This is a genomic window from Streptomyces sp. NPDC096046, from assembly GCF_040303285.1.
GTDB lineage: Bacteria > Actinomycetota > Actinomycetes > Streptomycetales > Streptomycetaceae > Streptomyces.
In genome coordinates this window covers 32,906-89,853 of record NZ_JBEOSZ010000004.1, presented here as the reverse complement: position 1 = coordinate 89,853, position 56,948 = coordinate 32,906, and the positions used below count along the sequence as shown (strand labels likewise).

Below are 56,948 nucleotides of genomic sequence, written 5' to 3'. Positions count from 1 at the left end.
TCGGGCGGGCCACTGCGTACGGCGGTCTGGGCCTGGTTCTGTTGGTCCTCGGCATCGTCCTGGTCGACGTGCTGACGCCCGGAAAACTCGGCCGCCAGATCTGGGAGCAGCGCAATCGCAATGCCGCCACGGTCCTCAGCTCCGCGCTGCTCGGTATCGGCGGCATCGTGTTCACGTCCATCTGGACGACCTACGAGGACTTCGGCAAGGGACTTGTCTCGACCGCGGCGTTCGGCCTTCTGGGACTGGTGATGATGGCGGTGGCGTTCTGGGTGGTGGACCTGGTCACCCCGGGCCGCCTCGGTGCCACGCTGGTCGAGGCGGAGCCTCATCCTGCGGTCTGGGTGACGGCCTCCTGCAACCTCGCTGTCTCGGCCATCGTTTCCGCGTCCATCGCCTGAACCGCCGACTTGCCCGGACGGCCCTCCCCCTGGCCTACGGGTGTCCGACCTCCCCGCACGAGCGGACGGCGCTTCAGCAGGTCTTTCGACAAGACCTGAACGACCCGGCTGGCCTCCTGCAGCCGTCCCGCAGCGCGTGCGGACGTAGCGGAACGGCTGCGTCATGTCGCACGCGGGGTGAAGCGCTTCACGCTGGTGCCGCCGTGAGGGTGCGGGCCATGTGGTCGCTGAGGTGCGGCGGCCAGTCGAGCCGGGCGTTGCCGAGAGGTGGTCACCGGGCGGGACGGACAGGTATCCGCCGACCGGCGCCAGTCGCGGTCAGGGACTCGCCGTTCGTCACGCCGGGGATGACGTCCTGGTCACCGTCCACGACCAGCAGCGGGGCGGCGACGCGGAGTGCCAGGCCGGCGAGGTCCAAGTGCCGGGCGAAGTCACGGGCGGCATCGGACCTTCCGGCACGGCAGGTCAGCATGTCCCCTACGGGCGGGGGTCAGTTACGGCCAGTCAATTCCATGGGCAACCCGGAGACCATCCCGCCCTACACGCACGGTGGGCGCTCCTTCCCGGCCGGGCGGATCATCATGGGCGAGCGCAAGGACAGCGGGGCACGTCCGTCGAAGGTGATGCGGACGCTGCTCGCATCGCAGGGCTTGCAGGACCCGCTACTGCTGGACACCTCCCGGCTGAGCGTGGGGCCCGTCGACGAGTTCGTGCAGTTCCTGCCCGCCGACACCCCGCGCGGCTGGCGCATCGGCGTCGCCGACCCCGAGGCGGGGCTGCGGCTGCTGCGCGACGCCAAGCGCGACGGCCACGGCACGACGAAGACGTTCTCCGTCCCGGGCCGCAGTCACACCCCGGCCCCATGGAGACCATCGACCAGGCGCTCGCCTCCCGTCATCTGGTGGCCGACAACGAGATGGCCGCGCGGCGCATCGCGGCCAACCTGGAGATCCTCACACGCGAGACGGGGGTCACCGACGCGGAGATCGTGCGGGTGCCCGCGCTGTACGCCCGTGACTCGGAGGCCCTGACCGCCGACGGACGAGAGGTTCCCGTTCCGCGCCTGACGCGCATGGGCGCCGGCTCCGGCCTCGTGGACAGCCTCGGTGAACACGGCCAGCAGAAATGGCTCGCCGAGAACCCGGCCGCCTCGCGTGCGGCGGCTCCGACAACGGTGACGACCAACGCATACGTTCCGGGCGCGGTCAACGGCGTGCTCCTCGGACGCGACCGCTACCTGGCCCCAGGCCAGTGGGGGCCCGTCATCGGCGGCAAGGACATCTTCACGGAAGCCGTGACCGCCGCTTACCAGCGGGTCGGCATGACGGTGTCGTACATCGACGCCTGGTACACGTACCACCTCGGAATGGGCGAAGTGCACTGCGGCACCAACACCTTGCGCGACGCGAGCGCCGCATGGTGGCGACAGCCGGTCGTGGGCCGCGACAGGGCGTAGAGGCGCCCCCGGCCGGGCCACCATCGGCCGATGGGCGCGGCAGCGGGCATGCTCCCTGCCACCAGGCGTACGCCTCGGAGGCTCGCCTCCGAGGCCAAGCCGAGTGCTGTCCGGCTTGTACAGGGCGCCCACTGCAAGACGGCTGACTTCCAGGCCACAGCGCGACCGGATCCGGCTCGCCCTCGGAAGAGGGCCTGCGCCTGCTCGCCTCGCCGACGGCCATCCACCACGTCAGCCCGGCCGTGTCAACCCCCATCTGACCGCGCCGGCATTCGGCGCTCCCGCGGTTCAAGGAGTCCGCGTGTGGTGGTCCAGCAAGCGTGTGAGCATCCGCATGAACTGGTCGCGCTCGGCGGGGTTCAGCGGTGCGAGCAGTGTGTCGTGAAGGTCGTCCAGGGTCTCGTCGAGGCGGCGCAGATGGTGGCGGCCCCGAGGGGAGATCGTGATGACGTTGCGGCGCCGGTCGCCGGGATCGGGGATCCGCTCGACGAGGTCACGCCCGGCCAGTTCGTTCAACACGCCGACCATGTCGCTGCGGAAGATCCCGGAACGCCTGCTCAGCTCCGCCTGGCTGGCCGGTCCGTACTCCTCCAGTGAGGCCAGAACGGCGTAGTGCCACTTACGGGCGTCGACTCGGGCCAGTCCTTCGGTGACCAGTCGGTCCGACCGCATGGTGAGTTGAGACAGCAGCCGACTCGCCTGCCGACGCAGTCGGTCAGGCGTTCCAACTCCCCCTTCGTCGGGCAGGCCCGCTGTTTCGGCTCCGATCATGACTCCACCCCCTTTGCGTTAGTCAGACTAACGATATACGTTCACACGGACCGAAAACGTTAGCGCGACACCGCCCGAGCCCAGGTGAGGAAGAATGTGCCGGTAAAGACGCTGCGGATCCCCAGCGAGGACGGCCTGGCCGACGCCTTCGCCGTCCTCCCCGACCACGGCGGGCGGCACCCGGGGGTGCTGATGTACACGGACGGTTTCGGCATCCGGCCGGTGCTGCGGGAGATGGCGGGCGAACTCGCCGGGCACGGGTACTACGTGCTCGTCCCCCATCTCTTCTACCGTCACGGCCCCGCTCCGGTGATCACACTTCCGGAGCACATCGGAGAAGAGGCCCGGCCCGCGATCATGGCCCGGCTGATGCCCTTGATCCAGGAGCACACGACCGAACGCGTCCTGCGTGACGCCGACGCCTACCTCGACTTCCTCACCGCCCAGCCCGAGGTCAGTGCCGGACCGGTCGCGGTGACCGGCTACTGCATCGGCGGCCTCCTGGCGATGCGGACCGCCGCCGCCCACCCCGGCCTGGTGGCCGCCGTCGCCTCGTTCCACGGCCCCGTGATCGTCGACGGTCCCGACAGCCTGCACCTTTCCCAGCTGACCGCCCGGGTCCATCTCGGCCACGCCGAAACCGACATGACGCCCGAGACCCTGGGCGAGCTCAATCATGCGCTGGACGCCGCGGGTGTCGACCACACCTCCGAGATCTACCCCGGCACCGTCCACGGCTTCACCATGTCCGACACCGATGCCTTCAACCCCTCCGCGCTGCAACGTCATTGGGACCGCCTGCTTCCGCTCCTCGATCGCACCCTGGCCGGCGGTTGACCCTCCTGCAGCACAGTGCCCTCCTGGAGCATCACCTGAACCTCCCGGTCGCCCGGTGCGTCCTGCCGATGCAGCGGACAGCCGGTGACCTCACTCCGGAACCGAGCCGGCTCAAGGCATCCGAACAGTCGACAGCCACGGCACCACGGATACCGCGCAGGTCAGGCCAGCCGGCCTCACTCCAGCACAGCGCCCCAGGAACTGCTGTTCACTCCAGGACACTGACAGCATCACGGAATCGCTCGCACGGCCTGCGATAGGTTCCCCGCCATGACGGTACTGGGGCCCCTGGCCTGGCCACCCGCCCCCGTGAAGACCGAGCGGCTCGTACTCCGCGAGTCCGAGGCGCGGGACCGGGCGGCGTTCATCGAGCTGTTCTCCTCGCCGGAGGTGCACACGTACCTCGGCGGCCCTCGACCGCGTGACGCACTCGAACACGCGCTGCCCGAGATACCCGGGCGGCGCCCTGGCCTCTTCGTGATCGATCTCGACGGAGCGATGATCGGCATGGTCACACTGGATCGACGTGACGCAGAACGTCCGGGTCACATCCGTCCGGATGGCGGGGAGGCCGAACTCGGCTACACGTTCCTGCCGCAGGCGTGGGGGCGCGGGTACGCCGCCGAGGCGTGCGCGGCCGCGCTCGACTGGTTCGCCGACGCATGTCCCGGCGAGCCGGTGGTGCTCTGCACCCAGACCGCCAATGTCCGCTCCCTGCGCCTCGCGGGCAAGCTCGGGTTCACCGAGGTGGAGCGCTTCGAGGAGTTCGGCGCCGAGCAGTGGTTCGGCGTGTGGCCCTCGATCGCTCCCTCCGGCTGAGCGAGCCGTCGCACTCCGTGTGGCATCGCGGTGGGCGGAGTGGAGCGTCCGGGGCGGAGTGAAGCGCCCGAGGTAAGCGCCCGGGGCGGAGTGGAACGCCCGGGGCAAGCGCCCGGGGCGGAGTGGAACGCCCGGGGCAAGCGCCCGGGGCGTGATGTGAACGCCCCCTCCGGGCCGCGGTGCCCGCCGTCCGGTCGTCGTGCTGCTCGCAGCGGACGCTCACGCGGCCGGCCACCGCCTCGCAGCAGTGGCCGGTCATGACTCCGGCTACTCCGTGATCGGAGACGCCGCGGTGCAACCGCCTGCACTCACGAGGCCCTTGGCGCTCTGTTCATCGAGCACTTTGCCCTCGTAGACGATCTTGCAGGTCACCTGAGAACCCTCGGGGTCCGCGGCGACCGGCATGACGGCCGCAGGCATGATGCCCCGCAGGGTGACCGTCTTCTTCCAGGGCAGCTTCGGCTTGGACACCGAATCGGCCTTCGGCTCCATGGCCTTGCCGCCGCCGCCGTGGAAGTCGATCGAGTCGATGTTCTTCCCCGTGACCTCGTAGGTGACCTCGTACGTTGTGTCCACTGCCTTGTCGACCTGGTCGACCGCCTCGGAACAGGAGCTGAGGCCGAGTGCGAGACAGGTGACAGCCACGGTATGGACGGCTGCACGGACCATGCTGCTCATATGGATCCCCCCGGATCATGAAAGGTCAGAGCCGTAGCCAAGCGCAAAGGGAAAGCACGGTCAACTTCCGGGCGGCCACGAGGAGGACGAACCGTTGTGAATCCACTCGCCGGGCGCTCTTTCCGCCGGAGGTGATCGGCACGGGTGAGCCGAGATCGCCGAGCACGCATCAGGTGGTGCTCGACAGCACGGACATGCGAGGACTCGCAGAGTTCTACCGCTCGTCGCCTCGGACTGCTCTACGGCGCCGGGGGACGAGCCGCGGGGACTGCCATCAGTCACGGCCGTCCAGGCCGTTGCCATCGAGTGCTGCTCGAATCCGGCTGAGCCACTCCGTGCCCAGTCGACGCCCGTCCGGGAACTCATCGTCTCGATCCCAGCGCCACGTCGTGATCATCGCCAGTACGAGGATGCGGCACTCGCGCAGCAGGTTCCGGTCGACACCCGGGTGGTGCGCACCGACTTCCTCGGGCGCGTGCGCGAGGTCGAATTCGACGGGCCCGCGGCATATCGTCTCAAGGTCGACGAACAGCGGCCCGCCTGCCGTGGTGAGCAGGTTTCCAGGGTGCGGCTCGCCGTGCAGCGACTGCTCCGCGCCGCCGCGCTCGCCGGTGCTTCGTTTCAGGCTTCGCAAGGTGTCACCGAGCAACTGCCGGTCCTCGTCGGCGAGCGCAGGAGTCCGGCAGCGGTTCGCCACGAGCCGCTGCGCCTGCTCCACTCGATCCGTGAAGCGCGGCACGGGGACGTCGAGTGGACGCATGCCGGCATGCAGCCGCTCCAGCGCCCCGGCGTAGTCGGCCGGTGAGACCTCACGGACCCCGACGGGCTCGTAGTAGGTCCACAGCGTGACCACGAAGCCATCACGCTCGTGAACCCGCGGCTTCACTCGGGGCGCGAGGGCGGCCACAGGGCACCCGGTTTCAGCGAGCCGCTGAGCAAGCTCGACTTCGAACTGCGCGACCTGCTGCGCCACAGGTGCCACCCGGGCCACGACGTCACACGGCAGCAGACGCAGAGTGAGCTTGTTCGAGTCATGAAGAACGACCGTGTCATGGACTGTCAGGTCGAGTGAAGAGGCGATCGACATGGCCGCAGCCACCGCCCGCCGGACATCTGACCCCTGCATCGTCGCCCCACCCCTCTCGGCCATGAGCGCCTGCACCCAGGACACACGGGCTCCGGGGATCCGGCCGCCTGATCGCGAGGGCATGGTCGCCCTCACGTGCGTGAGGGCGCGCGAGTATACGCAGCTCATCAGGCTTGAGCAGTAACCCAGATCACGGTCGTATCACGGTGTAGATCATTTACGCTCTGGGCAGCCTCGTAGCGCTTCTCGGTTCAACTTTCGTTCTGCGAAGCCCAGTTCGATTGCGTGGGGCGGCCTCGGCGGCCGCCTGTGTGCAGGGCCGGGGGACTCTGCGGTCCGTCTCCCGAAAGGAAGCGTATGCCTCAGGACGTCAGGTTCGACGCCTCGTCGATCCTCCTGTCAGCGCACGTCCTGGTCTTCCTGGAGCGGCAGCGCATCTGACGGACCCCGCGTGCTGCCCGGTAGGGGCGACCCGATTCACTTCCCCAGCCGTCGCCGCGGCAGTCGTGCCCCTCGCGGTCGTGCCATAGGGACCGGAACCGGTCGCAAGAGCCCGGCTGTCGGGCGCGGTCCGTCCGCGGACGGCACAGCAGATTCCCGATCCGTTCGGCCAACCACCACGGTCGACCGATCCGTTGGCAGGACCACAGCTTGAAGGGAGACCGGTGTGAAATCTCGAGTCGAAGGTGCTGGTCTGAAGGTGCCCACCGACAGCGTGGTCCCGGCGCAGCCCAGCGCCCGGCTGCAGCCCGGGGAGGCCGGAAACGCCCTGGCCCACCTTTTGGCGAAACGCGTCAAGGGGAGCACCGAGCAGCACCGAAGGTGCCAGAACGCCGTTCAGCAACGGCAGGGCGAACTCGGACCTCCGCAGTCCGGCACCACGCTGCACGTGGAGGGGGCCCTCCGTCTGACGCCGCGCGCGTTCCTCCCGCCCGACGAGGAGGGCGAGGCCAGACTGAAACGGCTCGACGCCGGTCTGCGCATGATCGAGGAAGCGTTCCCCCAGGTCAGCACCGATGTCGAGGTCTGCCGACTGACGAGCAGGATGCTGGAAGAGGCCTGGAGAAGCCGGGCGCTCACCCCGCCGCGCGAGGAGCAGGCAGCCGACTGCGCCTGCCCGCTGTGCCGTCGGCTCCCCACGGCTCCCGCGCGCACCCTGGATGACTACGGTTGGCGGCAGAGCGCCGGCCGTCCCCTCACCGTCAAGACCTGGCCCTATCGCCGGGAACTCGACAGCGTCCTGACCGGCGGATGGTCCTGGACCCGGCAGATGAACGACCTCGAACGGGACCTCGGCCACCGTCACCGCTTCGAGGACGACATCCTCGTCTTTCACGAATACAAACGCGTGATCGAGACGATCGACACCACGCACCTCACCCAACTCGTGGAAGGACGCCTGGCCGAGCGCTTCAGCACCAACAGCGCACGGGCCCTGGTCTGCGGACTCTTCGCGGCCCACAAGCGATCCGTCGACGAGTACTGGCTCCAACAGCACCACGCGGGCAGCGTCGTACTCCCCCAGACCAACCCGCTCAGCCAGAGCACCTACTCGATCCTCCAGATGCTGGACTGCCTGTTCTGGCACGTCTCGCCCGACACCGAGCTCTGGCAGGAGGAACACCTCGCGTCCCTGCTGCTGTGCCGCGTCATCGATGACATGGCCGATGTACGAGTCGACGCCCTCACCGGCGAGATCAGCAACTTCTGGCTCGCCGACATGCCCGCCCACACCAAGGCCTTCTACGCCGCCTGCGCCATCGCCCTCGTCAAGTACGGCTGCACGCCGGAGGCGCATGACCCGATGTGGAACACGTGGTTGATGACCACGACCATCGTCTGGATGGGACTCACGGGCCGCCACGCCCTGTGGTTCGACGGCATCACCCAGGGACTCCCCCCGGCCGAGGCGTGCCCGCTCTGCGACCTGCGGCCCAACGCGTGCACGGGCATCCTCACCCATGGCACCACTCTCACCCTCGCCCCGCGGCCCACCGCACCGGCACTGAGCGCGCGGACCGCCGAGCTGTCCGCGCGCTGCCGAGCCCAGTACCCCCGGACCTGGCCGCTCTTCGACGCCGAGCTCCATGCCTTCGAAGCACTGCACGGCCCCTGGCGCGGCAACACCGACAGCACCTGGGAAATCCTGCGGCGCACCTACATAGCCGCCGTGGAGGCATCCAGCGCCGCGGCCTCCGAGGACCGCGCTCGTCAGATCCAGCAAGACGCCGGCGCAGTCGGATCCGAGATGTTCCACACCCTGCACGACGCTCGGACCGGCAGGGAGGACACCACACTCCTCGCCTACATGTTCGGCTGCGCCCACCCGCACTTCCTCTGGAACGCCACGGGGTACCGTCCCGCGGACCTCGCGGGTGACTGGCTCGACGGCTGACACCTCGATCCTGTCCAGGAGGACCAGAAAGAGAAGGGGGGAACAGTCGGCGGGGCGGTCGAGCATGTCAGTACGGACGGTCGGGCTGCGCCCACGCCGAGCGGTAGGGGTGAACGCCGAACCGCTTCTCGAACGTCTCGTCGGCGTGGAGGCTCGAGTGTCCGCCCGTCAAACGGGCGACCGCCCACCGGAGAGCCTCCGCCCACACCGCGCCGTCGGGATGGGGTGATCGCTCGGCAGCCGCGCCGAAGTCGCGCAGCACCTTCGTGGCGTCGTTCCCGCGCGCCTTGACGGCCGCACGGATCTCGTAGTGTTCCGTCGCCGTGCGCGTGTGGTGGCAAGGGCACCGGCGGTGCATGGGCGCCGGTGCGCACGGACCGGCGCGGGGGGTGTCGAGCGGTGAGCCGGTGCAGGCGGCCGGGTCCGGATCGGTGCAGTCACACCCGAGGAACTCGCGGACCGTGTGCCACTCCGTGGGCGTCAGCTCGGTACGGCTGTCGGGGCCGGGGGACGATGTCACGGGCTGGGCCTCCAGGACGGGGCGGTGATCCGGTCGCTGCACGGTCGGACGTTCCCCCGAGGGAGCGATCAGTGTGTACTGCTGGGCCGCGGCGGCCTGCGACGCCCGAATGAGGGCGATTGCCTGGCGAACACGTCGGCCCCACCCGCGGTCTCCGGCTCCCACCGTACCGAGATCTCCTGCCGGGCGGCCCGGCAGGCGAGCAGCTCGACGCGCCTGCCACCCCCGGTGACGGAGTACGGCCGACGGCTGGGGGCCGGTCTGCTCGACGGGTCCGCACATCCTCTGTGGTCGTGCGTGGCCCGCGTGCGGTCGCGTGTGGCCCGGGACGCCGCGACGTCACAGAAGTCCTGCCGCCCGCCTGAGCTTCGCACGGCCGTCCGGGGCGATGAGGCTGTCCGGCAGCATCTCCACCACACTCGCGTAGTGCGTGAACACGGCCCTGCACCGCTCGCGCTCGGGATGCTCGCTGTCGACGCCGAACCACAGCGCCATGGCCTCGTGGGTGGGATCGACCGGCTCGGAGTGGTCGGCGGCCATGATCAGGTGATCCAGCAGTCCGGGCCGCTCGGGAAGTTCCGGGTCGCCCGCGAGATGGAGCAGGAACGGCAGCAGTCGCGGCATCGCGGGGTTCATCTCGGCGATGCCGAACATGGAGTTGGCCAGGACACGCTGGGCCTCGGCCGCGGCTGCCTGATCGAGCAGACCGTGCAGGAGGACCGGGATCCTGGCCGGGCACCCGGGGTACTCCGCCCAGCGGATCTCCTCACACCCGTGGAGGGCGGGATGCTCACGGCGGGCCCCGGCTGCCTGCGGATACTCGTAGAGGAACCGGTCGATCGTCGCCTCTTTGGCGGCCACATCCATCCTGCACACCTGTCTGCCCCCGTCCCGCCGTCAAGAGCCGACCTCCGGTCCACCGCACTCTCGCGCGACCGGGTGTCCCGGCACAAGCCGAGAGCAGGCCAACCACGGGCCGGCCACAAACGCTCGCCCGCTCTCGGCAGAGGTCGCGCGCTCGCAGGACGTGCCGATCATCGCCGCCTCGTCCTCTCCTTGCCGCATCAGCACCGGGCCGACGCCTGCGCTCGATCGCCCCCCGGCTCAGCCCAGCGGCTGCGCATGGGCGATGAGCAGCGCGACGTCGTCGTGGTCGGCGGGCTTCCGGAGCTGTTCGAGCAGGCGGTCGCACGTCTCCTCCGCGGAGCGGCACGGCGGGGACAACAGGCGCAGGAGATCGTCCAGACGCTGGTCGATGGGGTCGTCGCGGGTCTCCACCAGCCCGTCGGTGTACAGGACGAGTTGATCACCGGGGTTCATGGCGAGCGCGGAGGTCTCGAAGAGGCCACTGCCCACTCCCAGGGGGGTGCCGGTGGGCAGATCCAGCAGTTCCGGTGGTTGGCCGGCCCGCACCAGAACAGGGGGCAGATGGCCGGCACAGGCCACCTGCAAACGGCAGTGCCGCGGGTCGTAGACGGCGTAGAGGCAGGTGGCCAGGTAGGGGTCCAGACCCTCTGTGATCTTGTCGAGGTGGGTGAGGATCCGGCTCGGGGCGAGGTCCAGGTCGGCGAGGGTGGAGGTGGCGGTGCGCAGCCGCCCCATGGCGGTGGCGGCCGGGATGCCGCTGCCCATGACGTCGCCCACGGCCAGGGCGGTTCGGTCATCGCTGAGGGGGATGATGTCGTACCAGTCGCCGCCGACCTCGCTGAACGCCTGCGCGGGCCGGTACCGTGCGGCGATCTGCAGGCCCGGGCGGCGAGGCGAGGGTTGGGGCAGCAGGCTGCGCTGCAGGGTTTCGGCGGCGCTGCGGATGTGCTGATGGAGAATGGCGTTGTCGATGCTCAGCGCGGCGGACGAGGCCAACTCGCAGGCGAGGGTGAGGTCGTCCTCGTCGAAGGGCTGCGGGTTGCGGGCACGGGCCAGGCCCATCACGCCGATGATCTGTCCGCGGGCGATGAGAGGGACGGCCATGTCGCTGTGGACACCGGCTTGGGCGAGCAGGCCCGCGGCGGCGGCGTCGGCCGCGATGCGGCTGAGGTCGCCGCTGTCGAGATGGGTGAGCAGCAGGGGTTTGCGGGTGCGCAGGCAGTGGGCTGCCGGGTGGTCGGCGTGGTAGGTGGTGAGGTGCCCGGGCGCGATGATCGCCTCCGAGGCGTCGGTGGTATAGGCGGTCTTCACCGCCAGTGCGCGGAAGAGTGCCGGGCCCTCGCCGGGGTCGGGGCGGCCCGTCCGCAGGACGGAGTCCAGGATGTCCACCGCGATCATGTCGGCGAGGTCGGGCACCAGGACGTCCGCCAGCTCATGGGCGGTCCGCTCCACCTCCAGGGTGGTTCCGATGCGGGCCGAGCCGTCGGCCATCATGCGCAGGCGCTGCTGGGCCCGGTCGGCCTGCCTGGCTGCTTCGTAGCGGTCGGTGACGTCCACCACCACGTTGGCGATCCCCAGCACGTGCCCGCTCTGGTCCTCGAGCCTGTAGAGCGACACGGCCCAGGCGTGGTCTTTGTCCGGGTCGGCGCGCGTACGGCCCACCACCTGCTTGTCCACCAACGGCAGACCGGTTCGCAGGACCTCCCGCATCTGGTTCTCCGTCGTGGAGAAGGGGTCGCCGGGCAGGATCTCCCGGAAGGAGCGGCCCAGGTGGTCGGCCTCGGGGACGCCGTGCATCGAGGCGAGGGCCCCGTTGACGGCCACGTACCGCAGCTGGGTGTCCAGGACGGACAGTCCGATCGGCGCCTGGGTGACCAGCTGGCTGGACAGGGCCACCTCGCGCTCCACCTGCCGCACCGTGTCCCGGTCGGTGGCCAGCCCCAGCGCGTAGTGGTCGCCGAGGTTGTCCGTCAGCCGCATATTGCGGAACTCGACGATCCGGGTGCTGCCGTCCTTGTGCCGGACGGGGAACGCCCCGGCCCAGCCTCGGCCCGTGACCATCAGCTGGGCGAAGAGTCTGATGCCCGCGTCCCGGTGTTCGGGATGGAGAAGCAGGGTGGCCGCGTACTGCCCGGCCGCCTCGTCGCCGGTGTAGCCGAACAGTTTCTCGGCCTGCGGGCTCCACATGTCGATCCGGCCGTCGGCCTCCACCAGCACCGCGGCGACGCCCAGCAGATCCATCAGCCCGCTGGGACCGGACGCGGCCTCGTCCGGATCAGCCGCCGGCTCCGCATGCTGATTCGCTCGGCTCATCACATTCGCCCCTTAGACCTGTCCGTCGCACCGGCGCACCCGCCTGCATCAGCAGACGCGTACAGCGCTCTCCTTGCAGGTCAGCAACCCGTTCACGATGCGCCACGCGACCTGCGAACGGCCAGGAGACGCGCCGGGGAAGCCCCGTGCCCCAGCCGAACCGGACAGCCCGGGCGACCGGCACAGGATCCAGACCGTGCTCGGATCACTGGGCCGGTCATCACTTCACTTCCACCCTTCCACACGCCGACGGCTCATGACGGACGCCGTCCCGGCTCCACTCACCGTGGGCGGCCAGGCACGACTTGCCCCGCGGGAAGTCGCGCGCCGTCCGGCCGTGTCGGCCGTGGTCGGCCGGGCCTGCGTGCCCACGCCCGCGTCACCCGTCCGGCGGCCTCTTCACACGGCTCTCACGAAGTGGAGACGGTCGGCGAGCCGCCCGCGGCCGGCTTCTGACGCCCGCCGTGGGTATCGGGCCCTCGGCCCGGGGCCGCACCGAGGTCATCCGCGAGCCCGACGCCGCCTGGCGGCTACTTCATGGAAGACTTCGAGTCCCGCGCGGAGTAGCTCCTGTACTGGCTTGTCGCCGTACCGCGTGGGCGAAGAGGGGGCGGGGCGGTCGGATTCGAACCGACGTCCTCCGAGATGCTGTCGCGGCGCATGACCTCTGTGCTACGACCCCGCCTTGCCGGTGATCGTATCCCCCGCCGCGGAGGTCGGCCATGCCTTATCCGGGCGGGGAACCGCGGCGTACGGTGCCGGGCCCGAACTGTGCTTGAGCGGCGCCGAAGCCGGTGTCCGTCCCGGCGCCGGGCGCGGCGCCAGTGCCGCGGCGGGCAACGTTTGCCCATGGAGGGGCGGCGTCCGGTGCGTGCTCTCGGCGGGCGGCCGACCGGCCGGCCGGAAGTCCTCGTACTGGACGTACTTGGGCTTTCGGCCGGTGCGGCGGTGGGGGCCCCTCCCGTTCGAGCGAAGCCGAGAACGGGGGAGCGTGCCGGGCGTCGCGACGGGCAAACGTCGCCCGCTGCGGCGCTAGCGTGAGGCGCATGATCGTATGGCTCAACGGAACCCACGGCGCGGGCAAGACGACCACCAGTGCCCTCGTGCGGCAACTGATCCCGGACTCAAGGGAGTTCGACGCGGAGAAGGTCGGCGAGACGCTCATGGACATCAAGCCGGCGTTGCCCTGGACGGGCAACTTCCAGCACTGGCCGCCGTGGCGGCCGCTCGTGGTCGAGACCGCCCGGCACGTACTCGACTACGCCGGTGGCACTCTGGTGATGCCGATGACCGTCCTCGTCGAGCAGTACTGGCGTGAGATCAGCGCGGGCCTGGCCGGACATGGCATTCCGGTACGTCACTTCGTGCTCCACGCCGATCAGGACACGCTCCGCCGGCGCATCGAGGGGGACACGGTTCTCGGCCCCTCCTCGTTCCGCCTGTCTCATCTCGATCTCTACGCCGAGGCGGCCCGCACCTGGCTGCACAGTGAGGCCGAGGTCATCGACACCACGCACCTCACTCCCGCCGAGGCCGCCCTGCGGATCGCGGAGACCGTCAAGGGGTGAGGCCACCGGCCGTGCGAAGGGTGTGGTTCCGCGGGCCGGAAACCGGCGGATGGCCGAGAAGCCCAGGGTGATCACGGGTGAGGCGGAAGTCCGGCGGGTTCGTTACGCGCCAATGTCGTCTTCTCGCCGGTGCAGGCCGTCAGCGGCGCCCGGCACGCACCGTCGCGCCCGCCCGCGCCGACTGCCCTGGGCCAACGGGCCCCGGTCACACCCGCTCATTTTCATCACACGACATCCATGTGATGAACACTTCCGGCCGGAGGGCCGACCGCACCATCCCCATGGGGCAGACGCTGCGCCGAGCCGCTGCCTAGCCTCCCAGGCCATGCGATCACACCTGATGAGACGCTTCGGCCTCGGTGCCGTTCTCGCCCTCGCGCTCGCCCTGTTCGGCCTGGCCCCCAGCGCGAGCGCCGCCGACCCGGCGCCGGCGGAACTGACCTTCGCCACCGACAGCGCCACTACCACACCCGGCGGCACGGTCAACCTGTCGATGACCATCACCAACCACAACACCTACGACGTCTGGTTCGTGTACCAGACGATCGAACCGACGTGGCTCACCACACAGCGCCCCGACCTGAAGTACACCTTCACCGGGTGCAGCCTGGCCACCGCGAACGGCTCCACCCCCTGCTCCGGGACCGGCCCGGCCAACCTCGGCTCCAACTACGGCGCCACCATCCCGCCCGGCCAGAGCCGTACGGTCACCCTGACGCTGAACGTCGCCGCCGACTCCGGCTGCAACGGCAACATCGGCTTCTACTCGTACTTCTACGCCGAGTTCAGCGACTCGACGAACGTCAGCGGCGGGCCGGTCTACACGCCGGTCACGCGCGTGCTCTGCCCCTGACGCTCCGTCCGGACCGCGGCACATGACCTGAAAGCCTCCCTGCCCAGCCCCCCGCTCCCGGTCTGGACCACGGGCACTCCGGCCGGCGGGCCCACAGGCCCGCCGGTGTGCCGCGCAGGGCCCGGACCAGCCCCGACCAGCACGCCGGACATGGGCACCCACCGGGCCCTGCCCCTTCCGGGCCGCCCCGAGCGGCTTCCTTCGCTTCCGGAGGCGCCCATTTCACCACCTGCGCTTTTCCGTCATGTTCCGCAACATGACCGCTGAATCCCCACACAGCCATCACTATGTGACACGAACGGATGCGTGACGAACTGGTTTCTGAGGGGGACGCCGGCGGCACGCAAGGGGGTGCGTTCGCTCCACGGGAGCCGTGCTCACCCCTGCCCGGGGAGGGGACCTCACCGCATGAAGCGGACCTTTCGCACCACGGTGCTCACAGTGGGCGCGCTCATCGCCGCACTGGGCCTGCCGACCGGTGCGGCACACGCCGACACCACGCCCCGTATCGACCTGCGGGTGCTGGTGGTGAGCGACGGCGGCCCGTCGACGGACGCCATAGCCGCCGAACTGGCCGCGGCCGGCACGCCGTACACCCGGATCGACCTCACGGAGTCCGGCCGGACCGTGATCGACGCGGGCTTCCTCGCGGACACCGTCGACGGCAGGCCGCGCGCCAGGTTCCAGGCCGTCGTGCTGCCCAACGACAACCCGTTCCCGGCCGGTTCATCCGAGATGGCGGCACTGGCGGCGTACGAGCGGACCTACGACGTTCCCCAGGTCGACGCCTACACCTACGCCCGCCCCGAAGCCGGTCTGCAGTACCCGATCAACGGGGGATACTCCGGCAGCATCGACGGCGGGCGCGCGGAGGTGACCGCCGCCGGGAAGTCGGGCCCCTTCGCCTATCTCGACGGGCCGGTGCCCTTCGAGGACAACGACCCGGCCGTCGGCGAGAGTTGGGCCTACCTGTCGAAGCCCGTGGCGGGCGCCGACTTCACCCCGTACGTGGAAGCGGCGATCCCCGGCCGGTCGGCCAAGGGCACGCTGGTGGGCGAGTACCGGCACGACGGACGGCGCGAGCTGGTCGTCACGTTCGTCTACAACCAGTACCAGCAGCAGTTCCGCCTCCTGGCGCGCGGCATCGTCGAGTGGATGACCGGTGGTGTGCACCTGGGCGCCTCACGGAACTACTTCTCCGTCCACGTGGACGACGTGTTCGCCGCCGACGACCGCTGGAACAGTCAGCTCAACTGCACGCCCGGCGACGTCGACTGTGCGGACCCCGACGCGACGCCCGACCCGATCCGGATGACGCCCGGCGATGTCGACCACGCCGTCGACTGGCAGAACAGCAAGGACTTCACCCTCGACTTCGCCTACAACGGCGCCAGCAGCGCCGACCATCGCGAGGACCACAACGGCGCCGACCCGCTGGCCGACCGGCTGATCGCACGACGGGGCGAGTTCCGCTGGATCAACCACACCTACTCGCATCCCTTCCTCGGCTGCGTACAGGACACGACCGTGGTGCCCTGGAAGTGCGCGACCAACGCCGACGGCACCACCCGGTGGATGAGCCGCAACGACATCTCCGACGAGATCGCCACCAACCGGGTCTGGGGTGAAAGGGCCGGACTGCCCCTGGTGAACGGCGAGTTGGTGACCGGCGAGCACTCCGGCATGAAGGTCCTGCCGCAGCAGCCCGTGGACAATCCCCACCTGGCGCCGGCCCTCGACGACAACGACATCACCTGGCTCGGCTCGGACAACTCCCGTGAGCCCGCCCAGCGACGGGTGGGCCCGGCCACCACCGTGCCCCGCCATCCGATGAACGTCTTCTACAACGCCGGCCGGGCGGCCGAGCAGGTCGACGAGTACAACTGGATCTACACCGGCCGCGCCCAGGGCGGCAGCGGCATCTGCGAGGACAACCCGGCCACCACCACCTGCCTGGCGGCGCCCCTGGACGCCGCCACCGGCTACGCCGACCACATCGTCCCGCTGGAGACGCGGATCGCCCTCGGGCACGTCCTGGCCAACGACCCCAAGCCGCACTTCATCCACCAGTCGAACCTGGCCGAGGACCGCATCGCCTACCCCGTGCTCAACGGCGTCCTGGACGGCTACGAGGCGCTCTTCGCCGAGGACACGCCCGTGGTGAACCCGAGAATGCAGGACATCGGCACCGAACTCCGGCGCCGGGCCGACTGGCAGGCCGCGCTCCGGGCCGGGCAGGTCACCGCCTACCGCGTCGGCGACACGGTGAGCGTCGACGCGCCGGCCGGACTGGCCGTCACCGCGACCCTGCCCACCGGCACCACACTGGCCGGCGCCGCGTTCGGCGAGGCGTACGCGGGGGCGGTGTCCGGCTGGACGCCCGCCACGGATACCCCGCTCGCCCTGACCCTGCCGGCGTCCGCGACGGCTCCGGCCGCCGACGCCCCGGAGCCCGCCCCGGCCACCGGCCCCGCCCCGCGGACCCGGGTCCCCGCGGGCGTCACCGGCCCGGTGGGCCACACCACGGGCGCCTGAACGGCACACCCGCCCCACCTGAGGTCCTGGCCGCCCCGGCGGCCGGGACCGTCCCGAACCACCCCACACCTCGGCCGTGGAGCACACCGATGCCCGTTCCCCAGGGCGCGCGACATACCGGAGCGACGCGCGTCACCCTGCTCACCGAAGGCACCTACCCGCACAGCCACGGCGGCGTCAGCGTCTGGTGCGACCAGCTCGTCCAGGGCATGCCGGACCTCGCCTTCGACGTCATCGCCGTCACCGGCACCGGACGTGAGCCGGTCGTATGGGACCTGCCCGCCCACGTCTCCAGCGTGCTGTCCGTCCCCATGTGGGGCGCCCCGCCCGAGGGCCGCCCGCCCCGGGGCCGATCCCGCAACCAACTGGCCGCCTCCTACGAGCGGTTCCTCACCGCACTGCTCGACCCACGCGCCGAGGACGGGTTCGCGCCCGCCCTGTACACGCTGGCACGGGCGGCGTCGGAGGGGGCCCTGAGCCCTTTCCTGCGCGGGGACCGGGCGATCGCCATCCTCACCGCGCTGTGGAACCGCCCCGGTCTCGCCGTGCGCGAGGCACAGCCCACGCTGCACGACGCGCTCACGGCGACCGCCCTGCTGGAGCACGCCCTGCGCCCGCTGGCCGCGCCGGCACCCGAGAGCGGGGTCGCCCACGCGGTCAGCGGCGGGGTCGCCGTCCTGCCGGGTCTCGCCGCCCTCGAACACCACGGCGTTCCGCTGCTGTTGACCGAGCACGGGGTCTATCTGCGTGAGCGCTACCTCGGCTACCGCACCGCGCCCTACCGCTGGCCCGTGAAGGCCGTGATCCTCGGGTTCTTCCGGCTGCTCGCCCAGGAGAGCTACCGACGCGCCGCCCTGATCACACCCGGCAACCGCTACAACCGGCTGTGGGAGGAGGAGGGCGGCGCCGACCCGGAGTCGATCCGCACGGTCTACAACGGCGTCGACCCCGCCGCGTTCCCGGCGGCCGGGCCGGAACCGGACGCGCCCACCCTCAGCTGGGCTGGCCGCGTGGACCCCATCAAGGACCTGGAGACCCTCATCCGGGCCTTCGCCGTCGTCCGCGACCGGCTCCCGCACGCGCGGCTGCGGCTGTTCGGTGGGACACCGCGAGGCGGAGAGGCCTACCGGGAACGCTGCGAGGCCCTGGCCGCCGCGCTCGGACATGCCGACGCCGTCACCTTCGAAGGGCGCGTCGACGACATCAAGGACGCCTACGCCGCCGGAAACGTCGTGATGCTCTCCAGCATCAGCGAGGGCTTCCCCTTCACCCTGATCGAGGCCATGTCCTGCGGACGGGCGACCGTCTCCACCGACGTGGGCGGTGTGCGCGAGGCCGTCGGCGACACCGGGCTCGTGGTGCCTCCGCGCGATCCCGTGGCGATGGCCGAGGCCGCGCTGGAGCTGCTGGGCGATCCCGGGCGGCGCAGGGCGATGGGTGAGGCGGCCCGGCTCCGGGTCATCGAGCAGTTCACCCTCCGGCAGACCATCGACACGTTTCGGTCCGTCTATCTGGAACTCGCCCATCCACCGCAGGGGTCGACGGTCATGCCCACGACGGTCAGGAGGTCGGCCCCGGCCGTCCAGGGCACGGGAAGCCTCGCCCTGTGAGCGGGCCGATGTCCCTGGAACCCGGGGGGTCCGAACAGGACACCCTGGCCATCCGCCTGGCCGGCACCCGCCCGCCACGCCGTCGGCCGCGCTGGGCGCTCGACGACACCACGCTCGCCATCAGGCTGCCCCGGCGCGGCCCCGACGAGGAGGCGGTCAGTGAACTCGCCGCCGAACTCGCCGACCGCATAGGCCCCGCCGTCCACCCCTACGAGGTGGCCGCGCTGCTGGAGGCGGAGGGACTGTCCGCCTCCCTGATCAACGAACGGTACGGACACCCGAACCTGTTCTCCCTCGCCTCCGCGCTGTACGAACGCGTGCCGCGCACCTTCCCCGAACCCGCCCCCGGGCCGGACCCCTGGCGCCCCGACACCCCGCGCTGCCTCCTGCGGGGCGTGCTGTTCGCCCTGCCCGGCCTGGCCTACCTGCTGACGGCCCCGTTGTGGAACGCCGCCGGGCACGCCCCCGCCCTCGTCGTGGCCGGACTCGTGTCCTGGGCGTGGGGGCAGGCACTCGGCCACCGCGCGCACCTGCGGATGGCGACCGGACGCCGGGAGGCGGGCCGTACCCTTCTGGCCGGCGCGCCCGCGGGAGCGGTGGTGGCCACGGCGGTGGCCGCGCTGCCCGCGGACGGCGGACCGGTGACCCTGGTGGCGGCCGCGCAGTCCGCGTACCTGGCGGCCGCCGGTGTGCTGCTGGTGCTGGGGCGGGAACGGCTGCTGCTGGCCGCGCTCAGCCCGCTGCTCGCCGGTGCTTGCGTCCTGCCCTGGTGGGAGCCCGGCCCCGCGCTCCGGGCCGGGCTGCCCCTGCTGGCGCTGCTCGCCACGCTCACCGTCACCGGCCGGGTCCTGCGCGGTGCCCTCGCCGTCCCGGCCACCACCGGTGCGCCCCGGCCACGCCTGATGTGGTCACTGCCGTACGGCCTGTTCGGGCTGGCCGCCGGCGTGCTGGTGCTGCTGGAGGGGCGGGCGGAACCGTACGCGGTGATCGTGCTGACGCTGAGCATGGGGCCGGCGGAATGGCTGCTGTACCGCTATCGCGGACTGTCGGTCGCCGCGCTGCGCGCCACCGCCACGCCCGCCGGGTTCCTGCTGCGCTCGGGCGGCATCCTCGGCCTCTGCCTGCTCGGCTATCTCGCACCGCTGCTGCCCGCGGCCCTGCTCACCGGCGCCGACCCCGTCGCCCTGCTGCTGCTCGCCGCCGTCCTGTGGACCGCGCTGCTGCTCCAGGCGTTCGGAGCGGCCTGGTCGTCGGCGGGGATCTGCCTCACGGCAGCCGGCGCGGCCGGAGCGGTCGTCCTGTTCCGGCTGCCACCGGGCACGGCCCTGGCGCTGCCGCTCAGCTGCGGCGCCGCCGCCCTGTGCCTGTCGGCGTGCGCGTTGTGGCTGCTCGGCCGGCCCGCCCCGCACGCCTGACCCCGCTCACCTCTCACCGCGTCGAAGGGACCACTCAGTTGACCTCCGCACCGCTCGCCGCCGTCACCGGAGCCGAGGGCTTCATCGGCTCTCACCTCACCGAGGCCCTGGTCGCCTCCGGACACCGGGTCAGGGCCATGGCCCAGTACAACTCCTTCTCCTCCTACGGCTGGCTGGAGACCCTGCGTCCGGACGTCCTGGACCAGGTGGAGATCGTCCTCGGCGACGTCCGGGACCCCGGTTCCGTCCGCGGTCTCCTCGAAGGCGCCGACACGGCCTACCACCTGGCCGCCCTGATCGCGATCCCCTACTCCTACCAGGCCCCGCACAGCTACGTGGACACCAACGTCACCGGCACGCTCAACGTGCTGGAAGCCGTGCGCGCCCTCGGCACGCCCCGGCTGGTGCACACCTCCACCAGCGAGACGTACGGCACCGCGCGGACCGTGCCCATCACCGAGGACCACCCCATCAACACTCAGTCGCCGTACGCCGCTTCGAAGGCGGGCGGGGACCGGCTGGCCGACAGCTACCACGCAAGTTTCAACACCCCGGTCGTCACCCTGCGGCCCTTCAACACCTTCGGTCCGCGTCAGTCCATGCGCGCCGTCATCCCCACCGTCATCGGGCAGGTCGCCGCGGGAGAGCGCACGATCACCCTCGGCGACCTGCGCCCCACCCGCGATTTCACCTTCGTCAAGGACACCGCGCAGGCCTTCCTCGCCGTCGGTACCGCACCCGCGGGGCAGGTCGTGGGCCGTACCTTCAACGCCGGTACGGGCGGGGAGATCTCGGTCGGCGACCTGGTCGGGCTGATCGGCAAGGTGATGGACACCGCGCTCGACGTGCGCGAGGACGAGGCCCGCATCCGTCCGGCCAGCTCCGAGGTGATGCGCCTGGTCGCCGACGCGAGCCGGCTCGCCGCCGCGACCGGCTGGCAGCCCGCCCACACCCTGGAGGAAGGCCTCGCGCACACCGTGGAGTTCTTCCGCGACCCGGCCAACCTCGCCCGCTACAAGACCGGCATCTACAACATCTGACACCGCACAGCGGATCTCGTCCGTCACGTCCGCGCACGTCCACGAAGCGTTCACGAAGGAGGAGCCCCATGCACGCAGTGATCCTGGCGGGAGGCAAGGGCGTCCGGCTGCGGCCGTACACCACGGCGCTGCCCAAGCCGCTCGTCCCCATCGGCGACCAGCACGCCATTCTGGAGATCGTGCTGCGCCAGCTTTCCGCGGCCGGCTTCACCAGTTGCACCATAGCGATCGGCCACCTCGGCGAGATCATCCGCGCCTACGTCGGCGACGGCTCCCAGTGGGGCCTGGCCGTCGACTACGCCACCGAGGAGAACCCGCTGGGCACCATGGGCCCGCTGCTCACCCTGCGCGACCGCCTGCCCGAGACCTTCCTGGTGATGAACGGCGACGTCCTCACCGACCTCGACTACGCCGACGTCCTGCGCCGGCACCGCGCGTCCGGTGCCCCGCTGACCATCGCCACGTACGCCCGCAAGGTGCACATCGACTTCGGGGTGCTGACCACCGACGCCAGCAGGGTCGTCGCGTTCACCGAGAAGCCGAGCATGGACTACCGCGTCTCCATGGGCGTCTACGGCCTGTCCCGCGCCACCCTCGACGGCTACACGCCCGGACTTCCCCTCGGTTTCGACGAGTTGGTGCTCGACCTGCTCAAGAGCGGCAACCAGCCGCACGCCTACGACTTCGACGGGTACTGGCTCGACATAGGCCGCCCGGACGACTACGACCGGGCCAACGCCGAGTTCACCAGCCGCAGGTCGCTGCTGCTCAAGGGAGCCTGAGCACGTCATGCGCATTCTCGTCCTGGGCTTCACCGGCTATCTCGGCGTTCACGTCGCCGCGCGGCTGCGCGACCTGCCGGGGGCGCTGGTCATCGGCGGTGGCCGGTCGCCCTCCGCCGACCTCCACGTCGATCTCGCCCGCGTCCGTCCGGAACAGCTGGCGAAGACCCTCACGACGGCCGCGCCCGACATCGTCGTCAACTGCGCGGGCGCCACCGGCGGTGACGCCGTCACCCTCGCCGAGGTCAACGCCCGCGGCCCGGCGGTGCTGTGTGCCGCACTGTGCGAGGCGGCCCCCGCGGCCCGCCTGGTGCACCTGGGCTCGGCCGCCGAATACGGCCCCGGCACCCCGGACACCGCGGTGACGGAGTCGGGGGTCACCCGCCCGGTCGGCCCCTACGGCGCGACCAAGCTCGCGGGCACGCTCGCGGTGACCGCCTCCGGCCTGGACACGGTGGTGCTGCGGGTGGGCAATCCGGTGGGCCCCGGAGCACCGCCCAGCGGGCTGCCCGGGCGGATCGCCGGCCTGCTGCGCGAGGCCGGCCCCGACCCGGAGGCGGTGCTGCGGCTCGGTGACCTGTCGGCCTACCGCGACTTCGTCGACGTACGCGACGTGTCGAGGGCCGCGGTGCTGGCGGCCACGGCTCCGGGGCCGCTGCCGCCCGTCCTCAACATCGGCGGGGGCTGTGCCGTGCCGGTGCGCGACCTGGTGCGGGGCCTGGCCGGCCTGGCCGGGTTCCGTGGCCGGATCGAGGAGACCACGGCGAGCTCGGCCGGCTCTGCCCGTTCCGCGCAGGTGTCGTGGCAGTGTTCGGACAGCACCGCCGCCGAACGGGCCCTGGACTGGCGTCCCGCCCACACCCTCGACGACGCCCTGGCCACGCTGTGGGAAGGCTGCCGCACACCGTGAACCTGCTGATTCCGCTGTACGTCCATCCGGCCGAGGACCCGGGTGCCTGGCACCGGCTGATCACCGCCGCGCCCCGCACGTACGGGGTCGTCCTCAACCCGGCGAGCGGCCCGGGTGAGGCCCCCGACCCGGCGTTCACCGCCGCGGCCGGTGCGCTGCGGGCCGCGGGAGCGCGTCTGCTGGGCTATGTCGACACCGACTACGGGGTGCGCGACCCCGCCGATATCACCGAGGACGTGCGCCGGCACCGGCAGTGGTACGCGACGGACGGCTGCTTCCTCGACCGGGTGACGGCGACCGCCGACGGACTGCCGGGTTGTCGCCGCCTGGTGCGGACACTGCGCCGCCTGGGCGTGGGCACGGTCGTCCTCAACCCCGGGGTCCACCCGGCCCCGGGGTACGCCCGCCTCGCCGACCTGACCGTCACCTTCGAGGGCCATTGGTCGACGTACGTCTCCGCGTTCAGCCGGCCCGCGTGGACCGCGCGGCACGGACCCGACCGGCTGTGCCACCTCGTCTACGGTGTGCCCGAGGCGCTCGTTCCCCTCGCCGTGCGCACCGCACACGAGCGAGGAGCGGCGGTCTGCGGCCCCGTCACGGGCGAACCCCCCAACCCATGGGGGCAGTTGACACCCGCCCTCACCGGAGCGAAGCGATGAGGAGGAGGCAGCTCTCCTGTGCGGCCCTGCTGACCGCGCTGGCGGCCGCGGGGCTGACGGGCTGCTCCGGCAGCACGGAGCGCCCCGCCGACGCGCACGGCACGACGCCGGCCGCACCGCCCACGGCGGCCCCCTCCCGGCCGCCGGCACCCGAGCCGGAAGGGCCGGTGACCTCGCCGAGCCACTCCCCTCCCCCGACGCGGCCGGCCGCCTCACCCTCACCCTCCACAGCGGTGTGGAAACCCCGCCCGGGCCTCTCCTGGCAGTGGCAGCTCGACGGCAAGGTCGACACCTCCGCCGACGTCCCGGTCTACGACATCGACGGATTCGAGAACTCCGCGGCGGACGTGGCCCGGCTGCACCGCGCGGGCCGGAAAGTCATCTGTTACGTCAACGTCGGCGCGTGGGAGAACTTCCGCCCGGACCGGGACGCCTTCCCGCACTCGGTGCTCGGCAAGCCCAACGGATGGGCGGGCGAACGATGGCTGGACATCCGGCAGCTGACCGTCCTGCGACCGATCATGGAACGCCGCTTCGACATGTGCCGCGACAAGGGATTCGACGCCGTGGAGCCCGACCTGGTGGAGGGGTACGGCAACGACACCGGCTTCCCCCTGACCGCACGCGACCAGCTGAGATACAACCGTATGATCGCGTCGCTCGCGCACGCGCGAGGACTGTCCGTGGGCCTGAAGAACGACCTCCCCCAGATCCCGCAACTCGTGGCCCACTTCGACTTCGCGGTCAACGAGGAGTGCGCCCAGTACGACGAGTGCGCCGCGCTCTCCCCGTTCATCGCGGCCGGCAAAGCGGTGTTCCACGTGGAGTACACGGAGCCGCGGAGCGGTTTCTGTGCCGAGTCCCGACGGCTGAGGCTGTCGTCGATGGTGAAGAAGCCGGAACTCGGGGTGTGGCGGAGCCCTTGCTGAGCTGACGCGCCCCGGCTGCGGGGCGCCGCGGAGAACCGGACGAGGCCTTTCCGCGTGGTAGTGGAGAAGGCCTGTATCGCCGCCCGTGACCCGGTTCGCAGGGGTGGCCGTGCGGAAGCGCCGCTCGCCGCCCGCGGTGACGATTGTTGTCTCAGATGGGCGTCACCCGTCAACATGGTGATGTGAGACTCGACCACGTTTTCGTCTGCGGGCACCCGGCCCTCGACTTCGCGGCCACTCTGCGCGCCCGGCGCTCGACACGGTTCGAGTTTTTCGTGACGCCGGAACGCCTGAACGCCTGGTACCTGGAGTCCGGGCTCGTCGACACGATCACACCCGGCAAGGAGGAGGACGTCCGGGAAGCGACCACCGTGCGCGAGGTGATCTACCGACTCCTCACGAACCGTCGCCTGGGTGAGAACTTCGACCGCGAGGCGCTCGCCGTGCTGAACGCCGCAGCGCGCAAGACGCCCGCGACACCGCAGTTGACCCTGGCCGGCCGGCACACCGACGCGACGCCCGAGCAGGCCCTGGCGACCGTGGCCCGGCAGGCGATCGAACTGCTCAGCGGCCCGGACGTCCCCCTGCTGAAGGAGTGCGGCAACCCGGAGTGCACACGCGTCTACATCGATCGCTCCCGCGGCATGCGGCGGCAGTGGTGCGGCATGGAGTCGTGCGGCAACAAGATCAAGGCAGCGGCGTATCGCGCGCGGAAGAGGACCTCACCCGCCACGCCCTCGAACTGATCCGTCGGTCGGGCCCGTGCGCCGACCTCTGCTCGGCGAACTGCCGGCGTGCGCTTCGAAGGGGGCGAAAACGACACGTGGCCGGGAAGGGCGACGCCCTTCCCGGCCACGTCGATGCTCCGGACTAGCCACGCCTGGGCAACCGCCAGTTCGGGCGCGGGAAGTGACAGGTGTAGCCCTCCGGGTACCGCTGGAGGTAGTCCTGGTGCTCCGGCTCGGCCTCCCAGAACGCGCCGGCCGGCACGACCTCGGTCACCACGGGACCCGGCCACAGTCCGGACGCCTCGACATCGGCGATGGTGTCCTGCGCGACACGCCGCTGCTCGTCGTCGAGGTAGAAGATGGCGGAGCGGTAGCTCAGGCCGATGTCGTTGCCCTGCCGGTTCCTCGTGGTGGGGTCGTGAATCTGGAAGAAGTACTCCAGGATCGAGCGATAGTCGGTGGCGGTCGGATCGAACACGATCTCGATCGACTCCGCGTGCTTTCCGTGGTCGCGGTAGGTGGGCTGGGGCTTGCCGTCGTCGCCGCTGTAGCCGACCCGGGTGCGGATCACCCCGGGAAGCGACCTGATCAGCTCCTGCATGCCCCAGAAGCAGCCGCCGGCCAGCAGCGCCCTTTCCTCGACATCGCTCATGGCGCTCACCTTTCTCGTCCGTATACGTCCATACGTCCACGCGGAACCAGCCTCGCACATCAGCCGTCCCCTGCAATCACCATCTTGACAGGTGACGAGTCGACTGACCCCCGGATTCCGCGTCAGACGGCCCTCCAGGGCGGTCGGCGTAGGGCGTGCAGGGCACGCCCGGGTCTGCCCCGTGGGACGGTCGGTCCGCCCGGACTCGGGCGACTCGGCTCTGCGGAGACACGGTCTCCGCAGAGGTCGCCTGTCGCTGCTCGGGGCCGAAGGCTCGGGGCCGAAGACTCCAAGCCGGCGGCTCGGGGCCGCGGCTCGGGAGGAGGTGACGGAGCCGGCCTGTCGCGTCGCCCGGCTAGGGTCCGGCCACCCCGTCGCGGTCTGCCGCCACCTCGCCGCGCAGGGCGCCACCGAGGCTGTCGGCGAGAGCGATGCGGGCGGTGATGCGCTTGCCCACCGGTTCGCGCTGTATCTCGAAATCCTCGACCACGGCCTTCACGATCTCCAGGCCGTGCTGGCCGATCCTGCTGGGGTCGGCGGCTCGGGCCGTGGGGACCGTCGGGTCGCTGTCCCAGACGATGACTTCCACGCTGCGGGCGGTGACGCGCAGTTCCAGCAGCACGGGCCCCGGAGCATACTTCCGCGTGTTGGTGACCAGCTCGCTGACGACCAGCTGGGTGAGATCCCTCGCTCGGGCGGAGACGGGCAGGTGACGGTCGTCACTCGCCTGGTCGAGGAAGGCGACGGCGTGATGGCGGGCGTCCGCGATGCAGCTGTCGTCTCCCCCCAACGCGTACGCGGCACGCATCAGGTACTCCTGCGGCGCCGTGCAGCCGTCACCGTCGACATCAGATCCCACTGGCCTCGCCCTCACTCCCCGTTCACGCGCGCCGGTACCCCGTTTCGCCACCCCGCATGCCGCAAAGGTGTTGTTCGGCACAGCCGCTCAGGTGCATCGGGCCGGGGCGGTGAGGCAGAATCATCCGCGCACGTTTCTGACCGGGCAAGCCTAAGCACATTTGAGGAGACGGTGACCCACATCGAGGAAGCGGACCGGCCGGGCCGGCTCCACGCCGAACACCGCATGGCGGGAGACATCCGTGTCGTGACGCTGCGGGGCGAGATCGACCACGACGTCCAGGACGTGCTCAGCGCAGCCCTGCTCATCGACGACGGGGCGGTGCCACCGCGGATCGTCGCGGATCTCAGCGGCGTGACGTTCATGGACTCCAGCGGCATCAACGTCTTCGTCACCGCCCACCAGCAGGTGAGCGGCGCAAACGGGTGGATGCGGATCGCCGGCGCCCAGCACTCTGTCCTGCGGGTGCTGCAGCTGGTCGGCGTCGACACCCTCATCCCCTGCCACGACACCACCGAGCAGGCCCTGAGCGCCTGAACCGCGTGCCGCCGGCCCCGGGCGGAGACGTCACGCGGGCCGCGGGATCGCCGCCCGGCCCCCGATGAGCTGCCGGGCGTCGGTCGAGCCCCAGAGAGCCGACGCCCTGCCGCTCGCCGACGGACCGCGGACCGCGCGACGACCGGCTGGACTCCTCGCGAGATCCGATCGTCGGCAGAAGGAAGTCGCCGCGCCCCGCAGCTCCTGGTCACGTACGGGAGGAAGGGCTACGCAACCGTCCTCCCGGCGGAGCCGGTCAAGGCAGGATCTCGACGTACCCGTCGGTTCCGTGGACGCGGATCCGCTGGCCGTCCCGGATCAAGCGGGTGGCCTGCTCCACGCCTACGACGGCCGGCAAGCCGTACTCCCGGGCGATCACCGCGCCGTGGGTCATCAGGCCGCCCACCTCCGTCACCAGGCCCGCGATGCCGACGAACAGGGGTGACCAACTGGGGTCCGTGTAGGCCGTGACCAGGATGTCGCCCGGCTCGAGATCGGCTTGCGCCATGTCCGGGATGACGCGGGCCCGCCCTTCTATGGTCCCGCCGGAGACCGGCAGGCCGGCCAGGGCACCGGCCGGCACGTCATCGCGTCCGTACGTGCCGTTGACGGTCTCGCCCTCCGAGGTGAGGACGCGCGGCGGTGTGAGCGCGTGGTACCACCGGAACGCCTCCTTGCGCTGCTGGATGAGCCGGTCGTCCACCCGCTGCGCACGCACGACGTCGTGGAGCTCCTGGAACGTGAGGTAGAAGACGTCCTCCTCGTCACGGAGCACGCCGGCCTGCACGAGACGCTCGGCCTCCGCCATCAAGGCCTGCCTGTAGACGAAGTAGCGGCTGATGATGCCGTACTTGGGGTACTCCCGGTATCCGATGAAGGTCCGGACCCGGTCGATCATCTTCTTGGTCTGGTCCGCTTTGCTCTCCCCGTCGGGCAGGGCACGCAGGCGGGTCAGCACGTCCTGTTCCTTCTTCAGCGCCTTCTGCCGGCCTTCCTCGAAGCGCCGCCCGGCCTCGCCCGGATCGAAGTTCCTGACATTGTCGAGGATCGCCGGCACGAGCGTGCCGGGGCGTTCACGCCAACGGGGCCTCGTGATGTCGATCTCTCCGACGCAGCGCATGCCGTACCGGTCCAGGTAGGCCTCGATGGCGTCACGTGCTTCGGGCCCACCCGGGAACTTCGCCAGTTCGTCGAGGTAGCCGTCGTCCTCGACGGTCTGCAGGAAGGCCACCACCTCCCGATGGGGACGGATCACGTCCGCGACGTCGAGCAGCTCCAGTCCCATCTGCGAGGTGATGTTGTCGGGGGCGGACAGCGTGAGGGTGTCGGCCGCGTTCTTCTCGCCCAGCCACTCGTGCAGTGTGTCGTTGAGCCACCACGTGGACTCCATCCCCGCCATGATCGCCTGGAAGCTCAGCGGATCGGTGAGGACCCGCTTGTGCTCCTCGAAGGCCTCCAGCAGGAACTCGAACAGCGCCGGTCCGCTCTTCGCGGCGATGTCGCGCCGCAGGGCGGCGACGGACTTCTCGCTGCGCTCGATCAGCCGGGTGACGACGGCCGGGTCGGTCTCGATCGGCGCGGGCGCGCCGCCGGCCGGGCGGTCGCCGGGCTCCGGGTCCGGGAGTGAGGGGACGAAGTCGTCCCGGTCGAGGACCGTCTCCAGGGCGTCCCTGGTCAACGGGTCTGACCTCCCCACCAGGTCCAAGAGGTCGGCGCGGCTCGCGGGCGAGGACAGCGCGCGGGTGGCGTCGACGAAGAGCCTCCCGCCGGCGTCGCGCATGGGCGCCATGGCCGTCAGCTTCCACAGGGAGAGTCCCAGGGGCTTCATGGGGTCGGTCATCATCTGCTGATGGCCGACGGAGACGTAGACGTGATTCTCCTGGTCGGCGGTCTCGGGAATGGGGAACAGCGTCGTGATCGGCCGGCTCTGCACGATCTGGAAGCCGTCACCGGCCAGGCACCATTCGATGTCCTGGGGGCTGCCGAAGTGCGCCTCGATCCGGCGTCCGAGGTGTACCAGCCGCACGACCTGTGCGTCGGTCAGCGCCGGCTGCTCCTGCTGCCTCGCATCGAGCGCCCTCGTGTGCGTGCCGCCGTCCGGCAGTGCGTGCACGGCACGCTCCTTGACGGCGATCGCCCTGGCGACGATCCGGCCGTCTCGCACCTTGAAGACATCCGGGCTGACCCGGCCGGAGACCAGGGCCTCGCCCAGCCCGAAGCCGGCGTCGACGGTGGCGACCTTCCGGTTGCCCGTGACCGGATCGGCCGTGAACAGGATGCCGGCCGCCTCGGAGAACACCATCTGCTGCACGACCACGGCCATGTGGACCGTGCGGTGATCGATGCCGTTGCGCCGGCGGTAGGTCACGGCCCGCTCGGTGAAGAGGGAGGCCCAGCAGCGGCTGACGTGCCGGAGGATCGCCTCCGGCCCCACGACGTTCAGATACGTGTCCTGTTGGCCGGCGAAGGACGCCGTCGGCAGATCCTCCGCCGTCGCGCTGGACCGGACGGCGCAGGCGGCCTGTTCGCCGAGCAGGCCGAGAGCGCGGGTGATCGCCGCCGCGAGATCGCCCGGGATGGTGATCCCTTCGATGGTGCTGCGGATCTGCGCGCTGAGGCTTCGGATCACCTCCCGGTCGTCCGGGTCCAGGCGCGCCAGTTGATCGAGTCGGTCCCCGATCGACGGTGCTTCCGCCACGATCCGCCGGAAGGCGTCCGTCGTCACACAGAACCCGCCCGGCACGCTGATGCCTTCGATCCGCGACAGCGTGCCCAGGTGTGCGCCCTTGCCGCCGACGGTCGCGACCTGTGTCTCGTCGACCTCACGGAGGTCCCGCACGAGCTGCTCCGTCACCGCGACACCTCCGAGGCGGCCGTGCTCCGTCGTTCCGCACCCACAGTTCGGATCAGCAGCGCCTCCAGCGCCGCCGGACCGCTGGTCGAGCAGGTTCTTCTCTGCAACACACGCACTTCATGTCCCCGTCTTCGCAGGTGGTGGCCTCGGCCGAGGATTCTGCGCCCTGACCAGGGCCTTGCCGCAAGCCCCCCGGTGCGCTATACCTTGGGAGAGGCAAGGAGATCTCTCTCCTTGCCTTTGGCGTTTTCCGGGGTACCGTCCGGCCGGAGGCGGCGCGGGCGCGTCCGCTCGGGCAGCCGCCTGGCCGCGGTGATTCAGTACCGCCGCTTGCGCATCCCGGCTCTATCCGGCGACCTGCCCTGCACGGGCGGGCTGACGCCGCGTCACCGGCTCGCTGCCCTTCACCGAGAGCGAGGCGCTGGGTGTTTCGCGCGACCCGTGGGACCCGCGGCGCACGCCTGGCGGTTCCTCCAGTGGCGCGGGTGTGGCCGTCGCAGCCGGGATGGCGCCCCTCGCGCACCCCCAGGACGGCGGCGGGTCGATACGGATCCCCGCCTCGTGCAATGGTCTGGTCGGTCTGAAACCGACCCGCGGCCTGGTCCCCCATGCGACCGTCGAGGTGGAGGGTCTCGCCACCAGTGGTGTGCTCACCCACGGGGTGGCGGACACCGCGGCCGCCCTCGACGTGCTCGTGAGTCACGATCCGGGCGCGTGGTGGTCGCCCCCGGCCCGGTGTGCGTCCTTCGTCGACGGGGAGGATCCGTCGGCGGCCGTGAGGAACAGCTACCCCATGGGGGTGTTCATGTCGCTGTTCGACGTCACGGGCCAACCGGCGATCTCCCTCCCCGTCCACCACGACCCCGCCACCGGCCTTCCCGTCGGGGTCCAGATCGTCGCCGCGCCCTGGCGCGGGGAGTTTCTGCTTCAGGTGGCCCATGTGATCGAGCGGGCACTCCCCTGGGCCGGCCGCCGACCCCCGTCGGCCGACCGGACACGACAGCGCCCGCCCTGCCGGTCGAGCAGGGCGGGCGCGACAGGGTCAGGTCCGCCGAGGCGTCGCGAACGACCGTCCTGTGCATGGACGTTGGCCGTTCGGCGGAGACTGATCTCCTCGTCCCGGTAGCCTCCCGCCATGGACCAACTGCCCGCGAGTGTGGACCACGACATCCTGGCGCACCGGAGCATCGCCGCGATCGCGACGATCCGCGAGACGTGGGGCTGCACGGTCCCCCAGGCACTCGACGCCTACGTGCAGCGTTACGAGGAACTCCGTCGCGACCGCCGGGGCGGCCTCAAGCCGGGCTCGGAAGAAGAGCACGGCTCGCGGTCGGCACCCGTGGCGGGCGACGCCAAGAACCCGTAGGTGAGGGCCGGGTGTCCATGGTCAGGCGTTGGCATGGCGACGCCAGGTCGTCCTCCGCGGAGCGGCATGGTGCACCGGCTCATCCGGCCGGTGAGCCTGCCGACGCGACAGCCAGAGCGACGTCATGGCCAGCAGGGCGGTGAAGACCACCAGCAACACCACCGAGACCCACATCTGCCGGCTTCCGGGGTTGTCCCACCCCGCCGAAGCCGCCGTGGCGGCCCACAAGACGGCGCCCCCGGCGTAGAAGGTGCGCATCCTGCGCAGCTGCCGCAGGGCTCGTACGGATTCAGCGTGATCGTTTTCCGAGGCCATGCCGACGCAGGTACCCGCGATCCACGCCCCCTATCAGCCTGGGGCACCCTTCTTCGCGTCGGGAGGACCGCGACCTTCACTGTGCGTCGTGATCAGGGTGACTCGGGCAACGCCGACGGGCTCCGGTGGTGTTCGAGGAGGTAGGGCTCGTCGAGACGTACGTCGTCGGCGCGGTGGCGTACGTCGGTGAGGAGCCAGTCCAGCAGTTCCGGGGTGGCGTGGTACTCGTCGTAGCAGCCGATGTCCAGGTCGGTGATCTCGAACTCGGTTATCAGCTGGGCACCCGGTGCCCCCGGGGCGGTGCCGTGGGGTATGCGCCTGCGCCGCGAGTCGGGTGTCAGGGTGTGTCCTCGTCGGTCAGTTCGAAGTCGGCGCGGGCTGACTCTACTCCGTTGATCTGCAAGGAGACGGCGTGCCCTCCGGGGTAGTAGCGGCGGGTCGTGATCGGACGGAAGGAGTGCTCGCGGCCTACTTGGACGCGTTCCCCGGGTGCGAGGGTGCGGGTGGTCAGCTTGAACGTCTTGCCCGTCCGGCCGCCGTTGGCCTTGCGGTGGTGCACGATGTAGTCGATCGTGAGCCGCGCCTGGGCGTCGCCGGTGTTGTGGATCGATGCGGTGAAGCGGACGCTGCCGCCGAACGGGACGGTTCGGCGGTCCAGATGGGGTCCGTCGACCTCCACCGCCGCGGGGCCGAAGCCGAGCAGCGTCAGCGCTTCGGGGTGACCGCGTTTGACGAGGGTGCGCAGTCCGTGGCGCACGAGGCGTTCCGTGGCCGTGTCGGGATCGTCCAGCCAGCGACGGGCGGTGGTGATGACGAGGTCGGGGTGGTCGCGGCTGAGGTCGTTGAGGTGGTTGGCGACCGAGCGGCGCACGTAGTCGCTCTCGTCGCGGTAGAGGGCGTCCAGAAGGGGGACCGTTGCTCCGGGCCGAGCCAGGATGTCCGGCACCCGCACCGACCAGGGCAGGTAGGGACGGGTTCCCTCGGAGGCGAGCCTGCGTACGTCGGCGTCGACCGAGCCCGTCCAGCCGCTGATGATGCCGAGAGCCCGGTCCAGGTCGTGCCGCAGCAGTGTTCTGATGGCGAACTCCGAGGTGAGACGCCCGGTGAGGTCTGCGAGCAGCGTCATCGCATCGTCAAAGGCGGAGTCGCTGCCGTCCTGTACCGCGCGGGTCGCGAGAGCGCTGGTGACCGGCCAGATCAGCCATCCCGAGAAGTGCGGGGCGTTGTCCCGGGCGGAGCGAAGGGTGCGGGCCAGCGCCGCGTAGTCGCCGGGCAGATCTGCGAGCAGAGCGTCTCGCAGCAGGTCGGCCCGCTCCCTCAGGGGCAGCGGGGTGATTTGTTGCGGGGCGGCGCGCAGTGACGTGAGGCCGGCGTCCGGAGCGGCGCTCTGAACGGCCTGGATGAGGCTCTGAACGGTGTCGCGGCCGATGAGCTCGTCGGCGGATGGCATGCGGTCTCTTCCATGGGGTGAGAGGGGTGAGAAGGGTGGAGGGTGATGAGGAGCGTGGGGTGATGAGCCGGCTCGGTTCCCGGTGGTGACATCCGCTCGTCAACCCGGTCGCGGGCGGTCAGGGGCTGTCCCCGCAGTGGTAGAAGCGGCATGTCACGCCGGGGCCCGCTAGGCGCGGCTCGTCCGGGCCGGGACCGTACAGCGCGCGTCCGCCGGGGAACTGCCCGAGTTCGGTGGGCAGCGCGGCTCCCGAGTCCATCTCCTTTGGCGTCCACCCCGTGACGTCCAGCAGCAGTCCGTCCAGCGGCCCGCCGATGAGGTGGGCGTACGTCTGTCCTGGGCGGGGGCCCGGGTCGGGGTCGTCGTGGTCATGGCCGTAGACCCGGCCGCGCAGCAGCTGCTCATCTCCGTTCATGAGTCCAGCCTTCCAGCCACCACTGACAACGCGGGCTCGCCATGGGCGCCATGAGGGGCCCGGCCGCGCTGGGACCGCGTGCGGCTCGCCGGGATCGTGGCCCCTCGTACCGGAAGGCCGATGATGAAGGCATGACCGACCGTGTCGCGTTCCTCGGATGGGCCGGTACCGCGCGGTCCTGGAAGCGGCCCTGCGACACCTGCCGAGTGGAGCCCGGGCGGATCTGGGTCCTTTGGTGGAGCGCTTCGACGCGGAGTTCGCGCGCCGTACGCTCCCGGATCCGGGGTGGGCCAGTGCCGCGGCAGGCAACGTTTGCCCGTCAAGGAGCGGCGTCCGGTGCGTGCTCTCGGCGTGCCGGGTGCAAGCCCTCGTACTGGGTGTACTGGGCTTGCGCCCGGTGCGGCGAGAGTTAGCGAGTGGACGGCGGGACGCTGCTGGTGGCGCATCCGGGAACGGGTGACGACGGAGCTCGGCGGCCCGGTGAGGTACGCGCTTTCCGGTAGCAGCTGGTCGCCTCCGGTCCACACCCAGGGCTCCCGGCAGGGACACCTCACGCAGGCGGCGTGAGCGGTGAAGGTGGCGATCTTGGGAAGACGGTGGGAGTGATCTTGCTGTTGGTCCCAAGAGGGGGGATGTCGTGACAATGCCTGTGCGCCGCACACCGTCCGTGAAACGCCGGTATGGGTTCGATCTTCGGTCGACCGCCCTGTTCTTCCTGTTCCTCGCCGTGGTCGTGTGCGTCCTCGGGCTCGCCGCCCGCGTGGTGGCGGATGCCGTCGAGCGGCGTCCTGCCTGGATGTTCGTGCTGGTCGCGGTGGGTGTCGCGGGATGCCTGGGCCTGCGGCGCCGGGTGCACCTGGCGAGGGCGGCCCGCCGGGCCGCGGCAGCGCTCGACGAGGCGGCGAGGGAGGCTGCCGATGTGCTGGAGGCGCCCCCGGTGCCCCGCCCGCGGGCGGCCGTCGAGGTCGCCGTCGACTACGACGCCCTCACGCCCGAGGAGTTCGAGGAGGCGATAGCCGCCCTCTGCGAACGCGACGGCTGCTCCGGTGTCGAAGTCGTGGGAGGTGCGGGGGATCTGGGCGCCGATGTCATGGCCGCGACGCCCGACGGGCGGCGGGTCGTCATCCAGTGCAAGCACTACGCCCCCTCCCATCGCGTCGGCTCCCAGGACCTCCAGCGTTTCGGCGGCACGTGCTTCACCGTGCACGAGGCCGACATCGCCGTGCTCGTCTGCACGAGCGACTTCACAGCACCGGCGGTCGAGTACGCCGACCAGTGCGGGATCGTGTGCGTCGACCGGGAGACCCTGGAGGCGTGGACGGAGGGCACCGGCCCCCGGCCCTGGGAGACCGCCCGGGGTGGCGGGGCAGCCGGATGGGAGACAGCCGGTGCCGGGTACTGAGGCGTGCCGGGCGATGTGACAGGCGTGCGGCGTGATACCTGTGCCGACCCTCGGTTTCTGAGCTGGGACGATGTGACACCGCCCGCACACGCGTGGCCCTACCCGTTCGGGGTGATGCGGCGGTAATCCGCGCTCGGCGGGGTAATGGGATGGCGATCAGCCACCTGTTGAGAAGGAGCCGCGGATGACCGACGACGCCTACTTGTTCCTGCTTGACGACGTGTCCGCGCCGCTCGGTGTGGCGCCGGCCGCCGTCGGTGAACTCGCCTGTATGGAGACCCCCGCGGTGCGCGCCTGGCTCGACGCCCAGGGCAGCACGCCGACCTCGCCACACCTGCGTCTCCTGCCGCCGGAGGAGACGGCGGCCGTGCCCGAGGGAGCGGAACGACTGCCCGTCCCGCTGAGCGACGAGGAGCTGAACCGCGTCCGTCACCAGCTGGCACCGGAGCCGCTGGCCCGGCTGGAGGAGGAACTGCTCGCCTACCGTGACCGTACGGACGGGCGGGACGGTCTGATCGGACGCGCACTGGCCGCCGGCGTGGCACCGCACCGCATCGTCGAACTGACCGGCGTGGATCCCGCCACGGTGACCGCCGCCGCGAGCCGTTGACGACTCGGCGCCCCCTCCACGCCGTCGAGCGGTCGAGATGAATCAGCCCACTTCATGGCCCACGGAGTCCTGGTGGACGCGAGACACAGGCGAGTGCGGCCGGACCACCGGCGCCGCGATCAGTTCGCGGCGCCGGCGGCGAGGGAGATGAGGGAGCGGAAGGCCCCGCACTCGACGGCGTTCAGTCGCCCGTCAGTTGAGTGGGTCGAGCGTGAGGTAGGCCTGGCGCGGATTGCCGTCGTGCACCAGTGACTCATGATGGCCCACGTCATCGAAGGCGAAGGCGTACGCCTTTCCGTCCGCCATCTGGGCGTGGATCTTGCGCGCGTAGTGATTGGTGACGTCGTCCTTGTAGAAGTCGGCGGAACTCGCATCGGGCTGATGGGCGTTGACCAGCAGGGTGGAGCGGTTGAAGCCGGCGCACAGGGTGCGTGAGATCGGCCCGCGTATCCGGTCGTTCGGGGCGTCGAGGTTCCTGTGACAGCCGAAGACCGAGGAGGCGTCCGGCTTCTGGAAGCCGGTGACCACGGCCCCGGCGCTGTCGGTGAAGTTCATGACGCCGCCGGAGACCCGGCCGTAGTACTTGATGCCGGGCTGGTCGGCGAACGGGGTCACCGTCAAGGTGGAGGTGGAGTACTTCCGCCAGACGCGGTTGATGTAGTCGTCCATGACGGTGGCGGGCAGCGCGCCGGTCTCCAGTCCGTACAGGGGCGACAGGGCGCGCAGCACGGTGCCGTCGGGGCGGGTCTGGATCAGGTTGGCCCAGCCTCCGGGCTGTCCCCTGAGGGCGTTGAAGAAGCCGTTGTATCCGCCGGGCTTGAGCCGCCCGGTGCTCACGGTGCTCCCGTCGGCCCGCTGCACCCCCACCGCGTAGGGGGCGGAGAACATGTCGACCTGGGTGCTGTTGATCCACAGGCCCGAGTCGTTGAGGGTGTACTCCGACCAGTTGAACAGGATGTTCCGGTTGGGGTCGGTCGGGTTCTGCACGGCGGGTTGGACCAGGCCCCCGGTGGTGAGCTTGAAGACCAGTTTCTGACCATAGGAGAAGTACACGCGGCCGGAGAACTTCGGCATGCGGATGGTGGCCGACTGCCCTGCCGCCGGGCCCGGGATCGAGGCGTCGGGGGCGGGAGTCGGGGGGTTGCCGCCCACCGGCCAGGGGTGGAAGGTGCCGTTCGCGTCGGCCCAGCCCTGCCGTCCGGACGAGAGTTCGGTGCCGAGGTTGTAGATGTACAGCTGCTCGCCACGGGCCGAGTTGTTGGTGATCTTCAGGGGGATGGTCGCCGGGACGGCGGCGTGGGCCGGCGCACCCGCTCCGGTCGCCAGCAGTGAGCCGGCGAGGATCGTGGCGAGGGACAGCCCCGCAGCCGTGACCCGGCGTCTGAGAGTTCGGAACACGCTCTGCCTCCGTTCGACAGTTGGCCGATTCGGTGTTCTGAGAGCGCTCTCAGCGTTCCGCGTTGGTCCGTACCTGTCAATGCCTGCGGACGCACTCGGTCAGGTCGGGGAGCCGTCACGCAGAGAGGCGCGCAGGCAGGAGAGGACGACGACGAAGGGCCAGAGCGACTGGATGGTCGTCACCGCGCGCTCGGCCACGCCGGCCACGCCGTGGGAATGCAGCTCGACCAGGAACCAGGCCGCCCCGGCCGCCATCACGGCGGCCGCCCCCAAGGAGGGGTAGGGGCGCAGGGCCCACGGCACGGCGGCACCGGCCCTGGCGGCCAGGACGGGCCAGGCCGCGAGCACGGCGAAGCCCACGGCGGCCACGGAACCGTGACTCAGGGAGCCTCCGCTGCTCGGCGCCGGAACCACCGCCACCACCAGCGCCGACACGCCCCCGGCCGCCAGCGCCATCCGTCCCGGGGTCGCGGCCGGACGCAGCCCCCAGGCCGTCAGCAGGTGGCAGAAGCCCAACGCGACGAACGCCGCCGTCATCACCCAGGAACCCGAGTTTCCGGGAGCCGCCAGGACGCTGATCGTCTGGGCGGCGGAGTCGTACGGGGGTCCCTGCAGCGACGCCGCCACCAGCCAGCCCATGATCAGGACGACCGGTGCACACCCCGACGACACCAGTGCCCACGTTGGTACGGATTGCATCGGGACACCGTAAAACGGTGGATCCGCGTCACCGAGTTCCTCCGTGGAGTGCGCCCCGCGTGGCGTAGCCACACCGTTCGCCGGCCCGGGAGAAGCGCAGGATGGAACCGTGCGGTCGGCGGTGAAAGGTGATCGGCATGGAACTCACTCTCGTGGCGCTGATCATCATCGGGCCTGACGTTCGACTTCACCAACGGCTTCCACGACGTGAAGTCGTCACACGGACCCTTGCCCGAGTATCATCCTATGGACATAAATCGGGTGATTCGCCTTCTCGGGTCGTCACCTACCGTGGCCATCCTCGCCGGAGTGATCCATGTCCCGCACCGGCACGACGGACGACGGCGACGAGCTGCTGACCCGGCTCGGGGCCCTGACGGCACAGGCGCGTGCGCAGGCCGAGATGCAGCGGTCCCGGGTCGAACTGGCGATCGCACTGCAGCGCGGCATGCTGCCGCGGGATCTGCCGCTCGCACGCGGGCTGCACCTGGCCGTGCGGTACACACCCGCCTGCCAGGGCCTCAACGTGGGCGGTGACTGGTACGACGCCTTCGCTCTGGGCGACGGCCGGATCGGTCTGTCCATCGGCGACGTCCAGGGTCACAACATCGAGGCCGCGGCCTTCATGGGGCAGGTGCGGGCCGGGCTGCGGGCGCTCGCCTCGGTCACCAGCGATCCGGGCGAGGTGCTGAAGCGGACCAACGAGCTGCTGCTGTCCTTGGGCGCCGACCTGTTCGCCACCTGCACGTTCATGCGACTCGACCCGTGTGCGGGGGTGCTGGAGAGCGCGCGGGCCGGGCATCTGCCCTGCGTCTGGGCCACGCCGGACGGGAAGTCCGGCATCACCGAGGACGAGGGCGGGCCGCCCCTGGGGGTACAGGTGGGGACCCCGTATCCGGTGGCCCGGTACGAGCTCACGGCGGGCGGTGTGTTCGTGCTGCTCACGGACGGCGTCGTGGAGGGGCCGTCGATGCGGCTGGAGGAGGGACTCGACCAGGTGACGCGACTCGCGGGCGTCGCGGCGGTGGCGGGTATGGACGTCGACGCGCTCGCGGCAGCCGTGATCAAGGGTGCCGAGCGCGTGGGGCACGACGACGACGCGGCCGTCCTCGTGGTCGGACTCGACGGCCCGGACGCTCAGCCATAGGGCCGCACGACACCGGCTCCCGCCTCGCAGAGGCGGCGGCCCCGGTGTCTCATGGCTGCTGTGGTGGGTAGCCAGGATCTGCGTACGCCGGTCGTCATCGCTCTGCAGACGCTGGCCGTCGCCGCCTGCTACTACGCCTCCGGGCGGCTGGGACTGCTGCGGGAACTGGTCGTCGAGGGGGCGGTCGTCACCCCCATCTGGCCCCCCACCGGCGTCTCGGTCGCCTGCCTGCTCCTCCTCGGGCTGCGCTGCTGGCCCGGAATCGCCCTGGGCGCCTTCCTCATCATCCTGTCCCTCACCTCCCCGACGCCCTCGGCTCTCGCCGTCCTGGCGGGCAACACGGCCGCCCCCGTCGTCGGGTACCTGCTGTTGCGCCGGGCCGGTTTCCGCACCGACCTCGCGCGGCTGCGGGACGGTCTCGCGCTGGTGTTCCTGGGTGCCTTCGCCGCCATGCTGATCAGTTCCACCACCGGCGCCGGGATCCTGATCGCCACGGGCAAGATCGAGTGGCCGAGCTTCTGGGCGGTGTGGCTGGCCTGGTGGGTGGGTGACGCGATGGGCGTGCTGATCGTCACGCCCGTCCTGCTCCTGCTGTCCCGCGTGCGCCTGCCGCTTTCCCTGGCGCGCTGGAAGGAGGCCGCGGGGCTCGCGGTCATCGCCTGCTGCCTCGTGCCGCTGGCCGCGCAGAGCTCGGTCAGTCTGCTGTTCCTCGTCTACCCCCTGCTGATCTGGGCGGCTCTGCGGTTCCAGCTGGCCGGCAGCTTGTCGTGCGCCCTGTTCGCCTCGGTGATGACCACGGTGGCGGCGACCGACCGGGCCGGGCCGTTCGTAGGGCTCAGCCGGGTCGAGGTGATGTTGAAGCTGCAGGCCTTCAACGGGGCGATGGCGCTCACCGCCCTGATCCTGTCGGCCGTGATCACCGAGCAGATCTACACGCGGCGTTCCGTGGAGCGCGCCTGCCAGGAACTGGTCGAGGTCCTGGAGCACCTCACCGCGGGCGAGGTCGCGGACGGCCGGGCCCCTGCGGAGGACGGCGGGTCCGGTCGACGGCAGGAGGAGTGACGGACGGGGGCGTCGACGGCGGTCACCTGAACGTAGGGTGGACGTCATGGCCGAGGTGGAGGTGCTGCAACTGCTGGTGTCACCCGCGCACCGGCTGGCCGGGCGGCCGTCCGACGGGCCGTCCCCCGGCCCGTCCGACGAGCGCGTCACCCGGGTGGAGGTGCGCCGCGAGCTGGGACTGGTCGGCGACCGCTACTACGCACGACCCGCCCACCGGAACGCGGCGGTGACCATCATGGCCGCGGAGAACCTCCCCGCGGACGCCGACCTGCGGCACACCCGCCGGAACATCCTGCTCAGGGGCGTCGACATCGACGCCTGCGTCGGTGCGACGGTCTCGCTCGACTGCGGCAGAGGACCGGTGCTGTTCGCCGTGAAGCGTCCCGCCCGGCCCTGCGGGTGGATGGACGTGACCATCGGTCCCGGCGCACAGCGCGCCCTGCGCGGCCGGGGCGGGGTGCGGTGCACGCCCCTGAGCGACGGGGTGCTCACGCTCGGCCCGGCCACGTTCCGAATCCTGGCCGGGGCCGACGCCACGCCGTGAGGGCGCCCCCGGGGCGGTCAGCCGCCCGTCGGCGGTGTCCGGATGGCAGCGATGTCGAGTTGCAGACGCACCTTCTCGCTCACCATCGCACCACCCTCGGCCAGCCTGCTGTTGTACGTCAGGCCCCAGTCCGAGCGGTTGATGGTCGTGGTGCCGTCGAAGCCGACCCGGTCATAGCCGAACGGGTCGGTGACACTTCCGATATAGGTCATGTCGAGTACGACGGGCCGCGTGACGCCTTTGATGGTCAGTTCGCCCGACATGCTGAACAGGTCGGCGTCCGTCTGCTCCACCGCCGTGCTGGTGAAGCGCATACGCGGATAGGTCACGGCGTCGAGGAAGTCACGGCCGACCAGGTGCGCGTCGCGTTGTTCCACCCCGGTGTCGACACTGGAGGTGAACAGCGTGATGTCGGCCCGTGACCGTGTGGGGTCGTACGCGTCGAAGTACAGCCGGCTCTCGTACTCCAGGAAACAACCGCGCACGGTGGTCACCATGGCATGCCGGACGGAGAAGCCGATCCTGCTGTGCGCGGGGTCGACGACCCATTCACCGGACAGATTCGTCAGGTTGGGGTCCGGCAGCACGGCGGTGGGGGATGCCGATGCGCCGACGGAGCGCTGTGGGGGGAGCGGTGCCTGCCGGCGGGACGGCACAACGCGGTTGAACAGGTTCATGATTCACCTGGGTACTTGACTTTGGTTATAGCCGCAAGTCCCCTTCCGATATGCGGCAGTTGATAACGAGCCTCTGACCCCCTTTTGCCGCCGCTTCGCACAGAACCCACACATGAAGGTCGCGGCGCATCACCGAAACGACCATCCGAAACTCCAGGAATTTTCATTTCGGGCATATCGGCGAATCGGTATTACGTCACCTCTATCGCGAGGTCGTTGTCGACGGTGTAGTAGGGGCGCAGGCTGGATCCGTCCGTCTCGAGCGCCGGATAGATGTGCACGTGCTTGCGGTCCGCCACGTCGTCGAGCAACCGGCCGACCCTGATCGGCGCAGCCTCGGAGGTGGGCCGGACGAAGACGTCCCAGATCCGGGCCGCTCCCCCGTCGTCGTCCGTCAGCTCGCCGGGGCCGGCGGTGAAGGAGAAGCCCCGGCCGTCCCCCTCGATCCGGGGCTGGAGCGTCCGTACGGTGTCGGTGCCCCGCAGACGCAGACGCACGGTGGCGCCCTCGTGGAGATCGGCACCGTGGAGGCGGGCCGTGACCGTCACGGCCCGGTCCGTGACGTCGATCGCGCGGGTCTCCGCGTGGGCGGTGCGCCGCCACACCCTGAGCGCGAGGAAGCCGTCCTTCGTGGCGTACGGGATCCTCACCGCGACCGGCGAGGGGCGGTCGCGCAGGTGCCCGTCGACGAGGGCGCGCAGGTCCCGCAGGCCGGGACGCAGCCGTCGGCGTTCGGCTCCCGGTTCGGGCAGGAGGTACACGTCCCAGCGGCCTTCGTCGAGGGCCGGGTGCGGTTCCAGCACGGCGTGCGGACGGCCGTCGGCCCGGTCGGGTTCCAGGTCGAGGACGTGACGCGTCGTCTCGGGCTGCCCCTTCTTGGGCCGCAGCCGCAGAAGCAGCCGGGGGTGCGCGGCCGGGGCCGGCGGCAGGCGGAAGGTGATCCGGCCGTCCGTGTCGATCGAGCAGTCGGCGCGCAGCTGCGCCTCGGGGGTGTCGGGCGCCGGGCTCTCCGGCGCACGGGAGGCCGCGCCCTGATGTGGCACAGCGCCTTCGCTCGGTGTCTCCGGCATCGCACCCTCGCGCCGCGCGTCCGCCGCGACGCCATGCGAGCCCGTACGCGACGCAGCGCTCTCGCGCGGCGATCCCGGCATCGCGCCCTCGCGCGGGGCGCCCGGCACGGTGTCCTCGGGCGGGCGGGTCGTCCGGTCTTCCGGTGTGTTCATCGGCGTCCCTTCCGTATCGAGCGCAGTACAGCGGCGGCAGTCGCGTGGGCGGCGTCACGGGCGGCATGGCCCCGGCCGGCCAGGGCGCTCAGGGTGCGGTGGCCCCGCGGGGCGGCCGTCCGGCCGGTGGTTCGGGCCGCGGCGGCGGTCTCCAGCAGGTGTTCGGCCTGGGCGACGACGGGGCCGGGGGCGAAGCGGCGCGCGTGGTCCAGGGCGGCCCGGCTCATGCGGCGGCGGCGCTCGTCGTCGCCCACCAGTTCGAGCAGGGCCGCGGCGAGTGCGTCGCTGTCCCCGACCGGTACGAGCCGGCCGTCGGTTCCGTCCTGGATGATCTCGCCGGGGCCGTAGGGGCAGTCGGTGCTGACGACGGGCAGTCCGCAGCGCATGGCCTCGACGATGGTCATGCCGAACGGCTCGAAGTTGGACGCGGCCGCGCCGATCGAGCCCTTGGCCCACTCGGCCTCCATGGGGGTGGCGGCGCCCATCAGGAACACGTTGTTCCACAGCCGCAGGCGCTCGATGAGCTCGCGGAGCCTCGGCTGCTCCTCGCCCTTGCCGTAGATGCGCAGCTGCCAGTCCGGGTGCGCGGCGGCGACCCGGGCGAACGCCTCGATGAGGAGGTCGTAGCGCTTGACGGGGACCAGGCGGCCCGCGGCGATCACCACCTTGGCGGTGCTGTCGGCGGGCGGCAGGACGGGGTCGGGGACGCTGTTCGGGAGGGCCTCCACATGGACGCCGGGCAGCCACATCGTGCGGCGGTAGGCGGCGGCGTCCGCTTCCGTGACGGTGGTGATCACGTCGAGACGGCGGTAGGCGCGGCGCAGGGCGGTGCGCAGCCGCGGGGAGTGGTTGTCGAGCGTGAGGTGCTCCTGGCCGACGCGCAGGGCGTGCGGTGGAGCCTGGCGGGCGATGTGCACATTGAGCCCCGGGCGGGTGCCGATGACGACGTCGGAATCGAGTGCTTCGAGGCACTCGCCGATGCGCTGGTCGGTCAGTTCGCTGTACTGGCGGTGGCGGTACTCGGCGGCCGGGAACACCTTGGCCGGTCTGTGGTGCCGCGGATCGTCCGCCTCCTTGCGCAGGTCGACCAGTGGCCGCAGCCGCACCCGGGGATCGAGGACGAGGTTGGGATGTTCGCGGTGCCGTAGCGCGGAGACGATCTCCACGTCGTGCCGCTCGGCCAGGGCCCCGGCCAGGTTGAACGTGGTGGTGATCGTGCCTCCGATTCCATAGGCGTTGTGAATCAGGAAAGAGATCTTCATGGTCGCCTAGACGGCGGCAACGCCGGTTTCGTTGTTCGTCGTTACCACTCTGTGGCCGCGCCCGGCGACCGGGCCCTTGCGGTCGTTTCCGGAATGATCTCGGACATAAGTGGTCTGAGCCATACCGCTTTGCCCTCGATGTGTGGATAGCTTGATGTGTTTGCCCGCGCATCGTCGCGTCTTCGGGTGCACCCTCATATCGATCCTCAGGAGACCCATGCGCCCCCGCACACCCTCCCTCCCGCGCGTCGCTTCCCGCCCGCCCGTCGCCCTCGTCGGCGGCGCGCTGGCCGTGGGGGCCGGCGGTCTGTATCTCGCCGGGCTGCTCCTCACGGGTGGGGAGATCGACTCCGGGACGACCGTGCGCGGTGTGGAGATCGGAGGGCTCAGCCGCGCGGAGGCGGTGCGGAAGCTGGAACGGGAGCTGGGCGCGGCCGGCGCGCGGGACCTCCCCGTGACGGTCGGCGACCGCGCGGGCACGGTCGACCCGCAGGACGCGGGCCTCTCCTACGACGTCCGGAAGACCGTCGACCGGGCGGCGCGCACCGGCGCCGATCCGGCCGACGTGTTCGGCGGCCTCTTCCGCTCGGGCGGCGACATCGAGCCGGTCGTCCGTCTCGACGAGGGCAAGGCCCGGGAGGCCCTCGGAGAGCTGGCGAAGGACCTCGACCAGAAGGTCCGGGACGGCGGGGTCGCCTTCGACGACGGGCGCGTGCAGACCGTCGCGCCGCGAACGGGATACACGCTGGACGTGAACGCCTCGGTCGAGCCGCTGCGCGACTCCTTCCTGGAGGGCACCCGAGCGCCCACTCCCCTGCCCACCCGTGAGACCCGGCCGAGGGTCACGGCCGACGAGGTGCGGCGGGCGGTGCGCACCTTCGCGGAGCCGGCCATGTCGGGCCCCGTGACGCTCACCGCGGCAGGCAGGCGGTTCGCGGTCGACCAGGACGCACTGGGCGAGCATCTGGCCATGCGGCCGGACGCGGGTGGTGAACTGATACCGGAGCTCGACGCGAAGGGGCTGCGCGCCGAGCCCTCCGTGGCGGGACCTCTGGACGACATCACCACGACCGCCGTGAACGCGAAACTGCGGCCGGAGGGCGACAAGGCCGTGGTGGCCGAGGACGCCACGGTGGGCCGGTCGGTCACCGACGAGGCGCTGGGCAAGGCGGTGCTGCCGCTGCTCGGCAGGTCGGGCGCGGCCCGCAGCGGCGAGGTGGAGGTACGCCGGACTCAGCCGGAGGTGACCCGCGAGAACGCCGCGGAGCTGGGGCTGACGGAGAAGATGTCCTCGTTCACCGTCCGCTTCGAACCGGCCGAGTACCGCACGAAGAACATCGGCCGCGCCGTGGAGCTCATCGACGGCTCCGTCGTCGGGCCCGACGAGACCTGGAGTTTCAACCGGACCGTCGGGGAGCGCACCGAGGCCAACGGCTTCATGGACGGCATCATCATCCTCGACGACAAGTTCACCAAGGCGGCCGGCGGCGGCGTCTCCTCCGTGGCGACGACCGTGTACAACGCGCTGTTCTTCGCCGGCGTCAAGCCCGTGGAGCACGGCGCGCACTCCTTCTACATCGAGCGCTACCCGGAGGGCCGCGAGGCGACGGTCGCCTGGGGCAGCCTGGACCTGCGGTTCACCAACGACTCCGGCAAGGCCCTCTCCATCCAGGCCGAGTCCACGGACACCTCCGTGACCGTCTCCTTCCTCGGCACCCGCAAGTACGAGGAGATCAAGTCGGAGACGGGCCCGCGGACCGAGGTGAAGAAACCGCGGAAGAAGGTCGTCGACGACGAGGAATGCGTGCCCCAGACCCCGCTGGAGGGGTTCGACGTCACCGTGGAGCGGGTCTTCTACAACGACGGCCGTGAAGTGAAGCGGGAGCCGTACCGCACGCACTACACACCGCGTGACGAGATCGTCTGCGAGTGATCCGCCCTTCGTTCGCCGCCCTCGGCAACTCTGCGTCGTGTAGCAGGCGTTGACCCGGACCGGGAGCGCCAGCACAATGAGCGCGCACCGCGTGAGAGCGCTCTCAAAGGAGATCCATGACTGGCAGACAAGGCCCGGCGCTCAGCCGGCGTTCGCTCATCGGTGCCGGACTCGGCATCAGTGCCGCGGGGCTCACCGCCGCCGGCCCGGGGCAGGCCTTCGCGGCCGGCTCTCCCCACCCGCGCCGCGCATCGGGCCCGGCCCGGGGGCACGCCTTTCTCGCCGCCGCCATGGACGCCTACCCCGATCACGGGGGCATCCGCCTGACGCAGAGCTACGCCGACCAGGCCGGCCTGTTCAGCACCGCGTTCACCTACGACAACGCCCTCGCGATCCTGGCCCACCTCGCGGCCCGGACCGCCGTCGGCCTGACCAGGGCCAAGGCGCTGGGCGAGGCGCTGCTCTACGCCCAGGACCACGACCCGGCCCACGACGACGGCAGGCTCCGGCAGGCCTACAACGTCGGGCCGTACACCTTCTACGACGGCTCGCCGCAGCCCGACGGCTTCGTGCGGGCGGACGGCACCGTCAATGTCGGCACGCAGTTCGGCTTCACCGGCACGGCCGTCGGCGACATGGCCTGGGCGGGCATCGCGCTCAGCGCCCTGGCCCGTCGTACCGGAGCACGCCGCTTCCTCACCGGCGCCGTGCGGATCGGCGAGTGGATCGAGCGGACCGGCCGGACCGACGAGCCCCTCGGCGGCTACAAGTTCGGTGTCGACGGGGCGGATCAGAAGTTGCCGTTCACCTCGACCGAGCACAACACCGATCTGATCTGTCTCTTCGGCCGGCTCGCCGGGCTCACCGGCGAGCGGGTGTGGCGGGAGCGGCGTGCGCGGGCCGCGGCCTTCGTGCAGCGGATGTGGGAGCCGTCCGGGGGCTTCTTCTACACCGGCACCGACGACGGCGTGACGGTCAACAGGTCCCCGATCCCCGAGGACACCCAGACCTGGACGTACCTCGCACTGGGCTCGCGCGCCCGCGGTTATGCGCGCTCACTGGACTGGGCCGCGGCCGAGCTGGCCGTACGCGACCACTCCGGGCGCCGGAACAGCACGGTGCCCGCGGGGCAGTCGTACGAGGGGGTCACCTTCAGTTCGGCGAGTCTGCTCGCTGACGAGGACGCGCCGATCGCGTCCGGCCAGCCCGAGCCGGACCGCAACGGTGTGTGGTTCGAGGGGACTGCTCATCTCGCTCTCGCCCTGCGTGAGCGCGGGGCGAGAGGTGACGAGGCACGTGCCCGGTGTCTGCTCGCCTCGACCGAGCGGGCGCAGGAACTGCTGGGCGGCGGTCAGACCGTGGGGGGCAGGGCGCTTCCCGAGCAGTCCGGCGTGGTGTCCGCGAGCAGTCCGCTGGATACCGGTTTCGGTTTCGGCTACTACCCTTACCGGCACACCGGGGCGACCGCGTGGTACCTGATGGCGTCGGCTCGGTTCAATCCGCTGCGGGCGTGACGGACGGCCCGGTCCCCTGCCGAGTGCAGCGGACCGGGCGGGCTCTCAGACCAGGCGGTGGACGGTCTGGGTCGTCAGCTCGTAGCGGGCGCCGACGATCGCCAGTCGGCCGGCGTCGGCCTTCGCGGCGAGTTCGGGCTCGGCGGCCAGCCGGGAACGCACGAGCCGGACGTTGGCGCTCACGGTCGCGTCGATCCGGGCGTCGCCTTCCTGACGGTGGTCTATGGCCGGGCGTATCCGGTCGACGAGGTACTGCATGTGGGCGGGCAGATGCTGACCGGACTGCTCCGCCTCGACAGCGGCTCGCACCGCGCCGCACGACTGGTGACCGAGGACGACGACCAGCGGGATGCCGAGTTCCAGGACGCCGTAGGCGACGCTGCCGAGCACGGCCTCGTCCAGGACCTCCCCGGCGGTGCGCACGGTCATCAGATCCCCCAGGCCCTGGTCGAAGACCAGCTCCGGGGGCACGCGTGAGTCGATACAGCCCAGCACGACCGCGAAGGGGTGCTGACCGGTGGCCAACTCCCGTCGTAGCGCGGGGTTCTCGTGCGGGTGACGTTCCCGGAAGGCGCGCCAGCGGCGGTTGCCCGCGGCCAGTTCGTTCCAGGCCTCGTCGGGGGTGCCGGGCCTCGTATGTGTTTTCCGGCCCGGGGCGGCGGCGGCCGGTCCGGCGACGCCCAGGCCCGCGCCGAGGGCCGCGGCCCCGGTCAGGGCGGTGCGCAGAAGGGTGCGGCGGTCGGTGCCGCCTGTGGTGGGCCGTGGACCGGCGAAGGGGTGCGGTGCGCGGCCGGAGCCTCTGGGGGCAACGGAATCTGTGTTCACGGCACGAACGTATGCCCGGGTCGCGGCACGCTCCGCGGTCCTTGCCGTTTCATGGTGAGAGTTGGGTGAGTGATGTTCTTACCTTGAACGCCTTTTGACGTCCCCTCAGGCAACCGGCGGAACGCCCGGGCCTCCCGGCCCGGGCGTTCTCCTCATGCGGAGGTGATCAGACCAGGTCGAACCGGTCCAGGTTCATGACCTTGACCCACGCGGCGACGAAGTCGTTCACGAACTTCTCCTTGGCGTCGTCGCTCGCGTAGACCTCGGCGAGCGCGCGGAGCTCGGAGTTCGAGCCGAAGACCAGGTCGGCGCGCGAGCCGGCCCACTTGACCTCGCCCGTGGCGGCGTCGCGGCCCTCGAACGTGGTCTGGTCCTCGGAGGTCGACTTCCACGTGATGCCCAGGTCCAGCAGGTTGACGAAGAAATCGTTCGTCAGCGAGCCGGGCGTCGTGGTGAGAGCACCGAGCTGGGTCTGCTGGTGGTTGGCGCCCAGCACCCGAAGGCCGCCGACCAGGACGGTCATCTCGGGGGCGCTCAGGGTGAGCAGGTTCGCCTTGTCGAGCAGCAGGTACTCGGCCGGCAGGCGGTTGCCCTTGCCGAGGTAGTTGCGGAATCCGTCGGCGGTCGGCTCGAGCGCCTCGAACGACTCGGCGTCGGTGTGCTCCTGCGTCGCGTCCACACGGCCCGCGGCGAAGGGGACCTCCACCTGGAAACCGGCTTCCTTGGCGGCCTTCTCGACGGCGGCGGAGCCACCGAGGACGATCAGGTCGGCCAGGGAGACCCTCTTGGCGCCGGAGCCGGCGTTGAAGTCCTGCTGGATGCCCTCCAGAACACGCAGCACCTGGGCCAGCTCGTCGGGCTCGTTGACCTCCCAGCCGCGCTGCGGCTCGAGGCGGATCCGGGCGCCGTTGGCACCGCCGCGCTTGTCGCTGCCGCGGAAGGTGGAGGCGGAGGCCCACGCGGTGGACACCAGCTGGGAGACGCTCAGACCCGACTCCAGGAGCTTGGTCTTGAGGATCTTGATGTCCTCGACGTCGATCGGCTCGCCCGCGGCCTCGGGCAGCGGGTCCTGCCAGAGCAGGGTCTCCTGCGGGACCTCCGGGCCGAGGTACAGCGACTTCGGGCCCATGTCACGGTGGGTCAGCTTGAACCAGGCGCGGGCGAAGGCGTCCGCGAACTGGTCGGGGTTCTCGTAGAACCGGCGGGAGATGGGCTCGTAGATCGGGTCGAAGCGCAGCGCCAGGTCGGTGGTGAGCATCTTCGGGCGGTGCTTCTTCGACGGGTCGTGCGCGTCGGGCACGATCTCCGGGGCGTCCTTGGCCACCCACTGGTTGGCGCCGGCCGGGCTCTGCTCCAGCTCGTACTCGAACTCGAAGAGGTTCTTGAAGAAGCCGTTGCTCCACCGGGTGGGCGTGCTGGTCCAGGTGACTTCGAGGCCGGAGGTGATGGCGTCGCCGCCCTTGCCGGTGCCGTACGTGCTGCGCCAGCCCAGGCCCTGCTCCTCCATGGAGGCGGCCTCGGGGTCGGCGCCGACGTGGTCGGCGGGGCCCGCGCCGTGGGTCTTGCCGAAGGTGTGGCCGCCGGCGATCAGGGCGACCGTCTCCTCGTCGTTCATCGCCATGCGGCGGAACGTCTCACGGATGTCGCGGGCCGCGGCGATCGGGTCCGGGTTGCCGTTCGGGCCCTCGGGGTTGACGTAGATGAGACCCATCTGGACGGCGCCGAGCGGGTTCTCCAGCTCGCGGTCGCCGGTGTAGCGCTGGTCGTCGAGCCAGGTGGTCTCGGGGCCCCAGTAGACGTCCTCCTCGGACTCCCACACGTCCTCGCGGCCGCCGGCGAATCCGAAGGTCTCGAAGCCCATCTGCTCGAGGGCGACGTTGCCGGTGAGGATCATGAGGTCGGCCCAGGAGATGCTCTGGCCGTACTTCTTCTTCACGGGCCAGAGCAGACGGCGGGCCTTGTCGAGGTTGCCGTTGTCCGGCCAGCTGTTGAGCGGGGCGAAGCGCTGCTGACCGGCACCGGCGCCGCCGCGGCCGTCGCTGATGCGGTAGGTGCCGGCGCTGTGCCAGGCCATACGGACCATCAGGGGGCCGTAGTGGTCGAAGTCGGCCGGCCACCAGTCCTGCGAGGTGGTGAGGACCTCGGCGATGTCGCGCTTCACGGCCGCGAGGTCGAGGGCCTGGAACGCCTCGGCGTAGTCGAAGCCCTCACCGAGGGGGTTGGCCACCTCGGGGTTCTTGGCGAGGATCTTCAGGTTGAGGCGCTCGGGCCACCACTGCCGGTTGCCGCCCCCCTGGGTCGGGTGCAGAGCGCGGCCGTGGGCCACGGGGCAACCGCCTTCTGTCTCCTGCGACTTCGGGTCGGTGACGATCGCGTCGTGGTTCTCAGTCATGGAAATCCTTCCGGACGGGGCGGATCACGGTGCTCGGGTGGATCACGTGCTCAGGAACTGCGGGCGGTGGAGCAGGTGGGGCACAGGCCCCAGTAGATGACCTCGGCCTCGTCGACGGCGAAGCCGCGGTCGTCGGACGCGGTCAGACAGGGGGCGTGGCCGACCGCGCAGTCGACGTCGGCGACGGCTCCGCACGACCGGCACACGAGGTGGTGGTGGTTGTCGCCGACGCGCCCCTCGTAGAGGGCCGGGCTGGCGGGCGGGTCGAGACGACGTATGAGTCCCGCCGCGGTGAGTGCGTGCAGCCCCTCGTAGACGGCTTGGACGGAGATGTGGCCCACGCGGCCGCGCACCTCGGAGGCGATGGCCTCTGCGCCGAGGTGGTCACCGTCCCGCACGGCCTCCAGCAGCGCGACGCGGGCGGCCGTCACCCTCAGGCCGGCACCGCGCAGCTCATCGGCGGTGGTCGGGTTCTCGGATGCGGTCATGCGGACAACCTAGCCACACAAACACGATTGGTTCAAGAAAACGAACGATTCAATTTTGGTGTCGTGCGGGTGAGGCTTTGCGGGACGGCCTCCTTGACCCCTGTGAGTTCGGTCACAGGTCCATGATCACGCTTCGACGGGCACCGGGCGTCGCGCACCGCGGCACCGGTCCGGGATCAGGCGTCCGATGAGGTCAGGCGTTCCAGCCGGGAGGCGGCCGTGGCGGCCTTGCGGCCGGCCTCGCGGACCCGGCGGTCGGCCGTGCGCGCCCGCTCCCGGGCCGTTCGCTCGGCGAAACGGGCCTGCTGGTGCTCGTTCCTGGCGCGTTCCAGCTCCCCGGTCAGTTCCTCCACGCGCCGCTGGAGATCCTCCATTCGGCGTTGCGCCTCCGCCACCTCCCGGCCCGCGGTCGCCGCCTCGTCCCGCAACCTGCCCAGCTCGCGCTCGGCGGCTTCGACGTCCTCGCGCGCCTGGGCGAGGAGGCGCCGTTGCCGCTCACCGGCCTTCTTACCCGGGCGGGAGGGCGCCGGGGCGGGTGCGGGGCGCTTCGGCCGGGCGCCCTCGGCCGCCGCGGGGAAGCCGACGGCCGCGCTCAGCGGCTTGGCCAGACGGCCGCTCGCCCAGACCGCCGCGGCCTCCGGGTCGGCCAGGACGGCGTGCAGGGTGTTCTCGACCTCGCGCTGCACGCTCTCGCCGATCGGATGTCCGGCCTCCTGGGCGAGCCGCCGGGCCCGCGCGGACAGGGCGCGGATGAGCGCGTGCTGCCGTCGGCTCAGCTCGCGCAGCTGCGCGCCGTCCAGGTCCTGGTGGGCCTGGCGCAGCCCCTCCCCCAGGCGCAGCAGTGGCTCGACCTCCCCAGGGCTGCCGCGGACCAGCAGGTTGCTCACCCAGGCGGCGAGGCTCGGTTTGCGCAACCCACGGATCCGCTCGGCGAGTTCCCGGTCACCGGCGGTGCGGGCGGAGGCCATGGCGGAGGCGCGGGCGGCGGTGAACTCCTCCGGGCGCAGGGCGTACAGCTCGTCGGCGACGGAGTCGTAGTCCATGAGCACCCCTTCGCGCGGAAGATCCGCTTTCGATCCTCCCAGGCCCTGCCCCGGGAGGCGCGCGGAGAGGCCGCGGAACGGGTCGGAGGCACCCCGTTCAAGATCAGGAAATCGACGGTTTAACATATGAGCGCCGCCTAGCTCGAAAGATGGACTCGTGACTGTCAACGACGACTCGTTCACCAACTGGAAGAACCGCGAGGAGATCGCGGAGTCGATGATCCCGATCATCGGGAAGCTGCACCGGGAGCGGGACGTGACGGTCCTGCTGCACAGCCGCTCCCTGGTGAACAAGTCGGTGGTCAGCATCCTCAAGACCCACCGGTTCGCCCGGCAGATCGCCGGCGCGGAGCTCTCGGTCACCGAGACGCTGCCGTTCCTGAAGACGCTCGCCGAGCTGGACCTCGGGCCGTCCCAGATCGACATCGGCATGCTCGCCGCGACGTACCGCGAGGACGACCGCGGACTGTCGGTCGCGGAGTTCACCGCCGAGGCCGTCGCCGGTGCCACGGGCGCCGACAAGATCGAGCGCCGCGAGGGCCGGGACGTCGTCCTCTACGGCTTCGGCCGCATCGGCCGGCTCGTCGCCCGGCTGCTCATCGAGAAGTCCGGCTCGGGCAACGGCCTGCGGCTGCGGGCCATCGTCGTGCGCGGCGGTGGGGAGCAGGACATCGTCAAGCGCGCCTCGCTGCTGCGCCGTGACTCCATCCACGGCCAGTTCCAGGGCACGATCACCGTCGACGAGGCGAACAGCACGATCGTCGCCAACGGCAACACGATCAAGGTGATCTACGCGAACGACCCGTCCGAGGTCGACTACACGGCGTACGGCATCAAGGACGCCATCCTCATCGACAACACCGGCAAGTGGCGCGACCGCGAGGGCCTGTCCGGGCACCTGCGCCCCGGCATCGACAAGGTCGTGCTGACCGCGCCCGGCAAGGGCGACGTCCCCAACATCGTGCACGGCGTCAACCACGACACGATCAAGCCCGACGAGCAGATCCTGTCCTGCGCGTCCTGCACCACGAACGCGATCGTGCCGCCGCTGAAGGCGATGGACGACGAGTTCGGGGTCCAGCGCGGCCACGTCGAGACGGTTCACTCGTTCACGAACGACCAGAACCTGCTGGACAACTACCACAAGGCCGACCGCCGCGGCCGGTCCGCGCCGCTCAACATGGTCATCACCGAGACCGGAGCCGCCTCCGCCGTCGCCAAGGCGCTGCCCGAGCTCAAGGCGCCGATCACCGGCAGCTCGATCCGCGTCCCGGTCCCGGACGTCTCGATCGCGATCCTGAGCCTGCGGCTCGGCCGTGAGACGACCCGCGAGGAGGTCCTCGACCACCTTCGCGACGTCTCCCTGACCTCGCCGCTCAAGCGCCAGATCGACTTCACCACGGCTCCCGACGCGGTCTCCAGCGACTTCATCGGCTCGCGCCACGCCTCGATCGTCGACGCCGGCGCCACCAAGGTCGACGGCGACAACGCGATCCTCTACCTGTGGTACGACAACGAGTTCGGCTACTCGTGCCAGGTCATCCGCGTCGTGCAGCACGTCTCCGGCGTGGAGTACCCGACGTACCCGGCCCCGGCGGTCTGACCCCGGAGGACGAAAGCGCGGGGCGTGCGGGCCCCGCGCTTTCGTGTGTCACCGGCGGGTCAGCTCGATCCGGTACTCCCGTGACCGTGAACCGTCTTCGCTCGTCACCGAGATGGTGCGGACCGTCCCGCCGCCGGGCGCGTCCTTGCCGACCGTCACCTTCGCGTAGGGGTCACGCGGCGTGGCGGTGATCTCGGCCCGGCCGGGACGGCCGACCGCCACCCGGTAGCTCGTCCGGTCCGGGTCGAAGCCGCCCACAGACGCGCCGTCCACCTCGATCGACGCCGCCGCGGCATCGGCGGAAGCGCCCGGCGCCTTGGCGTGCACTTCGATCTCCCCGAGCGTGATGTAGCCGCCCGGGCGGGCCGTCATGACCACGCGCACGCCCGTCGCCGGGCCGGTCGCCCGCACCGGGACGTCGACCACGGGCGTGCCCTCGGTGCCGACGGACACCTGGTCGCTCGCGTCGGACCAGGTGCCGTCGGCGCCGCGCACCTGCACCGTGAGGGACTCAGCGAAGCTGACGTTGGTGCCGTCGCGGTGGAAGTGGGTGACGACCCGGGTCAGGTCGCGTGCCTCCGGCAGGGTGAAGGTGATGGTGTCGGAGGGGTTCTTCGTGCCGGACCGCCAGTTCGACCAGGCCTTCTCGGACATGGTGCCGTTGCGCAGGCCGTCGGCGGAGTACCCGCTCTCGGTGTAGGTCGCGCCGACCGTCACGCCCTCCTCGCGTGCGGAGTTGGTCTCCCGGGGCGCGGTGACCTGGACGCGTACGCTCGCCGCGGCCGTGGCCCCGCCGGGGACCCGGGCGGTGCCGCGCAGGGTCACCACGCCGGTGCCGTCGAACGCGCCCTCGGCGGCGGGGTCCCAGGTGACCGGGAGGTCGGCGGTCCCGCCGTGCCGTCCCACGCCGGTGACCGTGTCGGGCAGGTCCGGCCGCCCTCCGGTCCAGGTCTTGGCGCGGGCCGGGAGGGTGGACGTGATGGTGTCCACGGTGACCACCGCCTCGGCCGGCAGGGTGCGGCCGAGAGCGTCGGTGGCCCTGCCCTTCACCCGTACCGTTCCGGGGGTGCGCCAGCGTGACGATGCGGGCAGCTTCCACTCCACCGGCAGCGCGCCCCTGGCGCCGTCGCGGAAGACGGGCCGCACGGTCCCGGGCAGTTCGGGGACGCGCCCGGGGACGGTGAACGCCGTGGCCGGCTGGGTGCGGAGCACCGTCTCGTCGGTCACGCCCCAGCGCTGGTTCGCGCTGGAGGTCGGGAGGAAGGCCGAGACCCGGGCGCCGTCAGCCGTCGACTGGCCGACGACGTCGAGAAGCCGGCCCGTCGCCGCGTTGACGAAGGTCCAACTGCCGTCCCCGGTGGTGGACATGATCCACTGTGCCGCCGGGGCGTCCTCCCTCGGTTCGAGTACGGCCTCGTTGTCGCGTACGGCGAGGCGCCTGCCGTCGGCGGCGTTGACGAGGGCGTAGCGTTCACGGTTGCCGTCGCCGCGCGTCAGCCGCTTCACAGACCAGAGCTGGGACGTGGCGGCCGGGTCGGTTGTGCGCACGACGACCCCGTCGCCCTCGGCGGACGGTGCCAGGGACTTGCCGCTCTGGGCGCCCTGGAGACGGTAGACGTGGCCGGGCTGGACGAGCGCGGCGTCCTTCGCGGTTCCGGACACACCGTCGACGAGGAGGGTGGTCACGGACTTGGCGGGGACGGTCACCGTGGCGGAGCCGTCCTGGACCCGCACGGGCGTGCCGCGGACGAGCGCTCCGTCGTCGCTGGTCACCACGGGCGTCACGGTGGCGCCGCGGGCGACCCGCCGGAACTTCGAGAGGTCCAGGCTGACCGCGCGCGGGGTCGTGCCGTTGTTGACGTGCACCACTGTCGCTCCGCGGCCGGACTTGCGTACGGCGGCGACGCTGGAGGGATCGTCGGAGGTGACGAAGTGGTCGCCGGGGCGGATGTGGTGGGTGAAGTTGCGCAGGGTGTGGAACTTGGTGTTGGTCTTGATCGGGCAGGTCCGCAGGGTGTCCTGGGCGGTGCAGTCGAACGGGATGTGGATGCTGCCCCAGTTCTTGCCGGCCTGCGCCTGGGGGATGGAGTCCTCGATCGGCTGCCACAACACCCAGGCGGACGGCTCCAGTTCACGGATGTCCTCGACGACCCGGGTGGCGATGCCGAGCCCCGGTTCCATGCCGGTGAAGTCGGTGCCGGTCCCCCAGGTGCCCTCGACCTCGCTCATCCACAACGGCCGGTCCGCGGCCTTGGCGCTGTCGCGTGCGCCGGTACGCATGCCGGTGCCGTAGGTGTGCACGTTGAGCTGGTCGACGGCGGCCCGGGCGGAGCTGTCGTAGGCGTTCCAGTTGCGGACGAAGGTGCTGGGGTTGGTCTCGTCCATCGCGGAGATCTTGGCGCGGGTCCTCGCCTTGTCCAGTGCGCGCCGCAGCGCGAGGACGACCTTCTGCTGGAGTTCCGGGCCGGCGTGGGCGCCCTCCTGACGGCCGCCGGTGGGCTGTCCGTCGGGGCCGATCCGGGTGCCCCAGTAGTCGGTGTTGGGCTCGTTGAGCGGGGCGATGGTGTCGAAGTCGATGCGGTGCTTCTTCTCCAGGTGTTCGGTCACCTTGACCAGGTAGGCGGCGAAGTCGTCGACGCGGTCCGCCCGTATCTGGTCGGTGTTGGCGTCGAAGCCTCCGGAGACGTAGCCGCTGACGGTCTGGAACCAGGGCGGCGAGTTGCTGAACGCCTCCCAGCGGGTCACCTTGTTCTTGACGCGGTCCACCCACCAGCGTTGACCCGCGTCGGCGGACCAGTCCCAGTGCGCCGGGTCGTCCGGGTTCCACCAGTCGGTGTCCTCCCTGGTGGTGCCCTCGGGTGCCTTCCAGAAGCCGTCCATCGTGGCGCCGGTCTTCATGTAGTCCTCGCGGACGTCGGGAGCGTTGCCGCCGCCGATGTTGTAGCGCGCGATGTTGAGGCGGAGGCCGGCCTCGCCGAACAGCATGTCGGCGAGCTTCTGCCGAATGGGTTCGGGGTAGCGGCCGGTGATGTTGGCGAACCAGACGAGGCTCGTCCCCCACCCCTCGAACTCCTGCTGCCGGTAGGACGGGTCGATCCGAACGGTGACCGCGCTCGCGGGCGGGTCCGCGGCAGCGGCGGCGGGAGGCACCGTCACGAGGCCCGCGCCGAGAGCCAAGGGGACGGTGACCGCCAGTGCCGTGCGGGTGAGGCGATGTCTGCTGGACATGGATTCCCTTCGGGAGCGAACAGAACCGCGCAGAACCAATCGAGCTTCCCGAATGTTTTAGGACGGCAATCAACACGTCAAGGGGGGGGGAACGCATGGGGAACCCGCGAGCGGACGATGCCGGGTGGTCCCGGCGAGCGTGCGTGGGGCCGACTGGGGCAAACGCGGCGGTGCCGCGTCCCGATCGGGAAACGACCGGGAGGCCTCCGCCGACCCGGCGGGCGCGCTCGGCGGCAAGGTGACCGTCGTCTACGGCGGCCCCGAGGGCCCGGACCCG

49 protein-coding genes, 1 tRNA gene and 1 pseudogene (1 of these 51 cut by a window edge) are annotated in these 56,948 nt (G+C 70.9%); 28 read left to right on the top strand and 23 right to left on the bottom strand.

Annotated elements, in window-relative coordinates; all coding sequences use genetic code 11:
• Positions 1-401, top strand: the 3' portion of a protein-coding gene (locus tag ABTX62_RS05425) for a DUF350 domain-containing protein (protein ID WP_283970674.1). The gene continues 22 nt to the left of window position 1, outside the view; 401 of the gene's 423 nt are visible here — the last part of the coding sequence; its start codon lies beyond the left edge, outside the window; its stop codon occupies positions 399-401.
• Between the two features lie 271 nt (positions 402-672).
• Here the strand turns inward: ABTX62_RS05425 and ABTX62_RS05420 are convergent, their stop codons facing one another.
• Entirely contained in the window at positions 673-873 is a 201-nt protein-coding gene (locus tag ABTX62_RS05420; RefSeq protein WP_352114931.1) for a hypothetical protein, read from the bottom strand.
• Positions 874-904: 31 nt separating this feature from the next.
• On the opposite strand from ABTX62_RS05420, the pseudogene ABTX62_RS05415 reads away from it, so the two are divergent.
• Positions 905-1,857 (top strand): annotated as a pseudogene (locus tag ABTX62_RS05415) (protein-arginine deiminase family protein); the annotation flags it as partial.
• Between the two features lie 288 nt (positions 1,858-2,145).
• Here ABTX62_RS05415 and ABTX62_RS05410 read toward each other — a convergent pair.
• Positions 2,146-2,628 (bottom strand): MarR family winged helix-turn-helix transcriptional regulator, encoded by a 483-nt coding sequence (locus ABTX62_RS05410; RefSeq protein ID WP_352114930.1) that lies wholly within the window; start codon positions 2,626-2,628, stop codon positions 2,146-2,148.
• Between the two features lie 96 nt (positions 2,629-2,724).
• Between ABTX62_RS05410 and ABTX62_RS05405 the strand changes: the two genes are divergently transcribed.
• On the top strand, positions 2,725-3,465 hold the full coding sequence (locus ABTX62_RS05405) for a dienelactone hydrolase family protein (RefSeq protein WP_352114929.1): 741 nt from the start codon (positions 2,725-2,727) through the stop codon (positions 3,463-3,465).
• Positions 3,466-3,735: 270 nt separating this feature from the next.
• Complete coding sequence (locus ABTX62_RS05400; RefSeq protein WP_352114928.1) at positions 3,736-4,284, top strand: GNAT family N-acetyltransferase; 549 nt, start codon at positions 3,736-3,738, stop codon at positions 4,282-4,284.
• Between the two features lie 267 nt (positions 4,285-4,551).
• On the opposite strand, the gene ABTX62_RS05395 is transcribed toward ABTX62_RS05400, so the two are convergent.
• Positions 4,552-4,962 (bottom strand): MmpS family transport accessory protein, encoded by a 411-nt coding sequence (locus ABTX62_RS05395; protein ID WP_352114927.1) that lies wholly within the window; start codon positions 4,960-4,962, stop codon positions 4,552-4,554.
• A gap of 274 nt (positions 4,963-5,236) precedes the next feature.
• Positions 5,237-6,088: a phosphotransferase gene (locus ABTX62_RS05390; protein ID WP_352115040.1), complete on the bottom strand. Its 852-nt coding sequence runs from the start codon at positions 6,086-6,088 to the stop codon at positions 5,237-5,239.
• A gap of 661 nt (positions 6,089-6,749) precedes the next feature.
• Here ABTX62_RS05390 and ABTX62_RS05385 point away from each other — a divergent pair.
• Positions 6,750-8,444 (top strand): hypothetical protein, encoded by a 1,695-nt coding sequence (locus tag ABTX62_RS05385; RefSeq protein ID WP_352114926.1) that lies wholly within the window; start codon positions 6,750-6,752, stop codon positions 8,442-8,444.
• A gap of 67 nt (positions 8,445-8,511) precedes the next feature.
• Here the strand turns inward: ABTX62_RS05385 and ABTX62_RS05380 are convergent, their stop codons facing one another.
• The 4 genes from ABTX62_RS05380 to ABTX62_RS05365 all read right to left on the bottom strand — a co-directional run bounded on the left by ABTX62_RS05380 (position 8,512) and on the right by ABTX62_RS05365 (position 12,828).
• Complete coding sequence (locus ABTX62_RS05380) at positions 8,512-9,006, bottom strand: hypothetical protein (protein ID WP_352114925.1); 495 nt, start codon at positions 9,004-9,006, stop codon at positions 8,512-8,514.
• A 297-nt stretch (positions 9,007-9,303) separates the two neighbouring features.
• A complete protein-coding gene (locus tag ABTX62_RS05375; protein WP_352114924.1) occupies positions 9,304-9,831 on the bottom strand; it encodes a hypothetical protein in 528 nt (175 codons plus the stop codon).
• Between the two features lie 237 nt (positions 9,832-10,068).
• Positions 10,069-12,144 carry a SpoIIE family protein phosphatase gene (locus ABTX62_RS05370; protein WP_352114923.1) on the bottom strand — a complete coding sequence of 692 codons (2,076 nt, stop codon included), beginning with the start codon at positions 12,142-12,144 and terminating at the stop codon, positions 10,069-10,071.
• Between the two features lie 609 nt (positions 12,145-12,753).
• Positions 12,754-12,828: transfer RNA gene (locus tag ABTX62_RS05365), tRNA-Leu, on the bottom strand.
• Between the two features lie 362 nt (positions 12,829-13,190).
• On the opposite strand from ABTX62_RS05365, the gene ABTX62_RS05360 reads away from it, so the two are divergent.
• The 11 genes from ABTX62_RS05360 (at position 13,191) to ABTX62_RS05310 (ending at position 25,191) form a co-directional block, all read left to right on the top strand.
• Positions 13,191-13,712, top strand: a complete 522-nt coding sequence (locus ABTX62_RS05360; RefSeq protein WP_352114922.1) for an ATP-binding protein — start codon at positions 13,191-13,193, stop codon at positions 13,710-13,712.
• Positions 13,713-14,037: 325 nt separating this feature from the next.
• On the top strand, positions 14,038-14,565 hold the full coding sequence (locus ABTX62_RS05355) for a hypothetical protein (RefSeq protein ID WP_352114921.1): 528 nt from the start codon (positions 14,038-14,040) through the stop codon (positions 14,563-14,565).
• 408 nt (positions 14,566-14,973) lie between these two features.
• Positions 14,974-17,100 (top strand): hypothetical protein, encoded by a 2,127-nt coding sequence (locus ABTX62_RS05350; RefSeq protein WP_352114920.1) that lies wholly within the window; start codon positions 14,974-14,976, stop codon positions 17,098-17,100.
• Positions 17,101-17,189: 89 nt separating this feature from the next.
• Positions 17,190-18,710 (top strand): GT4 family glycosyltransferase PelF, encoded by a 1,521-nt coding sequence (pelF, locus tag ABTX62_RS05345; RefSeq protein ID WP_352114919.1) that lies wholly within the window; start codon positions 17,190-17,192, stop codon positions 18,708-18,710.
• Positions 18,707-20,125, top strand: a complete 1,419-nt coding sequence (locus ABTX62_RS05340) for a hypothetical protein (RefSeq protein WP_352114918.1) — start codon at positions 18,707-18,709, stop codon at positions 20,123-20,125. The genes pelF and ABTX62_RS05340 overlap by 4 nt, the downstream gene beginning before the upstream one ends.
• A 38-nt stretch (positions 20,126-20,163) precedes the next feature.
• Positions 20,164-21,165 carry a GDP-mannose 4,6-dehydratase gene (locus ABTX62_RS05335; RefSeq protein ID WP_352114917.1) on the top strand — a complete coding sequence of 334 codons (1,002 nt, stop codon included), beginning with the start codon at positions 20,164-20,166 and terminating at the stop codon, positions 21,163-21,165.
• Positions 21,166-21,233: 68 nt separating this feature from the next.
• Complete coding sequence (locus tag ABTX62_RS05330) at positions 21,234-21,947, top strand: nucleotidyltransferase family protein (RefSeq protein ID WP_352114916.1); 714 nt, start codon at positions 21,234-21,236, stop codon at positions 21,945-21,947.
• Between the two features lie 7 nt (positions 21,948-21,954).
• The gene (locus ABTX62_RS05325) at positions 21,955-22,857 is read left to right on the top strand and encodes an NAD-dependent epimerase/dehydratase family protein (RefSeq protein ID WP_352114915.1); all 903 of its coding nucleotides are present in this window, start codon (positions 21,955-21,957) and stop codon (positions 22,855-22,857) included.
• Positions 22,854-23,516, top strand: coding sequence for a spherulation-specific family 4 protein (locus ABTX62_RS05320; RefSeq protein WP_352114914.1), 663 nt, complete (start codon positions 22,854-22,856; stop codon positions 23,514-23,516). The genes ABTX62_RS05325 and ABTX62_RS05320 overlap by 4 nt, the downstream gene beginning before the upstream one ends.
• Complete coding sequence (locus ABTX62_RS05315; RefSeq protein ID WP_352114913.1) at positions 23,513-24,445, top strand: endo alpha-1,4 polygalactosaminidase; 933 nt, start codon at positions 23,513-23,515, stop codon at positions 24,443-24,445. The genes ABTX62_RS05320 and ABTX62_RS05315 overlap by 4 nt, the downstream gene beginning before the upstream one ends.
• Positions 24,446-24,627: 182 nt before the next feature.
• A complete protein-coding gene (locus tag ABTX62_RS05310; RefSeq protein WP_352114912.1) occupies positions 24,628-25,191 on the top strand; it encodes a CGNR zinc finger domain-containing protein in 564 nt (187 codons plus the stop codon).
• Positions 25,192-25,315: 124 nt separating this feature from the next.
• Here the strand turns inward: ABTX62_RS05310 and msrA are convergent, their stop codons facing one another.
• Both msrA and ABTX62_RS05300 read right to left on the bottom strand, forming a co-directional pair.
• On the bottom strand, positions 25,316-25,825 hold the full coding sequence (gene msrA / locus ABTX62_RS05305) for a peptide-methionine (S)-S-oxide reductase MsrA (RefSeq protein WP_352114911.1): 510 nt from the start codon (positions 25,823-25,825) through the stop codon (positions 25,316-25,318).
• Positions 25,826-26,180: 355 nt separating this feature from the next.
• Positions 26,181-26,684 carry an ATP-binding protein gene (locus ABTX62_RS05300; RefSeq protein WP_352114910.1) on the bottom strand — a complete coding sequence of 168 codons (504 nt, stop codon included), beginning with the start codon at positions 26,682-26,684 and terminating at the stop codon, positions 26,181-26,183.
• 171 nt (positions 26,685-26,855) lie between these two features.
• On the opposite strand from ABTX62_RS05300, the gene ABTX62_RS05295 reads away from it, so the two are divergent.
• Complete coding sequence (locus tag ABTX62_RS05295; protein ID WP_352114909.1) at positions 26,856-27,221, top strand: STAS domain-containing protein; 366 nt, start codon at positions 26,856-26,858, stop codon at positions 27,219-27,221.
• 256 nt (positions 27,222-27,477) lie between these two features.
• Here the strand turns inward: ABTX62_RS05295 and rph are convergent, their stop codons facing one another.
• Positions 27,478-30,075, bottom strand: a complete 2,598-nt coding sequence (gene rph, locus ABTX62_RS05290; RefSeq protein ID WP_352114908.1) for a rifamycin-inactivating phosphotransferase — start codon at positions 30,073-30,075, stop codon at positions 27,478-27,480.
• A 397-nt stretch (positions 30,076-30,472) separates the two neighbouring features.
• Between rph and ABTX62_RS05285 the strand changes: the two genes are divergently transcribed.
• From ABTX62_RS05285 to ABTX62_RS05275, 3 genes are all read left to right on the top strand, one after another.
• Positions 30,473-31,201, top strand: a complete 729-nt coding sequence (locus tag ABTX62_RS05285) for an amidase family protein (RefSeq protein WP_352115039.1) — start codon at positions 30,473-30,475, stop codon at positions 31,199-31,201.
• Between the two features lie 9 nt (positions 31,202-31,210).
• On the top strand, positions 31,211-31,441 hold the full coding sequence (locus ABTX62_RS05280) for a hypothetical protein (protein WP_352114907.1): 231 nt from the start codon (positions 31,211-31,213) through the stop codon (positions 31,439-31,441).
• A gap of 124 nt (positions 31,442-31,565) precedes the next feature.
• Positions 31,566-31,688 (top strand): hypothetical protein, encoded by a 123-nt coding sequence (locus tag ABTX62_RS05275; protein WP_352114906.1) that lies wholly within the window; start codon positions 31,566-31,568, stop codon positions 31,686-31,688.
• A 405-nt stretch (positions 31,689-32,093) separates the two neighbouring features.
• On the opposite strand, the gene ABTX62_RS05270 is transcribed toward ABTX62_RS05275, so the two are convergent.
• Together ABTX62_RS05270 and ABTX62_RS05265 are read right to left on the bottom strand one after the other, a co-directional pair.
• Positions 32,094-33,206 (bottom strand): DNA alkylation repair protein, encoded by a 1,113-nt coding sequence (locus tag ABTX62_RS05270; RefSeq protein ID WP_352114905.1) that lies wholly within the window; start codon positions 33,204-33,206, stop codon positions 32,094-32,096.
• A gap of 118 nt (positions 33,207-33,324) precedes the next feature.
• On the bottom strand, positions 33,325-33,621 hold the full coding sequence (locus tag ABTX62_RS05265; protein ID WP_352114904.1) for a hypothetical protein: 297 nt from the start codon (positions 33,619-33,621) through the stop codon (positions 33,325-33,327).
• 637 nt (positions 33,622-34,258) lie between these two features.
• Between ABTX62_RS05265 and ABTX62_RS05260 the strand changes: the two genes are divergently transcribed.
• Together ABTX62_RS05260 and ABTX62_RS05255 are read left to right on the top strand one after the other, a co-directional pair.
• Positions 34,259-35,023 (top strand): restriction endonuclease, encoded by a 765-nt coding sequence (locus ABTX62_RS05260; RefSeq protein ID WP_352114903.1) that lies wholly within the window; start codon positions 34,259-34,261, stop codon positions 35,021-35,023.
• Positions 35,024-35,207: 184 nt separating this feature from the next.
• Positions 35,208-35,633 carry a DUF6003 family protein gene (locus ABTX62_RS05255; RefSeq protein ID WP_352114902.1) on the top strand — a complete coding sequence of 142 codons (426 nt, stop codon included), beginning with the start codon at positions 35,208-35,210 and terminating at the stop codon, positions 35,631-35,633.
• A gap of 192 nt (positions 35,634-35,825) precedes the next feature.
• Here the strand turns inward: ABTX62_RS05255 and ABTX62_RS05250 are convergent, their stop codons facing one another.
• Both ABTX62_RS05250 and ABTX62_RS05245 read right to left on the bottom strand, forming a co-directional pair.
• On the bottom strand, positions 35,826-37,031 hold the full coding sequence (locus tag ABTX62_RS05250; RefSeq protein WP_352114901.1) for a glycoside hydrolase family 64 protein: 1,206 nt from the start codon (positions 37,029-37,031) through the stop codon (positions 35,826-35,828).
• 99 nt (positions 37,032-37,130) lie between these two features.
• Entirely contained in the window at positions 37,131-37,730 is a 600-nt protein-coding gene (locus ABTX62_RS05245; RefSeq protein WP_352114900.1) for a DUF998 domain-containing protein, read from the bottom strand.
• A gap of 316 nt (positions 37,731-38,046) precedes the next feature.
• On the opposite strand from ABTX62_RS05245, the gene ABTX62_RS05240 reads away from it, so the two are divergent.
• The 3 genes from ABTX62_RS05240 to ABTX62_RS05230 are packed head-to-tail and all read left to right on the top strand — an operon-like array spanning position 38,047 to position 40,483.
• Positions 38,047-38,877: a PP2C family protein-serine/threonine phosphatase gene (locus ABTX62_RS05240; RefSeq protein ID WP_352114899.1), complete on the top strand. Its 831-nt coding sequence runs from the start codon at positions 38,047-38,049 to the stop codon at positions 38,875-38,877.
• A 60-nt stretch (positions 38,878-38,937) separates the two neighbouring features.
• Entirely contained in the window at positions 38,938-39,939 is a 1,002-nt protein-coding gene (locus ABTX62_RS05235) for an MASE1 domain-containing protein (RefSeq protein ID WP_502997905.1), read from the top strand.
• 46 nt (positions 39,940-39,985) lie between these two features.
• A complete protein-coding gene (locus ABTX62_RS05230; protein ID WP_352114897.1) occupies positions 39,986-40,483 on the top strand; it encodes a molybdenum cofactor biosysynthesis protein in 498 nt (165 codons plus the stop codon).
• A 17-nt stretch (positions 40,484-40,500) separates the two neighbouring features.
• Here ABTX62_RS05230 and ABTX62_RS05225 read toward each other — a convergent pair whose 3' ends face one another.
• The 3 genes from ABTX62_RS05225 to ABTX62_RS05215 all read right to left on the bottom strand — a co-directional run bounded on the left by ABTX62_RS05225 (position 40,501) and on the right by ABTX62_RS05215 (position 43,645).
• Positions 40,501-41,160: a YceI family protein gene (locus tag ABTX62_RS05225; RefSeq protein ID WP_283970630.1), complete on the bottom strand. Its 660-nt coding sequence runs from the start codon at positions 41,158-41,160 to the stop codon at positions 40,501-40,503.
• A gap of 191 nt (positions 41,161-41,351) precedes the next feature.
• Complete coding sequence (locus ABTX62_RS05220) at positions 41,352-42,383, bottom strand: transferase (protein WP_352114896.1); 1,032 nt, start codon at positions 42,381-42,383, stop codon at positions 41,352-41,354.
• Entirely contained in the window at positions 42,380-43,645 is a 1,266-nt protein-coding gene (locus tag ABTX62_RS05215; protein ID WP_352114895.1) for a glycosyltransferase family 4 protein, read from the bottom strand. Before ABTX62_RS05215 ends, ABTX62_RS05220 begins: the two co-directional genes overlap by 4 nt.
• Before the next feature lie 217 nt (positions 43,646-43,862).
• On the opposite strand from ABTX62_RS05215, the gene ABTX62_RS05210 reads away from it, so the two are divergent.
• Together ABTX62_RS05210 and ABTX62_RS05205 are read left to right on the top strand one after the other, a co-directional pair.
• On the top strand, positions 43,863-45,578 hold the full coding sequence (locus ABTX62_RS05210; RefSeq protein ID WP_352114894.1) for a VanW family protein: 1,716 nt from the start codon (positions 43,863-43,865) through the stop codon (positions 45,576-45,578).
• Between the two features lie 116 nt (positions 45,579-45,694).
• The gene (locus ABTX62_RS05205; protein WP_352114893.1) at positions 45,695-47,092 is read left to right on the top strand and encodes a Tat pathway signal sequence domain protein; all 1,398 of its coding nucleotides are present in this window, start codon (positions 45,695-45,697) and stop codon (positions 47,090-47,092) included.
• Positions 47,093-47,137: 45 nt separating this feature from the next.
• On the opposite strand, the gene ABTX62_RS05200 is transcribed toward ABTX62_RS05205, so the two are convergent.
• From ABTX62_RS05200 to ABTX62_RS05185, 4 genes are all read right to left on the bottom strand, one after another.
• Positions 47,138-47,917: a carbonic anhydrase gene (locus ABTX62_RS05200; protein WP_352114892.1), complete on the bottom strand. Its 780-nt coding sequence runs from the start codon at positions 47,915-47,917 to the stop codon at positions 47,138-47,140.
• Positions 47,918-48,083: 166 nt separating this feature from the next.
• Complete coding sequence (katG, locus tag ABTX62_RS05195; protein WP_352114891.1) at positions 48,084-50,309, bottom strand: catalase/peroxidase HPI; 2,226 nt, start codon at positions 50,307-50,309, stop codon at positions 48,084-48,086.
• A gap of 50 nt (positions 50,310-50,359) precedes the next feature.
• Complete coding sequence (locus ABTX62_RS05190; RefSeq protein WP_352114890.1) at positions 50,360-50,797, bottom strand: Fur family transcriptional regulator; 438 nt, start codon at positions 50,795-50,797, stop codon at positions 50,360-50,362.
• 176 nt (positions 50,798-50,973) lie between these two features.
• Positions 50,974-51,840 (bottom strand): coiled-coil domain-containing protein, encoded by an 867-nt coding sequence (locus ABTX62_RS05185; protein WP_352114889.1) that lies wholly within the window; start codon positions 51,838-51,840, stop codon positions 50,974-50,976.
• A gap of 157 nt (positions 51,841-51,997) precedes the next feature.
• On the opposite strand from ABTX62_RS05185, the gene ABTX62_RS05180 reads away from it, so the two are divergent.
• Positions 51,998-53,443, top strand: a complete 1,446-nt coding sequence (locus tag ABTX62_RS05180) for a glyceraldehyde-3-phosphate dehydrogenase (RefSeq protein WP_352114888.1) — start codon at positions 51,998-52,000, stop codon at positions 53,441-53,443.
• A 48-nt stretch (positions 53,444-53,491) separates the two neighbouring features.
• Here ABTX62_RS05180 and ABTX62_RS05175 read toward each other — a convergent pair whose 3' ends face one another.
• Positions 53,492-56,671 carry an RICIN domain-containing protein gene (locus ABTX62_RS05175; RefSeq protein WP_352114887.1) on the bottom strand — a complete coding sequence of 1,060 codons (3,180 nt, stop codon included), beginning with the start codon at positions 56,669-56,671 and terminating at the stop codon, positions 53,492-53,494.
• Positions 56,672-56,948 lie beyond the last annotated feature (277 nt).

Coding starts and splice junctions, on each gene's coding strand:
- ABTX62_RS05325 (WP_352114915.1), top strand. CDS start 21,955: ATGCGCATTCTCGTCCTGGGCTTCACCGGCTATCTCGGCGTTCACGTC.
- msrA (WP_352114911.1), bottom strand. CDS start 25,825: ATGAGCGATGTCGAGGAAAGGGCGCTGCTGGCCGGCGGCTGCTTCTGG.
- ABTX62_RS05410 (WP_352114930.1), bottom strand. CDS start 2,628: ATGATCGGAGCCGAAACAGCGGGCCTGCCCGACGAAGGGGGAGTTGGA.
- ABTX62_RS05255 (WP_352114902.1), top strand. CDS start 35,208: ATGACCGACGACGCCTACTTGTTCCTGCTTGACGACGTGTCCGCGCCG.
- ABTX62_RS05315 (WP_352114913.1), top strand. CDS start 23,513: ATGAGGAGGAGGCAGCTCTCCTGTGCGGCCCTGCTGACCGCGCTGGCG.
- ABTX62_RS05210 (WP_352114894.1), top strand. CDS start 43,863: ATGCGCCCCCGCACACCCTCCCTCCCGCGCGTCGCTTCCCGCCCGCCC.
- ABTX62_RS05390 (WP_352115040.1), bottom strand. CDS start 6,088: ATGCAGGGGTCAGATGTCCGGCGGGCGGTGGCTGCGGCCATGTCGATC.
- ABTX62_RS05360 (WP_352114922.1), top strand. CDS start 13,191: ATGATCGTATGGCTCAACGGAACCCACGGCGCGGGCAAGACGACCACC.
- ABTX62_RS05370 (WP_352114923.1), bottom strand. CDS start 12,144: ATGAGCCGAGCGAATCAGCATGCGGAGCCGGCGGCTGATCCGGACGAG.
- ABTX62_RS05175 (WP_352114887.1), bottom strand. CDS start 56,671: ATGTCCAGCAGACATCGCCTCACCCGCACGGCACTGGCGGTCACCGTC.
- ABTX62_RS05225 (WP_283970630.1), bottom strand. CDS start 41,160: ATGAACCTGTTCAACCGCGTTGTGCCGTCCCGCCGGCAGGCACCGCTC.
- pelF (WP_352114919.1), top strand. CDS start 17,190: ATGCCCGTTCCCCAGGGCGCGCGACATACCGGAGCGACGCGCGTCACC.
- ABTX62_RS05355 (WP_352114921.1), top strand. CDS start 14,038: ATGCGATCACACCTGATGAGACGCTTCGGCCTCGGTGCCGTTCTCGCC.
- ABTX62_RS05400 (WP_352114928.1), top strand. CDS start 3,736: ATGACGGTACTGGGGCCCCTGGCCTGGCCACCCGCCCCCGTGAAGACC.
- ABTX62_RS05330 (WP_352114916.1), top strand. CDS start 21,234: ATGCACGCAGTGATCCTGGCGGGAGGCAAGGGCGTCCGGCTGCGGCCG.
- ABTX62_RS05230 (WP_352114897.1), top strand. CDS start 39,986: ATGGCCGAGGTGGAGGTGCTGCAACTGCTGGTGTCACCCGCGCACCGG.
- katG (WP_352114891.1), bottom strand. CDS start 50,309: ATGACTGAGAACCACGACGCGATCGTCACCGACCCGAAGTCGCAGGAG.
- ABTX62_RS05240 (WP_352114899.1), top strand. CDS start 38,047: ATGTCCCGCACCGGCACGACGGACGACGGCGACGAGCTGCTGACCCGG.
- ABTX62_RS05375 (WP_352114924.1), bottom strand. CDS start 9,831: ATGGATGTGGCCGCCAAAGAGGCGACGATCGACCGGTTCCTCTACGAG.
- ABTX62_RS05270 (WP_352114905.1), bottom strand. CDS start 33,206: ATGCCATCCGCCGACGAGCTCATCGGCCGCGACACCGTTCAGAGCCTC.
- ABTX62_RS05185 (WP_352114889.1), bottom strand. CDS start 51,840: ATGGACTACGACTCCGTCGCCGACGAGCTGTACGCCCTGCGCCCGGAG.
- ABTX62_RS05350 (WP_352114920.1), top strand. CDS start 14,974: ATGAAGCGGACCTTTCGCACCACGGTGCTCACAGTGGGCGCGCTCATC.
- ABTX62_RS05245 (WP_352114900.1), bottom strand. CDS start 37,730: ATGCAATCCGTACCAACGTGGGCACTGGTGTCGTCGGGGTGTGCACCG.
- ABTX62_RS05215 (WP_352114895.1), bottom strand. CDS start 43,645: ATGAAGATCTCTTTCCTGATTCACAACGCCTATGGAATCGGAGGCACG.
- ABTX62_RS05265 (WP_352114904.1), bottom strand. CDS start 33,621: ATGAACGGAGATGAGCAGCTGCTGCGCGGCCGGGTCTACGGCCATGAC.
- ABTX62_RS05420 (WP_352114931.1), bottom strand. CDS start 873: ATGCTGACCTGCCGTGCCGGAAGGTCCGATGCCGCCCGTGACTTCGCC.
- ABTX62_RS05275 (WP_352114906.1), top strand. CDS start 31,566: ATGGCCAGCAGGGCGGTGAAGACCACCAGCAACACCACCGAGACCCAC.
- ABTX62_RS05220 (WP_352114896.1), bottom strand. CDS start 42,383: ATGAACACACCGGAAGACCGGACGACCCGCCCGCCCGAGGACACCGTG.
- ABTX62_RS05395 (WP_352114927.1), bottom strand. CDS start 4,962: ATGAGCAGCATGGTCCGTGCAGCCGTCCATACCGTGGCTGTCACCTGT.
- ABTX62_RS05280 (WP_352114907.1), top strand. CDS start 31,211: ATGGACCAACTGCCCGCGAGTGTGGACCACGACATCCTGGCGCACCGG.
- ABTX62_RS05205 (WP_352114893.1), top strand. CDS start 45,695: ATGACTGGCAGACAAGGCCCGGCGCTCAGCCGGCGTTCGCTCATCGGT.
- ABTX62_RS05190 (WP_352114890.1), bottom strand. CDS start 50,797: ATGACCGCATCCGAGAACCCGACCACCGCCGATGAGCTGCGCGGTGCC.